Annotated in this window: 50 protein-coding genes and 1 pseudogene (2 of these 51 cut by a window edge); 20 read left to right on the forward strand and 31 right to left on the reverse strand. The window is 35.6% G+C overall.

Annotated features, from left to right (window positions below; genetic code table 11):
• The 10 genes from V4B18_RS06365 to V4B18_RS06410 form a co-directional block, all read right to left on the reverse strand.
• Positions 1-202, reverse strand: partial view of a phytoene/squalene synthase family protein gene (locus V4B18_RS06365; RefSeq protein ID WP_455475605.1) — the 5' portion only. Its footprint begins 659 nt before the window's first position; only the first 202 of its 861 coding nucleotides appear in the window; its start codon is at positions 200-202; the stop codon falls past the left edge of the window.
• Between the two features lie 2195 nt (positions 203-2397).
• A complete protein-coding gene (locus tag V4B18_RS06370) occupies positions 2398-2784 on the reverse strand; it encodes an Mth938-like domain-containing protein (protein ID WP_455475606.1) in 387 nt (128 codons plus the stop codon).
• Positions 2785-3362: 578 nt separating this feature from the next.
• On the reverse strand, positions 3363-3809 hold the full coding sequence (gene yajC, locus V4B18_RS06375; protein WP_455475607.1) for a preprotein translocase subunit YajC: 447 nt from the start codon (positions 3807-3809) through the stop codon (positions 3363-3365).
• A gap of 392 nt (positions 3810-4201) precedes the next feature.
• A complete protein-coding gene (locus tag V4B18_RS06380; RefSeq protein ID WP_455476550.1) occupies positions 4202-5368 on the reverse strand; it encodes a peptidoglycan DD-metalloendopeptidase family protein in 1167 nt (388 codons plus the stop codon).
• 181 nt (positions 5369-5549) lie between these two features.
• Positions 5550-6209: a protein-L-isoaspartate(D-aspartate) O-methyltransferase gene (locus V4B18_RS06385; protein WP_455476551.1), complete on the reverse strand. Its 660-nt coding sequence runs from the start codon at positions 6207-6209 to the stop codon at positions 5550-5552.
• Between the two features lie 128 nt (positions 6210-6337).
• Positions 6338-7615, reverse strand: coding sequence for a serine--tRNA ligase (serS, locus tag V4B18_RS06390; RefSeq protein WP_455475608.1), 1278 nt, complete (start codon positions 7613-7615; stop codon positions 6338-6340).
• Positions 7616-7665: 50 nt separating this feature from the next.
• Positions 7666-8457 carry a twin-arginine translocase subunit TatC gene (gene tatC / locus V4B18_RS06395; protein ID WP_455475609.1) on the reverse strand — a complete coding sequence of 264 codons (792 nt, stop codon included), beginning with the start codon at positions 8455-8457 and terminating at the stop codon, positions 7666-7668.
• On the reverse strand, positions 8454-8894 hold the full coding sequence (gene tatB / locus V4B18_RS06400; protein ID WP_455475610.1) for a Sec-independent protein translocase protein TatB: 441 nt from the start codon (positions 8892-8894) through the stop codon (positions 8454-8456). Before tatB ends, tatC begins: the two co-directional genes overlap by 4 nt.
• 95 nt (positions 8895-8989) lie before the next feature.
• Complete coding sequence (tatA, locus tag V4B18_RS06405; RefSeq protein ID WP_455475611.1) at positions 8990-9259, reverse strand: twin-arginine translocase TatA/TatE family subunit; 270 nt, start codon at positions 9257-9259, stop codon at positions 8990-8992.
• A gap of 387 nt (positions 9260-9646) precedes the next feature.
• The gene (locus tag V4B18_RS06410; RefSeq protein WP_455475612.1) at positions 9647-9856 is read right to left on the reverse strand and encodes a glycoside hydrolase family 3 N-terminal domain-containing protein; all 210 of its coding nucleotides are present in this window, start codon (positions 9854-9856) and stop codon (positions 9647-9649) included.
• Between the two features lie 1263 nt (positions 9857-11119).
• On the opposite strand from V4B18_RS06410, the gene uvrC reads away from it, so the two are divergent.
• Positions 11120-13105: an excinuclease ABC subunit UvrC gene (gene uvrC, locus V4B18_RS06415; RefSeq protein WP_455475613.1), complete on the forward strand. Its 1986-nt coding sequence runs from the start codon at positions 11120-11122 to the stop codon at positions 13103-13105.
• Between the two features lie 74 nt (positions 13106-13179).
• On the forward strand, positions 13180-13761 hold the full coding sequence (pgsA, locus tag V4B18_RS06420) for a CDP-diacylglycerol--glycerol-3-phosphate 3-phosphatidyltransferase (protein WP_455475614.1): 582 nt from the start codon (positions 13180-13182) through the stop codon (positions 13759-13761).
• A 96-nt stretch (positions 13762-13857) separates the two neighbouring features.
• On the opposite strand, the gene ndk is transcribed toward pgsA, so the two are convergent.
• The 7 genes and pseudogenes from ndk to V4B18_RS06455 form a co-directional block, all read right to left on the reverse strand.
• Complete coding sequence (gene ndk / locus V4B18_RS06425) at positions 13858-14280, reverse strand: nucleoside-diphosphate kinase (protein ID WP_455475615.1); 423 nt, start codon at positions 14278-14280, stop codon at positions 13858-13860.
• A gap of 378 nt (positions 14281-14658) precedes the next feature.
• Positions 14659-17169 (reverse strand): BafA family autotransporter, encoded by a 2511-nt coding sequence (gene bafA / locus V4B18_RS06430; RefSeq protein ID WP_455475616.1) that lies wholly within the window; start codon positions 17167-17169, stop codon positions 14659-14661.
• 396 nt (positions 17170-17565) lie between these two features.
• Positions 17566-20160, reverse strand: a complete 2595-nt coding sequence (gene bafA, locus V4B18_RS06435) for a BafA family autotransporter (RefSeq protein ID WP_455475617.1) — start codon at positions 20158-20160, stop codon at positions 17566-17568.
• Between the two features lie 342 nt (positions 20161-20502).
• A pseudogene (locus V4B18_RS06440) lies at positions 20503-21414 on the reverse strand (autotransporter outer membrane beta-barrel domain-containing protein); the annotation flags it as partial.
• A 373-nt stretch (positions 21415-21787) separates the two neighbouring features.
• Entirely contained in the window at positions 21788-22015 is a 228-nt protein-coding gene (locus tag V4B18_RS06445; protein ID WP_455476552.1) for a pertactin-like passenger domain-containing protein, read from the reverse strand.
• Positions 22016-22237: 222 nt separating this feature from the next.
• Complete coding sequence (locus V4B18_RS06450) at positions 22238-22378, reverse strand: hypothetical protein (RefSeq protein ID WP_455475618.1); 141 nt, start codon at positions 22376-22378, stop codon at positions 22238-22240.
• 210 nt (positions 22379-22588) lie between these two features.
• The gene (locus V4B18_RS06455; protein WP_455475619.1) at positions 22589-22720 is read right to left on the reverse strand and encodes a hypothetical protein; all 132 of its coding nucleotides are present in this window, start codon (positions 22718-22720) and stop codon (positions 22589-22591) included.
• Positions 22721-23492: 772 nt separating this feature from the next.
• Here V4B18_RS06455 and V4B18_RS06460 point away from each other — a divergent pair.
• The gene (locus V4B18_RS06460; protein WP_455475620.1) at positions 23493-24782 is read left to right on the forward strand and encodes an MFS transporter; all 1290 of its coding nucleotides are present in this window, start codon (positions 23493-23495) and stop codon (positions 24780-24782) included.
• Here the strand turns inward: V4B18_RS06460 and V4B18_RS06465 are convergent.
• Both V4B18_RS06465 and V4B18_RS06470 read right to left on the reverse strand, forming a co-directional pair.
• Complete coding sequence (locus tag V4B18_RS06465) at positions 24775-25041, reverse strand: hypothetical protein (RefSeq protein ID WP_455475621.1); 267 nt, start codon at positions 25039-25041, stop codon at positions 24775-24777. The two genes, V4B18_RS06460 and V4B18_RS06465, sit on opposite strands and share 8 nt — an antisense overlap.
• Positions 25042-25193: 152 nt before the next feature.
• Complete coding sequence (locus tag V4B18_RS06470; protein WP_455475622.1) at positions 25194-25640, reverse strand: DNA polymerase III subunit chi; 447 nt, start codon at positions 25638-25640, stop codon at positions 25194-25196.
• Between the two features lie 406 nt (positions 25641-26046).
• On the opposite strand from V4B18_RS06470, the gene lptF reads away from it, so the two are divergent.
• The 6 genes from lptF (at position 26047) to rsmA (ending at position 33560) form a co-directional block, all read left to right on the forward strand.
• The gene (gene lptF / locus V4B18_RS06475) at positions 26047-27237 is read left to right on the forward strand and encodes an LPS export ABC transporter permease LptF (protein ID WP_455476553.1); all 1191 of its coding nucleotides are present in this window, start codon (positions 26047-26049) and stop codon (positions 27235-27237) included.
• Positions 27234-28325, forward strand: a complete 1092-nt coding sequence (lptG, locus tag V4B18_RS06480; protein WP_455475623.1) for an LPS export ABC transporter permease LptG — start codon at positions 27234-27236, stop codon at positions 28323-28325. Before lptF ends, lptG begins: the two co-directional genes overlap by 4 nt.
• Positions 28326-30656, forward strand: coding sequence for an LPS-assembly protein LptD (locus tag V4B18_RS06485; RefSeq protein WP_455475624.1), 2331 nt, complete (start codon positions 28326-28328; stop codon positions 30654-30656).
• 113 nt (positions 30657-30769) lie between these two features.
• A complete protein-coding gene (locus V4B18_RS06490; protein ID WP_455475625.1) occupies positions 30770-31726 on the forward strand; it encodes a SurA N-terminal domain-containing protein in 957 nt (318 codons plus the stop codon).
• Positions 31726-32739, forward strand: a complete 1014-nt coding sequence (gene pdxA, locus V4B18_RS06495; protein WP_455475626.1) for a 4-hydroxythreonine-4-phosphate dehydrogenase PdxA — start codon at positions 31726-31728, stop codon at positions 32737-32739. The genes V4B18_RS06490 and pdxA overlap by 1 nt, the downstream gene beginning before the upstream one ends.
• Positions 32730-33560, forward strand: coding sequence for a 16S rRNA (adenine(1518)-N(6)/adenine(1519)-N(6))-dimethyltransferase RsmA (gene rsmA, locus V4B18_RS06500; RefSeq protein ID WP_455475627.1), 831 nt, complete (start codon positions 32730-32732; stop codon positions 33558-33560). The genes pdxA and rsmA overlap by 10 nt, the downstream gene beginning before the upstream one ends.
• Positions 33561-33607: 47 nt before the next feature.
• Here the strand turns inward: rsmA and gmk are convergent, their stop codons facing one another.
• The 7 genes from gmk to V4B18_RS06535 form a co-directional block, all read right to left on the reverse strand.
• Positions 33608-34273 carry a guanylate kinase gene (gmk, locus tag V4B18_RS06505; protein WP_455475628.1) on the reverse strand — a complete coding sequence of 222 codons (666 nt, stop codon included), beginning with the start codon at positions 34271-34273 and terminating at the stop codon, positions 33608-33610.
• 66 nt (positions 34274-34339) lie between these two features.
• Complete coding sequence (gene mltG, locus V4B18_RS06510) at positions 34340-35449, reverse strand: endolytic transglycosylase MltG (RefSeq protein ID WP_455475629.1); 1110 nt, start codon at positions 35447-35449, stop codon at positions 34340-34342.
• Between the two features lie 127 nt (positions 35450-35576).
• Complete coding sequence (gene fabF, locus V4B18_RS06515) at positions 35577-36839, reverse strand: beta-ketoacyl-ACP synthase II (RefSeq protein ID WP_455475630.1); 1263 nt, start codon at positions 36837-36839, stop codon at positions 35577-35579.
• 102 nt (positions 36840-36941) lie between these two features.
• Positions 36942-37178, reverse strand: a complete 237-nt coding sequence (locus V4B18_RS06520; RefSeq protein ID WP_317993046.1) for an acyl carrier protein — start codon at positions 37176-37178, stop codon at positions 36942-36944.
• Between the two features lie 266 nt (positions 37179-37444).
• On the reverse strand, positions 37445-38182 hold the full coding sequence (gene fabG, locus V4B18_RS06525; RefSeq protein ID WP_455475631.1) for a 3-oxoacyl-[acyl-carrier-protein] reductase: 738 nt from the start codon (positions 38180-38182) through the stop codon (positions 37445-37447).
• An 18-nt stretch (positions 38183-38200) separates the two neighbouring features.
• Entirely contained in the window at positions 38201-39145 is a 945-nt protein-coding gene (gene fabD / locus V4B18_RS06530; protein WP_455475632.1) for an ACP S-malonyltransferase, read from the reverse strand.
• Between the two features lie 77 nt (positions 39146-39222).
• Positions 39223-39810: an undecaprenyl-diphosphatase gene (locus V4B18_RS06535; RefSeq protein WP_455475633.1), complete on the reverse strand. Its 588-nt coding sequence runs from the start codon at positions 39808-39810 to the stop codon at positions 39223-39225.
• A gap of 352 nt (positions 39811-40162) precedes the next feature.
• On the opposite strand from V4B18_RS06535, the gene rpsF reads away from it, so the two are divergent.
• From rpsF to V4B18_RS06580, 9 genes are all read left to right on the forward strand, one after another.
• Entirely contained in the window at positions 40163-40570 is a 408-nt protein-coding gene (gene rpsF / locus V4B18_RS06540) for a 30S ribosomal protein S6 (RefSeq protein WP_455475634.1), read from the forward strand.
• Positions 40570-40818, forward strand: a complete 249-nt coding sequence (rpsR, locus tag V4B18_RS06545) for a 30S ribosomal protein S18 (RefSeq protein ID WP_455475635.1) — start codon at positions 40570-40572, stop codon at positions 40816-40818. Before rpsF ends, rpsR begins: the two co-directional genes overlap by 1 nt.
• A 152-nt stretch (positions 40819-40970) precedes the next feature.
• Positions 40971-41951 (forward strand): hypothetical protein, encoded by a 981-nt coding sequence (locus tag V4B18_RS06550; protein ID WP_455475636.1) that lies wholly within the window; start codon positions 40971-40973, stop codon positions 41949-41951.
• A gap of 25 nt (positions 41952-41976) precedes the next feature.
• A complete protein-coding gene (gene rplI / locus V4B18_RS06555) occupies positions 41977-42573 on the forward strand; it encodes a 50S ribosomal protein L9 (RefSeq protein WP_455475637.1) in 597 nt (198 codons plus the stop codon).
• Between the two features lie 620 nt (positions 42574-43193).
• Positions 43194-44711: a replicative DNA helicase gene (locus tag V4B18_RS06560; RefSeq protein WP_455475638.1), complete on the forward strand. Its 1518-nt coding sequence runs from the start codon at positions 43194-43196 to the stop codon at positions 44709-44711.
• A 6-nt stretch (positions 44712-44717) separates the two neighbouring features.
• On the forward strand, positions 44718-46112 hold the full coding sequence (radA, locus tag V4B18_RS06565) for a DNA repair protein RadA (protein WP_455475639.1): 1395 nt from the start codon (positions 44718-44720) through the stop codon (positions 46110-46112).
• A 124-nt stretch (positions 46113-46236) separates the two neighbouring features.
• The gene (locus V4B18_RS06570) at positions 46237-46818 is read left to right on the forward strand and encodes a CvpA family protein (protein WP_455475640.1); all 582 of its coding nucleotides are present in this window, start codon (positions 46237-46239) and stop codon (positions 46816-46818) included.
• Between the two features lie 78 nt (positions 46819-46896).
• Complete coding sequence (gene purF / locus V4B18_RS06575; protein WP_455475641.1) at positions 46897-48387, forward strand: amidophosphoribosyltransferase; 1491 nt, start codon at positions 46897-46899, stop codon at positions 48385-48387.
• Between the two features lie 2 nt (positions 48388-48389).
• A complete protein-coding gene (locus V4B18_RS06580) occupies positions 48390-49139 on the forward strand; it encodes an SDR family NAD(P)-dependent oxidoreductase (protein WP_455476554.1) in 750 nt (249 codons plus the stop codon).
• Positions 49140-49220: 81 nt separating this feature from the next.
• Here the strand turns inward: V4B18_RS06580 and pssA are convergent, their stop codons facing one another.
• The 4 genes from pssA to cysS form a co-directional block, all read right to left on the reverse strand.
• Positions 49221-50084, reverse strand: coding sequence for a CDP-diacylglycerol--serine O-phosphatidyltransferase (pssA, locus tag V4B18_RS06585; RefSeq protein WP_455475642.1), 864 nt, complete (start codon positions 50082-50084; stop codon positions 49221-49223).
• 8 nt (positions 50085-50092) lie between these two features.
• Positions 50093-50791, reverse strand: a complete 699-nt coding sequence (locus V4B18_RS06590; protein ID WP_455475643.1) for a phosphatidylserine decarboxylase — start codon at positions 50789-50791, stop codon at positions 50093-50095.
• 101 nt (positions 50792-50892) lie between these two features.
• Complete coding sequence (locus tag V4B18_RS06595; protein WP_455475644.1) at positions 50893-52776, reverse strand: ABCB family ABC transporter ATP-binding protein/permease; 1884 nt, start codon at positions 52774-52776, stop codon at positions 50893-50895.
• An 816-nt stretch (positions 52777-53592) separates the two neighbouring features.
• A complete protein-coding gene (gene cysS / locus V4B18_RS06600) occupies positions 53593-55101 on the reverse strand; it encodes a cysteine--tRNA ligase (RefSeq protein ID WP_455475645.1) in 1509 nt (502 codons plus the stop codon).
• Positions 55102-55604: 503 nt separating this feature from the next.
• Between cysS and V4B18_RS06605 the strand changes: the two genes are divergently transcribed.
• A complete protein-coding gene (locus V4B18_RS06605; protein ID WP_455475646.1) occupies positions 55605-55976 on the forward strand; it encodes a TIGR02301 family protein in 372 nt (123 codons plus the stop codon).
• 195 nt (positions 55977-56171) lie between these two features.
• On the opposite strand, the gene V4B18_RS06610 is transcribed toward V4B18_RS06605, so the two are convergent.
• Positions 56172-57500 (reverse strand): dihydroorotase, encoded by a 1329-nt coding sequence (locus V4B18_RS06610; protein ID WP_455475647.1) that lies wholly within the window; start codon positions 57498-57500, stop codon positions 56172-56174.
• 75 nt (positions 57501-57575) lie between these two features.
• On the opposite strand from V4B18_RS06610, the gene ygfZ reads away from it, so the two are divergent.
• Positions 57576-57671, forward strand: partial view of a CAF17-like 4Fe-4S cluster assembly/insertion protein YgfZ gene (gene ygfZ / locus V4B18_RS06615; protein ID WP_455475648.1) — the beginning only. The gene runs 750 nt beyond the window's last position; the window shows 96 of its 846 coding nt (coding positions 1-96); the start codon lies at positions 57576-57578; its stop codon lies off the right edge, out of view.

Here is a 57671-nt window from a genome sequence, read left to right on the forward strand (position 1 = left end):
TAGCATCATACCACCAACGTAGTCTCATCTCACCAATGAGGGGATCACGGACGTTTTCGTGAATACGGGCAACTTCTGCATTAAAAGCATAAAGAGCAGCTAATGCTCTGCGCTTTTCTTTAGGCACAAATAAAACCGATATATAGCGATCACGATCCGTAGCACGTAAAATATCTAAACAATAAGGAAGAAAATTTGTCATTTTAGAAGGTTTAATAAATGGTGCTCCTACTGATATAGACAAAAGCGTAATGTAAAGATGAAAAACAATTATAAATTATTAATGATTATCAGTGTTTTCTAATCGCTGTGAAATTCAAAATAACATAAATAATTTTTATCTTCATATATTTCAAGTTATTAGTTTAGATGATACAATAGAAGATATTCCCGTGATATATTTAACGCTTATCATGCTTATTTAATAAGAATAAATTTAGCATATCTAACAAGTGAGGTATTTTGGATTTACAATGTACGTGACAATTAAATGAAGTATTTAAGTTATTTATAAACATTAATCAGGAATAATTTTTATTTACCCTCACAAAAAGATTTAATGTCATACCCCTAGGTATCTAAAGACAAATCTTGAAAAAAATACTTTACGCTTAAACACAGGGATTTTAGGCATAAAATTACTTACCTTACATATAGTGTAATAGCTAAAATGTATCTTAATAAAGATGTCTATAATTCCATGTGTTCTCTAAAAAATATTCTATTTTTTATTTCCTTAACGAGGTAAAACCTGAACATAGCGCGCAAATGGTGCAATTTTGTGAGCTATGATCTGCGCTTTAGTAGTTAATCAGCTCATTTACGTCTCAAAATATACCACATAAAATGATGAAGAGCAGATTGAACACATCAACAAAGTTGTTAAAATCTTTTTAGCAGAGATAGAAAAAGATATGAAACAAATCTTGACAAACACCACTTAAGACTACGGAAATACTTTCCTTCGCCAAGCATCTCCTGCCCTCTCGCATAACAATTTTTATCAAACGCATGATTCGCTTCACAAGTAAGTTGCATCTAAAATTAAGAAACTAAACGTGACATATCATCCACCTACTGTGATACAATCAGCAATTGCTTGCGCTTTAAGAGAAGCTAAAAACAAAGAAGCGAATTAATAGAAACTAAACCTACTAGGGAATTGTTAACCTATCTTAAAATTGGAATTGAAGCACCTAAGATAGTTATTCATCTAGAAAAATTATTAAATTTGTACAAAGAATGAATATTACGAACCTTTACTCTCTAAGATGTAAAATTCCTATATCTTAACCACGTTCTCCTCATCTTGTTTAATTACCCAATATGATTAAAATCGTATGACATGTACATATTGGTCATGAACTACGGCGTAGAATAAACGAAACCTACGAAATACAAAAATTTATAAACAGCTATAAAGCGCACTTGCCGAATTGCAAAGCATCATCCCACTCAGCCTAAACCAGAAAAACTTATTGAAGATTTATTTGCATAGCTTCTTAAATAATATTTAATAACATTAATTAGTATTGGTATATAGCTTCGCTAAAGGTAAAAAAGTAAAAAGAATCCACTCTTATGAAAACATGGGTTTCCCTAAGAAACTCTCCATACAGAGAAAAAAATATATATGGCTGTAATTGAACGGCGCACCGAAACACTTGAAAACACAAATTTTTTTGGTAAAAACGAGCATCTCTTAAAATGAGTCATTAATAAAGGACTTTTTGAAAATCACCCAACCTTAGAAATTAAATATCTACCTCTCAAAAAAACAAGGATAGCTTTCCAGATTTAACAGGAGAAAACTTAAAAAATATTATAAACTAACAGCATCATGGTGCATATGAACATGTCTAGATTGATGTTCTTCTTTACATGGATGGGATTGCGACATGATAATGCCATACGAATCGGTTGGAAAAAATGTAAAGAGTAACATTGTTTATTTTAAAACGAAAAACAGCAAATTTTAAGCAAATATTTTTCTTATTATTTTACCTGAACTAGCTGTAATGTTTTGAACTGATCCTATTGAAAATGAAACATTCATTTGCTGTCGGTTACAAAAAAACTGATCAAAGAAAGTTTTAGTGTCTCATTTTATAAAACGTCTATCCAAAAAAGTATTAAAAAATCTGCACATGGATTAAGAAAATCATTAGCAACACGAGCTGCTCACTCAGGTAAACGTCACCAAAATTAAAAGCACCTTTAGACTAAACAGAAAACAGTATAGCATTTCCTTACACTAAAAATTCTGACCGCAAAAGACTCACTCTTTAAGCAATAAAGCTCAAAAATGAAGGATAAATTCAAAAAAATTTAATAGAGTTAATATCTATAATACAATTTCCTCATATTGAATTAAAATATTGATTTTTTTTATATTGATCACTCTACCGCAAACAATAATGCAGCAACTGCACGATCTTCAGCTAGCAGAACATTGAATGTACGCACCGCTGCTCCCGTACTCATTGTATCCGATGAAATTTGCTTTTCTCGTAAAAGTACTCGTAATTCTTCAGGTAACCGCAATAATTCAATTCCCGTGCCTATCAGTAAGACCTCAATCTTATTTGATTCCGCTAAAACACGAGACATATTCTCTTGAGTAGGGATAGGCTCTATCATGTCAACACCGTAAATACCTGATGGTACACAAATAATAGAACCTCTATGGGACATATCAGCGAAACGAAAACCACCATTACCATAAGCATCAATAGGTGCACGCCCTGGAAAATGCGCTTCACGAATTTGAATTGCATGGAACATAAATAAATGCCCTTTACTTTTGAAAACCTAATTGTTTTTTTCTTTCAAATCCTGCAAAGAACCAATAACAAATATTGATATACCAATAATAATTACAGCACAGCAATGTTGATGCAAAACCTTTCACATCAAGATACCATTCTAACAATATACAAAAAGCAACACATAAAACTTTTTCAAATAATATGAAAAAATTTGCAATAAAACATAGCCAAATGCCACATCCATTTAAACATATCCATTTAAAAAACTTTATACTGTATCCTATGCGCTTACAAACATACAACTTCTCTCATAGAGAATAACAATACTAGAAAAATAAAAGGGGAACAAAAACTGTTACAACATTCAATTCAAAACAATTCTTAAAAACAAAAGTAATCCTACAAAAAACAAGTCAATAAAAATATGATTTTTGATTGGTATAGAATCACCCACTTAACAAAGCGGCTTTTATACAAAAGCCACCTAATTTTATCATGAAACAAGTATCCATAACAGATATTTGCTAAATAACGTACATTTTTTTTAGCAAGCCAACACACTTGTAAACTATTCAATAAATTGACAATTACATTTTAAGATTTATCGTCCTTTGATAAAACTTTTTCCTCTTTTGATGCATCCACATCTTCTTTCACTATAGCTTTAGATTTTTTCTGTTCTTTTATTTTAGTATTAGATTTTGACTTTTTTTCAGAAATTGGTCTGCCTTTTACGCGAACATCAGCCAATGTAGAATGGACAACACGAACATGCATGCCATCACCAATTTCAATCTCTAATTCTCCACTTTCATCATAAACTTTTGTTACTTTTCCTATAATGCCACCCCCCGTTATAACTGTATCACCACGGCGTACAGCATCAAGCATCTCTTGCCGCTTTTTCATTTGCACACGCTGTGGACGAATGATAAAAAAATACATAATCCCAAAAACCAGAATAAATGGAATGAATGTAACAAGTGAACTCCCGTTGGAAACACCGCCTGCAACTTGAGCATAAGCGTCATTAATAAACATTTTTATCTCCTATGGTTAAACTTTAGGTATTTCCCGTTTTACTAAAATAAACTTTTGCTTCAGAAAAAAGAGCTTTTTTAAAAATACATACGTAGCGATAACTACACAAAGTAGTCATAGCCTTATCGAGAAGCAATAAATCTTTAAGAAGCGGAAGGCAACGGGCAAATTTTTTTAAGGAACAGATTTATTTTTCTTTTTTCATATCATGAATATGAACATTTTTACTAATCAAAAAAACAAATGATACAAGGTAATTTTTTTACCTTCCTAATTAAACCAATTAACCGAAGCTATAAAATTTTAAGCTTAATAGTATAAACCTAAATTATATCAATTACTTTGCTTAAAACCTGTTAAGCTACACATTTCTAAAATACAGCCATTATCAGTTAATTTTCTAAATACTGAGCAGGATCAACAGGTAAGGAACTTTTACGTATCTCAAAATAAACACGTGGGGTTTTAACATTTCCTGAAATACCAGATTTTGCAATTTCATCACCGCGCCGTACTCTTTGCCCTCTAGAAACGACAAGCCTGCTATTATGTCCATAAATAGTAACAATATCACCTTCGTGCCGAATCATAACAACATTTCCAAGATCTTTTAGCCCATCACTCGCATAGATAACAATACCATTTTCCGCCGCCTTTACCGATGAGCCTTCAGGTACAGCGATGTCTACTCCCCGATTAGTTTTTATTCCTTTTTTTTGACCAAATTTGCTTAATAAACGCCCTCGTACTGGCCAGCGCATCTTAGAAATCCCTGTAGCTTGAGGAGGGAGAGCATGATCATTACCGGTATCAATAATTGTACTTGATAAACCAATTCTATGATTATGCTTAGAAGAATTTTTCTCAATATGTGACCTGTTAGTTTTTGCAGAAGGAGCAATTGGTACAGGAGTCTTAGATAAAGGTAGAGCCTTATTATATTTTGTAGAGGACGCTGCTTGGGACTGAAGTGAAGACTCTGTTGTTGATGTAAGTAAATTATAATTTTGAGCATTTGAAGCTACTGCTGTATGCCTATCTGGAACCATAAGCACCTGACCGATATAAATGGAATTATTACTTATACCATTTGCTGACTTTAATGAATCAACACTAACTCCTATTTGTTTTGCAATACTTAACAATGTATCCCCACTTTGAACAATATAAGAATTTTTCTGAAAAACAGAAGTATCATTCATTTGAGAACGAGAAAGCGCTTCCAGATTACGCGGTGGTGTTCCTATAATTCGTCCATCCGAAGAAGATCCCCCGCCTTGTCTTTGTGAATTATATTGAGCATTTTCGTAACCCCATGAATTCTTATTCTGCTCTACAGGAGGCAATTCAGTGCTTTGTATAACACTATCCGATAGCATTTTCGGATAAGCAAATGTGGTTTCCTGAGTATTCGATCCAGTAAAATTTGCATTACCAGAGAACATATTAGCAAAACGCTGCGTATTAGAACTACATCCCGCAAGAACTACCGTTATTGCAAAAAAAGCTATTCCTCGAAAATTAAACCGAAAAATATTACCCAAAACCTTTAAACACATAGTTTTGCTCACTCACCAACACTCAACTCGCTTTATTAAAGCTTTTTAATATTACCTAAGAGTTAAAATTAAGTACTCTACCCATAAATATCTTTACAATAAGATCAAAATGAATTTATAATTCACTGCAAAAATATAATGATTAAAGACAAAATATTTTTGCAGTAGCTTAATCTATAAATCAAAGCACTTCCGCAACGCCTTCAATAAAGGGCTGATAACGGACGTGAAACATTTCTGAGCATTGGAATTGGCTGCCATTTTTTATATAACGCTTGACAATTTGTACTCCTTCGTCTGGTCCTATAGCTTGAATAAGAATTCCGTTTTCCGTTAAAAGCTCTAAAAATTTTTTTGGTTCATCTGAGCGTGATGGCCAAATGAGAATACGATCAAACAATCCCAAATCTGCAACAATACAGCTTCCATCAATCTGCCGCACAACAATATTTTCAATTCCCAAAGTTTGAAACTTTTGTTGCGCTAAATTAATAAGCGTTTTGTAGCGATCAACGGTTGTCACACGATCACTCAGACATGCCATAAGAGCAGTACAAAAACCAGAACCTGTACCAATTTCTAAGACACGATGCTTTTTTTTCAATGACAATGCAAAAAGAATTAAAAGCTGTTCTTCCAAACGTTCAATATATTCACCACATTCAATGGGAATAACTTTATTATCATAAGCACTATTAAACCAAGGAGCAGCAACAAATTGCTGACGCGGAATCTTCTCAAACGCCGCAAAAAAGCTAACATCATCGATCCCTTTACTGCGCATTTTCAGTACAAGACCTGCCAACTTTTCACGAAATTGTAAAATACCCTTTTGCCCCATAGCGTCATTCAAGCTCCAATGGAATAGCTATCTAGTTGTACGCGCAAGCCACTTAAAAAACAGAAAAACTTTGCGTTTATATACTATCATCTGTCTAATAAATGCATGATAATTCTATTTTTATAAAACTATGCAGTAATACAGCGCACACCTCTCATATAGGGCTGTAAAGCATCTGGAACAATAATTGATCCATCAGCCTGCTGATAATTCTCTAAAATAGCGATAAGACAACGACCAACAGCAGTACCAGAACCATTAAGACTATGAACGAAATGTAACGTTTTATCATCTTTTTTACGATACCGAGCATTCATACGCCGCCCTTGAAAATCTCCACAAACTGAACAACTAGAAATCTCACGATAACATTCCTGTCCAGGGAGCCAAACCTCAATATCATAAGTTTTACGTGCAGCAAACCCCATATCTCCAGTAGAAAGAACAACCGTACGAAAAGGCAAACCAAGCCGTTTTAACACATCTTCTGCACATTCCGTCATACGCTCCAGTTCAATTAAAGATTGCTCTTCAGTCGTAATCGACACCATTTCTACTTTCCAAAACTGGTGTTGACGCAACATACCACGTGTATCACGACCTGCTGATCCTGCCTCTGAACGAAAACAAGGGGTTAAAGAAGAAAACCGCAGTGGTAGATCTGATCCTTCAAGGATTTCGTTGTTCACTAAATTGGTTAACGGCACTTCTGCTGTAGAAATAAGCCACCGACCATCTGTAATCCGAAAAAGATCATTAGCAAATTTTGGCAATTGCGCAGCTCCATAAACAATTTCATCTCGAACAAGAAAAGGAACTGAAACCTCTGTATAACCGTGCTCATAAACATGCACATCAAGCATAAATTGACCCAATGCGCGTTCAAGCCGTGCTAATGCACCTGAAAGCACTGTGAAGCGTGTACCCGACAAACGGCTTGCGCGCTCAAAGTCCATCTGCTTAAGATCCTGACCAAGGTCAAAATGTTCCTTTGGTGTAAAATTAAACGTCGGCGGTGTTCCAAAATGCCTAATAACGACATTATCGCTTTCATCTTTACCTTCTGGAACATCATCTAATGGAATATTTGGGAGCGCTGAAAGAACTTTTTCAAGGCTCTCTGTCAACCGCTTTTCTTCCGCTGTAGCAGAAGAAAGAAAGGCTTTAATCTCTTCAACCTCAGCTCTAAGATGCTCAACCCTTTTCTGATCACATACAGCTAAAGCTTGCCCTATTTCTTTTGAAGCTACATTGCGACGCTCCTGCGCAATTTGCACTTTAGCAACATGCGACCGACGCTCAAAATCAAGTTTTATTAATTTTTCTGCTTGTGGCTCAATACCTCTATTCTTCAATGACTTATCTAGTTTTTCAGGATGTTCACGAATCCACTTAATATCAAGCATCAAAATTCCTCATTAACATAATTTCTCTTCATTTCTTATCACATCAAATATTAACTTTTATTAAGAATTTTTTTTCTCTTCTCTATGCAATAAGCGATTAAAATTGAAATCTCGTAAAGAACTATTGTTGGTAAAGCAACTGCAAACATAGTAAAAAAATCCGACGGAGTTATCATCGCAGCAATTACAAAGGAGATGAGAATAGCCCACTTTCGCACTGACACCAACATATGAGATGTTAAAAGCCCCACTTTTGTTAAAAGGCCGGTAACAAGAGGTAGTTGAAAGATCAAACCAAAAATCAGGATAAAGGATGTCATAAAGCTTAAATAATCAGAAATACGAACGATAAACTCTATTCTTAAATGAACATCCGGAAGAAATTGCTGAGAAAGACTAAACCAAAGCATGATTGGCGCAAAAAGAGCATAAACAAACGCACCACCAACAAGAAATAAAATAGGTCCACCAATGAGAAACGGTATAAAAGCCATACGCTCATTTTTATAAAGCCCCGGTGCAATAAAGCTATAAAGTTGAAAAGCCGTATAAGGAAACGACAAAATAGCTGCCCCAAAAGCAGCAAGTTTCATTTTTGTTAAAAAAGTTTCCCATACTTGCGTTGATTGCAAATGAATACTCTCAGGATCACCACCTGATATTTTCATTGCCCACTGATAAGGCCATATCAAAAAATTCAGGATATAATCTTTAATAAAGAAACACATAATAAAAGCTATGAAAAATATGACTAACGCAGCAATAATTCGCTGACGAAGCTCAATTAAATGTTCCAAAAGCGGGAGCATATTGGCATCAATTTCATCTCTTTTGGAACTCATGACACTCTTTCTTTAGATTTAGAAGCTATAGAAACGCTATCAGAACTATGATATCCAACAGATACCTCTAAATCTTCATTGGTTTCACTTTGATCACATCTCAAAATTTTCTTATCTTTTTTTGGTTTATGGTGTGTTATATTTACATCAAGATTATCGTGAATACCCCTGACTGTGTCGTGAATTGGATCAAAAACCTCTGTCAATTCTTTATGCGAATTAGGATTGCTGATATCTGATAATGTTTTTTGCAAATCGTTTAATTCGACGTGTCTCATTGCATCATCAAACTGATCACGGAATTCATTTGCTGCTGAACGGACATAAGTCATCGCCTTTGCCATTGCTTTCAACATTTTAGGTAAATCTTTTGGTCCAACTACGACGATGAGAACAAGTAAGATTACAAAAAACTCTGATCCATCAATCCCAAACATCGCTTATATTCGATTTCCTCATTTTTGAAAGTAATGCACAATTGCTATTACTTCTTTGTTACTTTAACATATCATTTTCGCAATAAGTATTTTGTCTACTTTAGAGAAGAAGAACCTTTTCTACGCGCTGCTACACGCTTTGCCGATGAAGTTTGAGAATGTTGAGACGCAACATCAGTTGTTTTGGAACAATCGGTCGTTGCAAACTGATCCTCCACATTATCTTCCTCTTTCATATTTTTTTTGAAAGCTTTAATACCTTTAGCAATATCACCCATTAATTCCGAAACCTTACTACGCCCAAAAAGCACAAAGATAACTAGTAAGATTATAATTAAATGCGTTGGTGAAAAAACATTACCCATTACTCTCTCTCTGCGTTTAAATTTGATCTTATCTGCTCATGCTTCACCGATAAAAATATACAAAACTTAACTGTAGCTTATCTTGTATATTTACTTTTAAACTAAAGGTAACCGCACGTGCTTTAACTGCAAACTATTTTTCAACCAATCTCCGTTTTGACTTAACTTATTACAACAAACTCACATAAATCAAAAGTCAAAAGGCTTTAAAACTTTTCTTCTAAAGCAATTTCATCTCATTTATCAAGTTGTAAAATCTTAATGCAAACGTTGTGTACACGCTTCAATGCTTTGTCTTTTAAAAATGGTGTCGCATGTGCAACCTCAAATATTTCTTCCAGATTACCATTACAGTGTAAAACAATATCACAATCTGCTACAAAAATTTTACGTGTTAAATTTGAAAACTTTTTTGAAAATGCACTCCTCTGAAAGAACTTTTATTGATATATCATCTAATATTAAAAACCCATAAAAACCTATCTTTTTACGAGTAACATCATTCTCAATAACTCTTTCAGACAGCCTTGCAGGTAACTTATCGTTAATTGCTTCATAAACAATATGAGCAGTCATCTCAGCTGGCAAGTGAACCATTTTTTAAAGACACAAAATCATATTTCTTCAAAATATTAAATTGGTGCATTGGCACATGCTAACTCAAAATGTATATCAGAAAATGCTCGGCTATGCCTAAGAATATATTTCCTCACTAGTAAAATGCCTCCCCATCCAGAAGCCCTTCGCAGCAGCATATTCTAAAGCTGTTACTATTTCTCGCTCCTGAGCATAATTACGTGTTCCGATAACATCATGCGCTTCAGGCTACCGGAACGTCTGAGATAGGAAGACAATTGGCATTTACCAAATTTAATTAAATTAAAAGCGTGAAGCTGAGACATAATCCATGCAACACGAATTCTCTTATCTGAATTTTTATAGAACTTCCCCAAAACTTCAGCGGCTAGATAACAAGATACTAAAAATAGAAGTAAACGCCGCACCTTCTCCCTCTTCCTGATCAATAAAAATCCAGAAACTGATTAGTCTAACAGATCTTTTACCAAACATTTAAAATGTATAAACCTAGCAATAACGTAAAAAATATTTTAAAATGCGTCAGGGATAATACACAATACAACAGTAAGATATCATAGAACAATCTAGAAATTATACTGTTTTAAGCATTGTGTTTCTTTCACTACCTCTTACAAAGTCGTATAACAACAGAATGCTTGAGATCTAAATTTGTAAAAATATCGCTGCACTACTTTTAAAAAAGCTTTTTTGCATCTTGTATGGCTAAATTAAAATGCTTGGCGTACATCGTTGTAATTGCTAATTGATTAACGAAATTCCTATGTGAATTTTTGCAATATAAAGTATACTAACTTATTTTCTTATAAAAATACACCAAGATAAAAAGAACGCATTTCGATAAAATTTGCCAACTTTATAGGAAGTGTTTTATGTAAAGCAGTCAAAAAAAATAAACAATGTAAAAAAACACCTATAGCCACAGGATATTTTATGAAATTACTCAAAAGTCTTTTAAAAGATAACAAAGCTTTGGACAGAAAAGAGTTTTTCTTTTAAAAGGATAGATTCTGAATTTGAGAAGAAAAAAATTAAATAGTTTCTCATCACAACAAAATTTCTACTCCAATCAGCTAATGAACAACGCTAACAATCTCATAAAATTGTTCTTCAGAACTGCCTTCATGTTTTTTACGAAAAGTAATAACTAAAAAATCATAAGACATTATATTATAATATATTGTTTATAAGAAGAACTACAAACATATAAATAATAATACTTGATAAAAAAGAACACCCCATATGAAAATCTGGATAAACTGAATGAGTCCGAAAAAAAATACAGATTCTTCCAAAAATGAACGAGAAAATCCACCTTTTTTCTCTAACATTACGTGGGATAATGCTAATAAGATCAATAAAGAAAATCAATTAAAAGGTTCCAAACTTATACAAGAATTTGTCAAATGTCTTCCACAAAGGCCAGGGGTTTATAGGATGTTCGATGAAAATGGTGATGTTCTTTATGTTGGCAAAGCACGTAATCTAAAAAAACGCGTTTCAAACTATACCCGTGAACAAGGACACAATAATCGTATTACTAGCATGATTCGTGCAACATACCATATGGAATTTGTTATCACTCATACCGAAACAGAAGCACTTCTCTTAGAAGCAAACCTCATCAAAAAGTTGCGTCCACGTTTTAATATATTACTACGTGATGATAAAAGCTTTCCTTATATTATCATTACTGATGATCATCGAGCACCTGCACTTTACAAGCATCGCGGTGCTAAAACACGAAAAGCGCATTATTTTGGTCCTTTTGCTTCTTCAGGTGCAGTTACACAAGCAATCAACATTTTACAACGCGCCTTTTTATTACGCACCTGTACTGATTCAGTCTTTGAAAACCGTACACGTCCCTGTTTGCTTTATCAAATCAAGCGATGTTCTGCACCGTGTACAGATGAAATTTCGGATAGTGAATATATAGAATTAGTTAAGAAAGCAAAAGCTTTTCTTTCAGGAAAGAGCCAATCAGTTAAAAATGATATGGTGCAAGCTATGCATAAAGTCGCAGAAAATCTTGATTTTGAACAAGCAGCAACCTATCGCGATCGCTTATCTGCCCTATCTCACATACAGAGCCATCAAGGCATTAACCCTCAAACCATTGAAGAAGCAGATGTTTTTGCTATTGCGCAACAGGAAGGAGTAACCTGCATCCAAGTGTTTTTTTTTCGCATGCAACAAAATTGGGGAAATCGAGCTTATTTTCCTAGAGCAGATTCATCCTTTTCTAGTGCTGAAATTTTAGCGAGTTTTCTTGCACAATTTTATGATGATAAACCCCTTCCCAAACTCATTCTTTTGTCTGAATCAATCGAAGAAAAGGAACTTCTTACAGAAGCATTCAGCTTAAAAGCAAATCGTAAAATATTCCTATCTTTACCAAAACAAGGTGAGCGAAAAGCTCTGGTTAAACATGCTTATATTAATGCACATGAAGCACTTGAACGAAAGCTTGCTGAAACAGCGACACATACAAAACTACTTCAGGGTATTGCTAAAACATTCCAACTGTCCCATATCCCACGCCGAATAGAAGTTTATGATAATTCCCATATTATGGGAACAAATGCGGTAAGTGCTATGATTGTTGCTGGTCCAATGGGATTTGTCAAAAATCAATATCTCAAATTCAATATTCGCTCAACAGACATTACGCTAGGCGACGATTTTGGTATGATGAAAGAAGTTATTAAACGAAGATTTTCACGTCTCATCAAAGAGCATGATCTGCCCAATAGCAACAACAACACAAAAGGTAAGGACAGTGATCCTTTTCCCGTTTGGCCTGATCTTATACTAATCGATGGTGGTGAGGGGCAAATAAACAGTGTGCATACAATATTATCTGAATTAAAACTAGATAATCTCATCACAGTAGTGGGAATAGCTAAAGGTGCTAATCGTAGAGCAGGATGTGAACGTTTTTTTGTAAAAGGCAAAGCACCCTTTACACTTCCTCCACGTGATCCTATCCTTTATTTTTTACAACGTTTGCGTGATGAAGCACACCGTTTTGCAATTGGCACGCATAGAGCAAAACGAAAAAAAGAAGCATTCAAAAACCCACTTGATGAAATCGAAGATATTGGTCCTAAAAGAAAACGTGCATTACTTCACCATTTTGGAAGTGCTAAAATTGTTGCCGGCGCGTCTATCGAAGATTTAACAAAAGTTACAGGAATTTCTGCTACGATCGCACAAAAAATTCGTAACCACTTTAATGAAAAATAAATCTTGTTTCGCAATCTTTGCCTTGTTACCTTTATGAAATAAATTATATTTCACAAAGAATTAAAAATGGCTCTATGAAAAATCATACATTTTCTTTTCCTAATATTTTAACTTATGCGCGAATTGTTGCTGTTCCAATGGTTGTTGCTTGCTTTTTTTTAGAAGGACGGCTGCAGTCAAGCGATATCGCGCGTTGGATTGCTGTTTCCATTTTTATAGCTGCGTCCATTACTGATTTTCTTGATGGTTATCTCGCCCGCATTTGGGAACAAACATCCAATATCGGTCGCATGTTAGATCCGATTGCAGACAAACTTCTCGTATCTGCCTGTTTGCTATTACTTGCCGCAGACAGTACCATTGCGGGGTGGACACTATGGGCAGCTATTATCATTCTTTGTCGAGAAATTCTTGTATCAGGATTACGTGAATATCTCGCTGAATTAAAAGTCAGTGTTCCTGTTTCTCGTCTTGCAAAATGGAAAACTTTTGTACAAATGATCGCTATTGTTTTTCTCTTAGCAGGACCAGCAGGCAATAAAATTATCCCTTACACAATAGAATTTGGTATCACTATGCTGTGGATTGCTGCTCTTTTCACATTATGGACAGGTTGGGACTATTTTCGTGCAGGATTAAAACATGTTATTTCATAATAATAGAAACATCCACATGTCTTTTAAAAAATTCTCCCCGAAAACAATCCCCACACAGTGCATTTTGGGATTGCCTAGTTTTTATACGCGTTTTTATTAACTAACAATTTCCATCTCAGAAAACCAAAAAGCAATTTCTGTTTTTGCAGTTTCAGCACTATCTGAACCGTGAACAGAATTTTCACCAATCGACAAAGCATGTATTTTACGAATCGTTCCTTCCTGAGCATCCATAGGATTCGTAGCGCCCATCACTTCACGATTTTTAGCTATTGCGTTTTCCCCTTCTAAAACCTGCACAACAGTTGGACCAGAAGACATAAACTCAACTAATTCACTAAAAAACGGACGTTCTTTATGAACAGCATAAAATTTTTCAGCTTCACGCTGACTCATCCACACACGCTTTGATGCAACAACACGTAATCCTGCATCTTCAAGCATTTTTGTAATCGCTCCTGTTAAATTACGACGTGTTGCATCTGGTTTAATCATCGAAAAAGTACGTTCCACAGCCATTTGATCACCTTTATTTTTACAACATTCTTTGGCCGTTCTATAGCGAGCAAGAAGTCTCTTGCCAAGTCATTGTTTAAAAATCTGCACCAATTTTAAAAACTGCATAATTCGTCATAGGACAAATTTTTATAAAAATAAAAATAAAAACACACCCAATTGCTATCTCTTCATCAATAACATCATCGTCTTTCTTACAAAGATTAAATCCACTTACATAATTTATAGCACTCCTCCCCCTAAATTGTTACCCAATGAAAAAATATAGGAAAGGTGTAACGAACAAAAAATGCACATTTTTAAAAAGACTACCTCGCTTATGTAATGCACCTATCCTACAAAATAACCGCACACTAAGCTTGATCAGAAAATAAATCATATTTAAAAACTATAGCGTATCCCCACAGTTCCCTGAAATGACTGCTTAATTTTTTGCCCTTTTAAATAATTGGCTTCCACAAAAAGCATTAATCTGTCACTGACAAAACTATTCATACCAACACCAAATTTACCTGAATTCCCAGATAAGTCAGTGATAAATTTATGTTGTTTATTAATCGTTGTGTAATTTTTATCTATATTTTCACGCACCCAAGCTACCATAATGTAAGCCATTGATGGAGTGTGCATACTAGATCCAAACTCATACCCTAAAGATAATCCAACTTCACTATGTAATGAAGTTAATCGACCTATATCACCGATCATTTTATTAGAGAGTTTTATTTCTTTATCTGCTGCTTGCAACCAAGTTAATTGTCCATAAGGCTGCATCCAACTATTCCGCGTCGTCTTAAAACGATAACCTGTTTCAAATGACGCACCTATCGCCCATTGATTATAATTTCCATGAATATCTAAACCATTTGTTGAAACAGCATTCAAATCATTCTGATAATGATTATATTTAAAAACAGTATCTAGATACCATCCACTATAATCAACGTAAGTCGCATAAGTCCCTAAACTATAACCGCTTATGCTACTCGTGCCGCCTCGAGCATGTGCAACACGCGCTTGATCATAGCTACCAAAACCACCAACATAAAACTCTCCACTCATCAGTTCACTTAAGCTATTAATACCCAATATTATACCTGTCTGATCAAGCTTAAAATCTGTATGACCTGTGGCAATATGTTCTTTGTGCTTGATTGCCTGTGTCCAAAAAGCAGAGATTTTCTTACTTCCGTTTACAATTCCTCTCCCAGCACGCACTACTTGCAACTCATTGTGAAAAATAAATCCAGGGATCACTGACATAGATAACACTGCATCTGTAGAGGGACTAGTCAAAAAATCAGAAACTTTTATCTCTTGCTTTGCTTGTGGCAAGCGGGACAGCTGACCATTTGAATGTTGAACAACTTGATCACCTAAAGATGAAGAAGCTACAGACTGCTGTTTTTTATTTGAAAGCTGAAGACGATCACCTGAACGTAAAATTTCATCAGATTGATTTTCTGGAAATGAAGTAGAAACTAACTGATTCTCTCTTAAATGCCGTGGACGTCTGGATCTAGGCTTTTTCTTAACATTCCGCGTATCACCGCTTCGAAGAGAAAACCTTTCACTCTTAGAACGGGAAGAATCACGAGACTGCTGCTTTGCTTCTGGAACAGCCAAATACCAAACTGTGTATCCTTCGTCCTCTTTCTCTTTACGCAAACTATACATATAAGCACCACCATCAACAGCTGTAATGCTTTTGCCAGAATAGTTTTTCAGTGTAAAAGTAGCTCCTTCACCTTTGATTGTTCTATCCGTAACTAAATTAAGCCGAGGAAAAGCATTATTATTTTGTGAAAGAAAACCCGCAATTTCAGCACCAGAATCTACAACACTTATTGTATGATTACCTGCCCCATTACCTATCAACAAATAACTTCTCTGCGTATTTGTAACACTAACATCAAAATGAAAATGTAATTGACCTGAAAGATTCTCAACGCGAAGTAATACAGGACGATTATCATATGGAATAGAAAGAAAACTCACAGTTCCTCCTTGACCACTTAATTTTTCAATATAAAGCCAAGGTTGCTCACTGCCATCATGCTCATTAACAAAAAACAACTTTTCTGTGCTTCTCCCTGTCACAGAAAGCTCTTTTTTTGTAATATGATTTATTCTATCGCCAGCATATAAATAAAGATGTCCCTTACCATTAACCTGTATTCCCTTCTTTGATATCTGTGTGCCAACATGCATCCACGAACTAGCAAAATCACTAATTGTTAAACCATCTATCTCTCCACCAGGATATACTACCTGAATAGCATTACCACTCAAAGTGGTATCAACGGCTCTTCCTTTATCTAAAACGTTCTGCCTACCATTTCCAGAAACTGTAGTTTGCGTTGCAGTTCCACCTTTTTTGTGATTTCCCACATAAAGATTTTGTTCCCCCCCATTACCAACTGTCGTCTTCCAAGCTTGTCCACCACCATACACATTTTGCTGTCCCACGGATCCATTCGCACCCAAAACCGTAGCACCAGAAGCTGTACTCCGTCTAACCGCATTGCCACTCAAATTTGTCAAATTACTCTCCTCAAAAACAAGCTGCCTACCACCGAGAATTTTAGTATCTATTGCATTTCCTCCGCGTGTGACTATCTGTATTCCACCCTTTTCTATAATAGTATTCATTGATGTTCCCCCATTTTCAACAACCTCTACACTACCATCTAAAATCTTAACGCCATTGCTGAATTTCCCAGAAGTAATCAGTGCTGAACCTTTTGATACCGATCCACCACTCATCATCACACGATTTTCCTTATTATTATATTCTAGCTTCCCTTTTTTACTTTCATCTGCGCCTGCAACTTGCGCAAAACAACTACTAATCATCAATATTGAAACGCCTAATTTGTATTTACGCCGCATAATCCACACTCCTTTATATAAAAGTAAAATCCTGCGACTACGTAGGTAACGTTTCAAATTAACAACGTAATATGTTCTATTTATGTTATAACGTACCAATTTATCACATAATGTATTTTACATTATGGTATAACATTCCTTAGTCAACAGATGCAAATATAAGAGCTAATAGCTTAGTTTTATTTAAATAGCAAAGCTAAAAATTCAAAATGTGCCTATATTGATAAGGCACATTTTGAAATGTTTATAATAAAAACGTATAATCTGAAGAGAGGCATCAAGAATTATCTTGAATGCTTATCATTCTTAATAAAGATATTATCTAAACATCAAAATTTTTAACTCATTAAAATTATAACAAGATAATATGAACTTAATTAAAGAATAGAACACACATTAAAAACTATAGCGTATACCCAAACTACCTTGAAGCGATCGTTTAATTTTACGCCCCTTAAGATAATAGGCTTCCGTCTGAAGCGTTAATTTATCGTTTATGAAACTGTTCAAACCAATTCCAAGTTTTCCTGCATTTCCAGACAAATCAGTAAAAAATTTATGCTCTTTATTAATTGTCGTATGATTATTATTCACATTTTCGCGCAACCAAGCCGCCGTAATATAAGCCGTTAATGGAATATCTGTACCAATAATAAATTCATGTCCCGCAAATAAACCAACCTCATTACGAAGTGAAGCAAATGAGCTTATATCACCTGTCATTCCATTGGAAAGTTTAATTTTTTTATCCTCAACCTGTACTCCTGTTATCTTGACATGAGGCTGCATCCAACTATCCTGCGATATCTCAAAACGACACCCCATTTCAAATGACCCACCTATTGCCCACTGATTATAATTTCCTTGAATAGCTGAATCATTTGTTGAAATAGCGTTAAGATCGTCTTGATAATAATTAAATTTTAAAACACCATCTAGATACCACCTGTTATTATCAAAATAAGTAACGTAAGTTCCAATGCTATAAGTATCTATGTGGCTAGCACCACCTCGTGCATGAGCAACACGCGCTTGATCATAACTACCAAAACCACCAACATACAAATCTCCATGTACTAATTCATTCAACTGATCAGCACCCAATATCATTCCGGTCTGCTCAAGTTTAAAATTTGAATAACCTGTAGCAATGCTCTCTCTACTCTTAATTGCATATGTCCATAGGGCTGTATTGTTCTTATTTTTGTCCAAACCTCTACCAATACGTTTTTTTTCTAAAACCCCTCTACCAATACGAACAACTTGCAACTCATTGTTAAAAATAAGCTCAGGAGATACCGCTGTAGACAACACCGCATCAGTTGAAGGAGTAATTACAACTTCACCAAAATCATAAGCATTAATTCCCAAAACACCAACTTCTGACCCACCAATTTCTGAACCATCAATACGATCTGCGGACAAAAACCAAATTTTTCCATTCTCATCTTCTCTCTGTTTTAAACCATACATATAGGCTCCACCATCAATCGCATTAATTTTTTTACCAGATAAGCTTTCTAGTGTAAAATAAGCTCCACCGCTTTTATCAGTAATTAGAACACGATTTTTTGAAGAAGAATCCGTAATCTCAACCCCAGAATCAACAACACTTATTGTATGATTACCTTCACCATTCTCAACAAAGAGATAATCACCACGATCATGCGCAAGATTGGTATTGAATTCAAAATGCAAATTCCCAGAAAGATTATTAATATGAAGCTGAGAGTAATATGGATCAGATCCAGTAAATGCAAAGATAACACTACCATCACCACTTAATTTTTGAATTATAGAGCTTTGTCCATCAGATCTTGCGGTAATAGAATATAGTTTTGTATCTTGTCCATTTAAAATGACTTCCTCTGCTGTAGTACGATGCTGATCATTTCCAGCATAAAGATGAAGCTGTCCAGAATTATTCACAAACACTATACCTTCCAATGTTGCACCAGCACGCACCAATGATGTTGCATTATCACGAATCGTCAAATTTTTTACATATCCATCAGCATATACCTCTTGGGTAGCAGCTTCGTTTAAAGTGACTCTGATAGCCCTTCCCCCTGCAAAAACACGCTGTTTACCATCCCCAAATAATTCTGTATCAAACGCAGAACCACCATTTTTTGCATTTTGATCCTCTTTTGTAATATCTTGTACAGCTCCTTGCATAACTTTCGTATTCCAGACTATCCCTCCGTCATACACTTTTTGCTGCCCAAGAGATTCATCTTGACCATAAATTATAATATCAGAAGCAGTACTACCTTTAACCTGTTCTCCAACATCAACACCTCCAAAAACAAGCTGCTGACCACCATAAATTTTGATTTCCGTTGCTTTTCCTCCATTACTAATAATTTGCTTTCCCCCCTTATTAACTACAGCATTTTTTGAAAAACCTTGTTTTTCCCTTGAAGCACGAATAACCTCAATTCCACCATTTTCAATTTGACTATTCTCACTAAGACCGCCTGCATCAACATAAATCGCTGCACCATTCATAATTACGTTATTGATGGATTTTCCTGGATTACCTGTCAAACCATCATTAGAAACATAAACTTGAGCATTATTATTAAGTACAAAATTTTTTAAGATTGCTCCATCTTTAACAAAAATAAGCTCAGAATCTCCAAGTGTCACAATATTTTCTCTTTGTACACTATGTCTAACACTGTTACTATTATTCTCATATGCTGAATTAGGGAATATTCCACTGCTCTTACTTGGAGCAACATCAAGAAAATTTTTTATAAAATACGATTTTCTATGCGTCTCTATGATGGGATCACTTTTAGGCGGTGTGACCTTTATACATTTTTCTATCTTTAAACCTTCTTTACCATAGAACATTTTTTCAGTGCTATCGTATTTTGAAGGCTGACAAAAAAACTGTGCTTTACCTTTACCCGCAATCGCAGCTTGCATAAAGCAGCTGCTGAATACAAGCGCCAAGCAATTTAATTTCCATTTATATTGCATAGCTATACCCTTCCCCTCTATATCTAAGCATATAAAAATGTAACTAGCTCTGCAAAATTTATTTTCAATCTAAAACTTTAAAAATTTCTCTTAACCAATTATTAATTTTATAAAAATTACCTTTTATACTTTGTTAAATATTTCGTTTAATTAAAAACAAAAACAAGAAATATTTACGTTGTTTTTTTTAACATTCCATCAAAAATTTTTAATTAAATAGAAAATATAGGAAAGGTGTAACGAACAAAAAATGCACATTTTTAAAAAGACTACCTCGCTTATGTAATGCACCTATCCTACAAAATAACCGCACACTAAGCTTGATCAGAAAATAAATCATATTTAAAAACTATAGCGTATCCCCACAGTTCCCTGAAATGACTGCTTAATTTTTTGCCCTTTTAAATAATTGGCTTCCACAAAAAGCATTAATCTGTCACTGACAAAACTATTCACACCAGCACCAAATTTACCTGAATTCCCAGATAAGTCAGTGATAAATTTATGTTGTTTATTAATCGTCGTGTAATTTTTATCTATATTTTCACGCACCCAAGCTACCATAATGTAAGCCATTGATGGAGTGTGCATACTAGATCCAAACTCATACCCTAAAGATAATCCAACTTCACTATGTAATGAAGTTAATCGACCTATATCACCGATCATTTTATTAGAGAGTTTTATTTCTTTATCTGCTGCTTGCAACCAAGTTAATTGTCCATAAGGCTGCATCCAACTATTCCGCGTCGTCTTAAAACGATAACCTGTTTCAAATGATGCACCTATCGCCCATTGATTATAATTTCCATGAATATCTAAACCATTTGTTGAAACAGCATTCAAATCATTCTGATAATGATTATATTTAAAAACAGTATCTAGATACCATCCACTATAATCAACGTAAGTCGCATAAGTCCCTAAACTATAACCGCTTATGCTACTCGTGCCGCCTCGAGCATGTGCAACACGCGCTTGATCATAGCTACCAAAACCACCAACATAAAACTCTCCACTCATCAGTTCACTTAAACTATTAATACCCAATATTATACCTGTCTGATCAAGCTTAAAATCTGTATGACCTGTGGCAATATGTTCTTTGTGCTTGATTGCCTGTGTCCAAAAAGCAGAGATTTTCTTACTTCCGTTTACAATTCCTCTCCCAGCACGCACTGCTTGCAACTCATTGTGAAAAATAAATCCAGGGATCACTGACATAGATAACACTGCATCTGTAGAGGGACTAGTCAAAAAATCAGAAACCTTTATCTCTTGCTTTGCTTGTGGCAAGCGGGACAGCTGACCATTTGAATGTTGAACAACTTGATCAACTAAAGATGAAGAAGCTACAGACTGCTGTTTTTTATTTGAAAGCTGAAGACGATCACCTGAACGTGAAATTTCATCAGATTGATTTTCTGGAGATAAAGCAGTTAGATTTTTAAGAGATGACTGTCTCCGACCAGAACGCGAATGGTTATTATTTGGATGAGACGATCACTGATTTGTTCGTCCGAGGGAAAAGAATCTGAAAGAGCAAAAAATGGCTGATTTTGGCTTACATGTTGGAAAGATATTTTTGCGCGATAACCGTAATCTCTCAACAAAAGTCTTATCAAAGCTAAATACCAAATTTTTCATCTTTATTATTACCTTTTTTCTGTTGCAGACTGTACATGTAAGTCCCGCTATCAACAGTATTAACTTTTGCACCAATATGATCTTTAAAAGTAAAATCAGCTTTCCCACTTAAATCGGTAATTAAATTAAGTGCAGATAAAAGAGGCGTTGTAATTTCAATGCCAAAATCTGTAATGTTTACTGTATGATTTCCTGCACCATTTGTAATAAAGAGGCTATCACTACGCTACTTCAAAAAGTCCACATTAAAATAGAGATCTATATTATCAGAAAGATAATCAATATAAAACGCAAAATAATGTGAATCAGGCTCTGTATAAGTAAAAACAAAACGCCCCTTCCCACTTAACGTTTGAATGAGAAAATTTTCTTTCTCAATTTTAGCTGTAACAAGCTCTATTAGAGAATCCTTTCCATTTAAAATAATGTTTTATACCTTAGTATTAGGCTTATTACTTTCATTAACATAAAGAGTAAGCCTTCCAAAATTATTAGCTGTTACTACTCCTTCTAATATAGAACCAGCATAAACCCGCGCATTAGCGCCGCTATTAATGGTTAAATTCTCCACTATCCCATCGGAATAAACTTTAAAGTGCCACCTTCCAAAACGGTGTCGTTAGCTTTGCCTCTTGCAGAAACGTACTATATACTATTTTTAGAGAGTTTTCGTATCTATCGACAATCCATCTTTTTTCCAGACAGTTTACCAACATTTTTAGCTCCTCCATTCATAACATCTATCAAAACAGCCTTCCATCATCATGCACATTCTATCTCCCTAGCGCCCCATCTTTACCATAAATTTTTGTGTTATGTTATAAGTATAGTTATTCTCTCCTACAACAATTTGCTTACCACCACTATAAACTTGAGCATCTTTCGTTGTTCCTCCACTTTTAATACGTTGCACCCCATATATAATATCATCTTGTGAAATCTTGCTTTTCTTTACAACCTCAACTTTATCATGCTCAATTATGTGTTTTTTTTACTTCTTTTAGCTACTTATTTACCATTACTGATAGTGATTGAGTTCTCTTCTGAAAAATGAGAAAGTAACCATTTCATCTGCACTTATAGCTTTTACAAAAAATTACTGGTCATTAACGCCAAAAATCTGAGCTTAAATTTGCGTTGCAGTATATTAACTCCCTTATTTTAAATAAATATTATCTACACTTCACTATTTCAAATAAAAAAATACGCACATTGAAAAACTAGGAAAAAGTTATATTTACAAAAATGGATCGTATTTCAGCATGTTATTTCAGAATAATAGGCTTCTCCACAAAATGTTAAGCGAGCCAAATTTTAACTCATCAAATATTATGTATTCGCTTTAAAAGCTATCAGTAACCAAAAATAGAAAATATTCTTTTGCAATTTATAAAGTGTTTTAATTGCGTTCATAAAAACTTTTTTTTAAAACATTATGGATATATTAAAGAATCATGAAACTCGTATTGATCTCTAAACAGACAGAAACAACAGATAGAAACAATGTTTTTATTACATTAAATCCAATGCATTTACATCGCAATTATTCACACTTATAATGTTCTTTAATTGCTCCAATGCGTTGAAAACGTGAAATATTAACTCGACACGAATCTGAAATTCTTATAGTTAAGGTGCTAGTTTCACAACTTGATTTGTTACACACTTAAAAGGACATTCTATTCATGTCTATAAACTCAGAAAGACAAGACATAAACAAAAAAAATTCTCCTTATAGAATTTTAATTGCAAGCCTTATTGGTCCAACAATTGAATATTTTGATTTTTACGTTTTTGGAACCGCTGCAGCTCTTATATTTCCTTATCTATTTTTTCCAGCACAAGATGATAACCTCGCTGTTTTACAATCTTTCCTTATTTTCGGAGCTGCTTTTTTCTCTCGCCCATTGGGTTCAATTATTTTTGGACATTTTGGAGACAAAATTGGACGAAAAGCGACACTTATTGCAGCTCTTTTCACAATGGGTATGTCAACAGTTATTATTGGTATCTTGCCTACTTATGAAACAGCTGGTTGGTGGGCGCCCTTCCTCTTAACACTATGCCGTATTGGACAAGGATTAGGATTAGGCGGTGAGTCGGGAGGAGCCGTTCTACTCGCAATAGAAAGTGCTCCACCAGAAAAACGTGGTTGGTATGCGATGTTTCCTCAATTAGGCGTTCCAATTGGTTTGTTTTTGTCTATTGTAGTTTATTTAGGCCTGTTATACTTCTTTGATCTTGATGAACTTTTAGCATGGGGATGGCGTATTCCTTTTATTTTTTCAGTTATTCTTATGATTGTAGGATTGTGGTTTCGTCTTTCAATCAATGAAACAGCTGAGTTCAAAAAAGCTCTTGAGCATAAAGAGCCTGCTAGATTACCCATCATAGATGTTTTTTTAAAATGTCCACGAATCTTATTTCTTGGAACATTTGGTGGTATGACAATATTTGTTTTATTCTATCTGATTACCGTATATTTGCTAAACTATTCAGCAACCCATTTGAAATTGTCATATACTGAGACGCTTTTTGTGGAGGGAATCGGTGCTGTTTTTTGCATAATTTTTACTGTAATAACTGGAAAACTTGCCGATCGTATTAAACGCAGAACTTTAGTAATTTGGGGTACCATAGCTATTGGTGCTTATTCTTTAACAATTCCTTATTTTTTGGATTTTGGAATCTTAGGAGTTTTTGCAATCTCCATTTTTGGTCTATCAGCCATGGGAATGGTATTTAGTCCGCTTGGTGTTGTTTTAGCTTCACCATACCCAACAGCAATTCGATACACAGGTTCTGCTGTAACCTTTAACTTAGCTGGTATCATTGGTGGTTCTCTTGCACCTTCTATTGCAGAATATCTGGTACAAAATTTTGGGATTTCTTATATCGGTTACTACTTGTTTGCTTCTTCTTTTATTTCACTCATCTGCTTCATTGGATTCACGAATGAGGAAATATCTAACTAAATTGCAATAAAAAAAATAAAACAAATACTGGTGGCAGTAATGCCGCCAGTTTTATTTTTAAAGACAGCGGTTGAGGTACACTCAACCATAATATTCCAGCAAAAAACGCACTTAGAAAAAAGAATAAAATATCCGCAATATTACCGATATAAGCGACAGAAAACATTCCTGATAAAATATGCGTTGTACCCAACCATGAAACGCAAAAAAAAGCTAACATTACAGCCCACAAAATAAGCAAAAGTCGATCAATGATCATTATCATTCCGTTCAAATATTTTTGTTATAGACCATATCTTTATTTTCTCATTCAAAAATTAACACTCTTCTCTTTATTTTCCCGCAATAAAGAGCGTCGATTCACTATCCTCATAAATTTTGTAAAGACCAAAATAACAAATGTTATGCACATTAAACCTTTTTTCTCCAATTGCGATCTTCAGTCTGCTGCCAATAGGTTAAATTATGATTTTCCCTTTTATATTTTTTCCATTGCACACGAGCAAGATTCAACTGTTCGTTATTTCGACCATCAAATATTACTACAAGCCGTTGATAAGCATTGATATCTGAGCAAGTTGTTCCTTCTGTAAGAAAACGTATCTTTGAATCATTCGGATTTTCCTGCCCTGTGGTAAGGAATACAGGTTGAAAATCTGGATATTTATCACACTCAGTTCCATGTCCAATGAATGCGTCATCAGCATAAACCCATAAACGAGTATCTATAGCATCACATCGCTCTTTACTAATACATTGTATTGTTACTTTACCAAAACGCACTAGTGCGCGCTCTACAAGCGCTGGCAAAATATCTTCTAACGTTGACTGCATCAAATGATAGAAAAGAATATCCACCCTTTTAATCCTTATTACCATTTATAAATTAAAAAAAAACAACATCTTTTTGGAGAATTTTCTATATCTCCAGCATAAAAGGAAACAATTTGAAAATAATGATTTTTCTTTTCCAATTGTATATCGTCTTTTATTTCATGTGCATTAAAAGGTAAAAAGAAAAATTGTGATTTTGACTGTTAATAAAAGAGTCTATTTTCTAATCTCTCTGTAAACCACACTTGAAAAAATAACACAATATATGGCAAGATATCTAAAATTAGCTGATCATTTTCTATTATTTATTTAGAAATAGTGCTTGCATATAATAAAGGTATAAAAACAATTGTTGGATTTTTGTTTTGTTTTTAAATCTAAAACATTGCAAGATGTCAGCTTTTAAAGACTGAGGATGTCATCTGATCTTATGCGTATTATTGAGTTATACATCCTAAAGCGTGTTTTTGTTTTATTCAGTGCCGTAATGATTATAGCAGTTGCTATTAGTTGGACAGTGCAAATTCTTGCGCGAATTGACTTTCTTACAACAAGCAGACAAACATTATTAACAGCCTTATATTTTTCACTTTCATTGCTTCCTTCTGTTGTTTTTCTTGTTATCCCATTTGCGTTATTAGTTGCAATTACGACTACCCTTTCAACAATGAATCAAAACTCAGAGCTTTCCATCATCAGTACCTCTGGTTTTCCTAAAAGTACTGTTTGGAAACCAATTTTTCTTCTCGCTATTATTGTATCATGCTTATCTTTTTCTATAGCAAATTTTATTGTTCCTCATGCACGTCTTAATATGCGAAAAATGCTGGCAAGTGCTCACTCTGACCTTATTAATCTTTTTATTCGTGAAGGCAGTTTTCAAAAATTAACAAATAATCTTTACATAGAAATCGGTGAGCGAAACCCCGATGGAACCATTGGACGTCTTTTCATTGCTGACCAACGCGATCCCAAAATTGATCTTTTTTATTATGCAACCAAAGCATTCATTGTTAGCAATAAAAGTGGTAATTTTTTGTACCTTAATGAAGGTGAAATTGAAAGAGTCAATCATCAAAGTAATAGCGCTTCAATTATTCAATTCAGCTCGTATACCTTTAGTTTAGGTGAATTCATCCCCAATAATAGAGAACCTACCATTTATCCCAAAGATAGACCTCTTTCTTACTTGCTCAATCCTGATCCAAAAGATCCCTATTATCTACGCAAACCGCTCCAATATAGAGCTGAATTTCATCGTAGACTTACAGTATGGCTCTATCCTATTGTTTTTGCATTAATTGCAATAGCAGCAGCGAGTAATACACGCTCATATCGACAAGCACGTATATCTGCAAACTTTTCCGCAATTGCTTTTTCTTTACTTGTTTATTGGGCTGGGTACTTTTTTGCTGAAAAAGTAAAAAGCGACCTTGCATATGTTCCTCTTCTCTACATTACACCGATAGGAATGAGTATGATAATTTTTTTCATGCTCCTAACAAATCGTGAAATTGATATATTTTTGAAACTTAACGAAATTATTCAAATAACTTTTCAAAAAGTGATAAGAAAATTTAAACGTCAAAAATCTCACTATCCATCGAGTAATTTATCATGATTGGATGGACACTTGGACGATATTTTTTTGTACGTTATTTAAAGATGACCTGTTATTTTTTCTTGAGTATTTTTGCTCTCACTCTTTTAATCGATTTTACGGAAAATTCTAGTCGACTAGCCTATCTTCCCCATTATACGGCAAAAACCGCACTTTTTATTTCATTTTTGCGCATTCCTTTTATCATGCAACAAATCATTCCCTTTATTGCACTATTTTCCGCAATGGCAACGTTAATCTCATTTAATCGAAAATTTGAACTCGTTGTGACTCGTTCAATCGGTGTTTCTGCATGGCAATTTCTTATGCCTATTTGTTTTGGAGCTTTTCTTTTTGGATTATGTTCAATTTTTTTTATTAATCCGCTCGCGGCATGGGGATCTTTTCAATCAGAAAAAATGATGGCTCAACTACGCAGTAATAATGTGCTAACATCTCTCAATAACACGCGCGTCCCATGGTTAACGCAATGCACAGATTCAGGCAGAACAACTATTGGTGCTCGATCTATTACAAATCAAGGTCTCTCTCTTATCGACGCAACCTTTGTACAATACAACGATAATGCAACCATCAAGAACTGGATTAACACCGAAAAAGCAACACTGATAGATGGTGCTTGGCTGTTAACCAACGGAGTAATCTATAAAGTAGGTTATACTCCTAAAAAATTTACTGAATTCCAGATAAAAACCAATCTAAAACCTGAATTTTTAACTGAACATTTGGCAGACCCTGCAACTATCCCATTTTACAAATTGCCAAGCCAAATTATGATTGCACGTTCATTTGGCTATTCTGCCAATAGCTTTAATATGTATTTACAATCATTGATTGCATTACCAGCACTGCTTGTAGCCATGACTCTCATTGCAGCAACTGTATCTTTAAATTTTACACGCCTTGGACAAGCTAGATCATTGATTCTCGGCGGCGTAATCGCTGGATTTGCGCTTTATGTAATTTCTGTACTCGTTCAAGCTTTTGGTAATGCTGGATACATTCCCCCTGTCATCGCCGCTTGGACACCAGTTATTATCGCATTATTTTTAGGAATTTCTTTTTTGCTTCATAAAGAGGATGGCTAAATGAAATCACTAGGAAGTAAAAAAATCATAACAAAATTAAGCATCTTAACTTTAAAGAGTGTTATTGGCTCTATCTTAAGCTTATCCTTGCCCTGTTATGTACTCGCGCAAAATTTTACCAAAAATCCAATACGTCCTCTTTTTTTATCTGCAGATAAACTTATCTATAATCGCGATGCAAATACTGTTTCTGCAAAAGGCAACGTCCAAATTGAATATGATGGCAACAAAGCTGTTGCCCAAAAGGTAACCTACAATCAAAAAACAGGACGTATCATAGCGCAAGGTGATGTTGAAATTATTCAAAAAGATGGCAATAAAATCCGCTCCAATCATATTGATATGACCAAAGACTTCGGCGAAGGCTTTGTAAATTCTTTATACGTTGATACAGCCAACAATGCCCATTTTACAGCTGCAAATGCTACACGCAATCATAATCAAATAACAGTCTTTTATAATGCCACTTACACAGCATGTGAGCCTTTTTCTTGTAAACAAGATAGTGATGTATTATGGAAAATTAAAGCAAGAAAAATCATATGGAATAGTGCTGCAAAAAAAATTCAATTTGAAAATAGTCGTTTTGAAGTTTTGGGTATACCGATTATAAAACTTCCAACTTTTGAACTTTATGATCCTACTGTAAAACGTGCTAACGGTCTCCTTATGCCTCATCTTTTTTATGATAACTATCTAGGCATGGGCATAAAAAATTCCTATTTTTTGAATCTCGCTCCCCATTATGATTTTACACTTTCTTCTACAATCTATACCCAACAAGGTTTTTTAACAGAAGGTGAGTGGCGTCAACGCTTTGAAACAGGCAATTATAATATTCGTTTTGCTCATATATACCAAACAAAACCTCATCATTTTGATGATGATACAATTGATGCACAGCAAACAAACCGCTATATGTTAGCAACAAAGGGTGACTTTCGCATTAATTCACACTGGACTTATGGATGGGACATTCTTGCACAGTCTGACCAAAACTTTAGCCGTACATATAAACTTGAAAATTACGATAATCTTACACAACCTTCTCAGCTGTACTTAAATGGTCTTGCAAATAAAAACTACTTCAATATGCATTTCTATAATTTCAAGATTCAAGATACAATATTGGACAGCAATCATAATGAACGTCACTCTCAGCAAGTATGGGTTTTACCTCGCATTGATTATTTTTTCACTCCAGATGGATCTGTTTATACTGGATTGCTCACTTTTCATAGTAATATACAATCAATTTACCGTCACCATGCTGATTTCAGTTCTATCGGTTGGAACGATCACCCGATGAATATCACTCAATTATCTGGTATGGCTGGAAATAGTTTTCGTTTAACAAATGAGCTTGAATGGAAAAAACGCTTCAATACAAACAGTGGATTAATCCTGACCCCTATCGTAGCTTTGCGTACTGATATCATTGCAGCAAATGTGCATGAAAATAATGCTGCTTATATACAAAAGAGCTCCCTTGCAACTATCCGTAACTCCACTATCCGTGGCATGGCAACTGCTGGTTTAGAATTACGATATCCTTTCCTCATTAAATTCAGCAATTCTGCACATATCATAGAACCAGCGGTACAAATTTTTATGCGCAATAATGAACAATATATCGGACAAATTCCAAATGAAGATGCGCAAAACTTAGTATTCGATGCAACCACTTTATTTCAACGTGATAAATTTTCTGGTTATGACCGTGTAGAAGGTGGAACAAGAGCCAATATAGGCATAAGATATTCTGGGAATATAAATAATGACTGGTCTCTTGATGCCCTTGTTGGACAATCTTTTCATCTTGCAGGAAAAAACTCTTTTGCGGAGAAAGACCTTGTTAAGGTAAACTCTTATTCTGGTCTTGAAACAGCACGTTCAGATTATGTTGCAATGCTTAGTGCAAACCACAAAAATGGTTTTTCTTTAGAATTTCGTGGACGTTTTAATAAAAAAACAGGAAAAATCAATCATAGTGAAATTGAAGCATTACAAAAATGGCAAAATTTTTGGGCATCTGCGCAATATACTTATATTCCAAATCAATCAAATTATGAATATACACAAGATCGCCAAGAAATTTCTTTTCAAACCGGTATTAAATTTGCCAATTATTGGTCTATTGACAGTAATGCTGGTTATAATTTAGTGTCTAGTACGTTTGTGAAACGAGGAATTAGTTTAAATTATGCAGATGAATGTTTCGGACTAACATTTGGCTATCAACAAGTAGTTAATCCAGGAAAAGCGAAGCCTTTACAAAATTTTAGTTTTTCTCTTTCATTGCGTACAATTTCGGATATTGGAAAAAGATAAGATTTATGAAGAGAAGATGTATAAGGTGGTTCAACTTATCATTGTTTTTATGCAAAAAATGTATATTTTAAGTAATCGATAGGAATTGATAAATACTGCAAAGGCTTACTCACATGAACAAATTTAAAAAGCGTATTCTTTCTTTGTTTTGTATTACAACTTTTGGCATAAGTGGCTTGCTGGTAAATAAATTTTTTGTTTCTCCAACTTTTGCTCAAGTTTCAATTGTTACGACAGTTAATGGCAATCCTATCACAAATTACGATATTCAAAGACGCATTGCTTTTCTAAAATTGCAGCAAAAGCAAGGTAACCTGTCTAAGCAAGCTAAAAGTGAGCTTATCAATGAAATTCTTAAAAAGATCGAAGTGAAGCGCCGTAATATTGAGGTTAGCGAAAATGAAGTTGAGAGCGCTTTTGAGAATTTTGCAACGCAAAATCATATGACTATTGATCAACTCAATCAGATTTTAATTCAAAATGATATAACAGTACAACACTTTAAAGATTACATTCGTGGACAAATAGGGTGGGGGCGTCTTGTTAATGCACGTTATCAAAGTGAAATGGGTATACTTACTGAACAAGAAGCTGTGCACAGAATATTAAAGAACGGTGGTGTAAAACCTTCAACAAACGAATATACGTTACAGCAGGTTATTTTTGTTATTCCCGCACATCGTCGCTCAGAAATTTTTGAAAGACGTAAAAGAGAAGCTAATAATTTCCGCGCACATTTTCAAGGATGTGCAAATACTAAAAAACAAGCAAAAGGCCTTTTAGATGTTACTGTTCGTGACTTAGGAAAGTTTTTGGAACCTCAGCTTCCTACGGAATGGGAACAAGAGCTCCGCGCAACACCTGCTGGAAAAATGACCAATCTACATGAAACGACACACGGCATTGAAGCATTTGCTGTTTGTAAAATCAAAAGAGTTTCTAATGATCACATTGCTCGACTCATATTTTCTATCCAAGATAATAAGCAAAGAGGTCTGCAAAAACTTGAGGATTTAAGCGAAAAATACTTAAAAGAATTACAACGGGAAGCACATATTCAAAATTCATAATGACTGTACTTGTTGTTAGCAGTGGTGATCCTGCAGGAATTGGGCCTGAAATAGCTATAAAAGCGTGGAGTTTGCGTACTACACGCCAAGTTTTTCCTTTTGTTCTTTTAGCTGATCCAGATGTTATTCGCTCACGTGCCAGTTTTTTAAGAATTCATGTCGAAATAGATCTCGTCTTAACAGATAATCTTGTAAAAAATTTTCAAACAGCCCTTCCCATAATACCATTAAAAAACCGGCAAAATGATCTATTAGGAGTTTCTTCACCAGACAACTCCGCTGGAATAATAGAAGCAATTAAACGTGGCGTTCAATTAACTCAAAGTGGTCATGCATGTGCACTCATCACTTGTCCTATTGCAAAAAAAAGTCTTTATGATGCTGGGTTTGAATTTCCAGGTCATACAGAATTTTTAGCTCATTTAGCCCACAAAACTTTCAATAAATTCTATCATCCAGTCATGATGTTATCTGGACCTCAATTAAAAACAGTGCCAGTTACTGTTCATATTCCATTCAGTGAAGTTCCTTCGTGCCTTACAACTCAATTAATCATCCAAACTGCACTCATTATTGAAAATGATTTAAGAGTGCGATTTAAAATAACTTCACCCCGACTAGCTGTCGCTGGCCTTAATCCTCATGCAGGAGAAGGAGGTACAATAGGAAAAGAAGATATTGAAATCATCATCCCTGCTATTGAATATCTTAAAAAGAAAGGGCTAGATGTTACAGGCCCGCTACCTGCCGATACAATGTTTCATGAACGCGCAAGAAAAGCATATGATGTTGCTCTTTGCATGTACCATGATCAAGCTCTTATCCCTGTTAAGACACTAGACTTTAATACCACTGTCAATATCACTTTAGGACTTCCTTTCATTCGAACATCTCCAGATCATGGAACTGCTTTTGATATTGCTAAACAAGGGATAGCTTCTCCCGAAAGTTTTATTGCTGCTCTTAAACTTGCAAATCAACTTGCAAAAAACAATTCTGCACCATGCCAATAGATAATTTACCACCTCTTCGTAAGGTAATTGATGTATATGGACTACGCGCTCATAAATCTTTGGGACAAAATTTTCTTTTTGATCTTAATTTGACATCAAAAATTGCTCATCAAGCAGGAGATATAAAAGGAAAACCTGTTATTGAAATTGGCTCAGGTCCGGGAGGTCTTACACGTGCATTGCTTGCAAAAGGTGCCATTGTAACAGCTATAGAGTGTGATGAGCGCTGTTTACCAGCTCTATTAGATATAAAAAAACACTACCCACAAAAATTGCAACTTATTTGTAATGATGCGCTGCAACAAGACTTTTCAAAGCTTTTTAATACATACCCAGAAAAACCGCGTATTATTGCAAATCTTCCCTATAATATTGGAACACAACTTTTATTAAATTGGCTTTTAGTTGAACCATGGCCCCCTTTTTATGAATCAATGACATTGATGTTTCAACGTGAAGTTGCCAAACGTATTGTTGCTACGCCTCAATCCCCCCATTATGGACGTCTTAGCGTATTAGCAGGCTGGCGTACCATTGCCAAAATTGCTTTCGATGTGCCTCCTAAAGCCTTCATACCAGCACCCAAAGTAACCTCTTCCATTGTTCATATCACCCCACGTGCACAACCCCTCGCCTGCTCTATGCAAAAATTAAGCTTTGTGACAAAAATTGCCTTTGGACAAAGACGAAAAATGCTTCGCCACAATCTTAAAAATATTGGAGGTGAAAAGCTTCTAGAAAAAGCTAAAATTGATGGGACGCGCCGAGCCGAAACATTATCAATTTCTGAATTTGTGACTTTAGCTAATTTATTGATTTAAAAATACAAAATTTTCGTTAATTGCTAAATTCTTCAGTAATAAAGATATTAATTAATTTTTTCAGTAGTAAGCTCGTCAATAAAAGATTTAAGAAAAAAACATCGCTCACGTTTCATTGTCTCTGCCAAATAAATTGATTTAATAAGAGACACAGAGAGATTTAAATCTTCGTTAATCATAACATAATCATAAGAACGCCAATGCTGCATTTCCGTTCGCGCATTCTCTAACCGCAAATCAATAATATCCTGACTATCTTCCGCTCGACGATATAAACGAGCAATGAGTTCTTTCATTGATGGTGGAAGAATAAAGACAGATACAGTATCCCCTGGCATCTTTTTTTGCAACTGCTCAGTACCTTGATAATCAATATCAAATAACATATCTTTTCCAGCACTCAACGCATTTTCAACGCTTTCACGTAAAGTTCCATAATAGTTTCCGTGAACTTCTGCCCACTCAATAAACTCATCTCCATTACGTTTACGTTCAAATTCTTTCTTTGAAATAAAATGATAATGAATACCATCAACTTCACTAGGACGCTTTTGCCGTGTTGTCATGCTTACGGAAAGCTCTAATTGCCCATCTTTTAAAAGTAATCGAGAAATGGTTGATTTACCAGCTCCTGAAGGTGAAGAAAGAATAAATAAAAAACCACGTCGTTGATTTATTTTTTTAATACCCGATTCACTTTTAAAGAATGCCATAACACCGCTCTAATTTTTAAAATTTTTTCTAAAACTTCAATAATAATTTTTTACATTTTAAAAAGTTTAACGTGCCTGCTTTAATGCACGCCATTTACGAACATTCGTATTATGTTCTTCTAAAGTTTTAGAAAAAACATGACCTCCTGTACCATCAGCGACAAAATAGAGTGCATCACTGCTCGGTGCGTGTGCAACTGCTTTTAAAGAATCTTTACCTGGATTCGCAATTGCTGTTGGTGGTAAACCATAAATTTTATAAGTATTATATGGTGTTTCCTTCTCAAGATCTGAACGATAAATCGCACGGCCTGAAGGCTTACCCTTTCCCCCAAAGAGACCATAAATTACCGTTGGATCAGATTGAAGACGCATATGTTTAGCAAGCCGGTTATAAAACACTGCGGCAACCTTTGATCTCTCTGCGGCAACTCCTGTTTCTTTTTCAACAATCGATGCCAATATAACAAATTCATCAATAGATTTTATTGGTAAATCAGGTGAACGAGTTGCCCATATTGCATTAACTAATTTCGTCTGTCCTTCACTTAATCTTTTTACTATTTCTTTGCGCGTCGTACCCCGAATAAAACGAACAGTGTCGGTCATCAAACTTCCTTCTGGAGGCAAAACTTCTGGAAGCTCCCCAACCAAAATTTCATTAGCAGCTAATCGATCAAAAACTTGTTGAACAGTTAAACCTTCTGGTACGGTAAACGCATGTTCAATAGATTTTCCTTTCACAATGATATCCATAATATCCTGCATAGAAGCATGTGCCGGAATTAAATATTCGCCTGCCTTAAGACGCATTGTTTTCTGATGATAACCAACTCCATAAACAAAAATATCAGATGATCTAATCAAACCATGTCTTTCAAGCAACGAAGCAATTTCACGAATCCCTGTCCCAGGATAGATAAGAATAACTTGTTCCTCCTCAGCTATTCCTTTCCCTTCAAAAATACTTTTTCCAATATAAAGGGGAATACCCATAGCAAAAATAACAACCACTATCAGCATCAGAAAAAAATGACCGAGAATGACTAACGGACTACGTACAATATATGATTTTCTGTCTTTTTTAGGTACTGACATATCATTATTATCGACTGTGTGATTCGAAGAGGAATCATCTACGTCCTTTAGTGTTTTTTTATTTTTCACATCGGACATAACCATTAACCTCAATTCTTAAGCACTACATATAACTTCTTGCTTTAATCCTACAACTTACGATTTTCCTCTTATGCTTCATTCTTTTAAGAAAAATCAGACACAGGAAAATAAATTAAAATGCTCATTATCCTCGAAAACGTCGTATCACCAAAGATGCATTTGTTCCGCCAAATCCAAAAGAGTTAGAGAGAACCGTATCAATTTTCCGTTCACGTGGTTTGTGCGGAACAAGGTCAATTTTTGTTTCAATCGACGGGTTGTCAAGATTAAGTGTTGCTGGAGCCACATTATCCCGTATAGCCAAAACACAAAAAATAGCCTCAACTGCACCAGCTGCACCAAGTAAATGACCAATAGACGACTTCGTTGATGACATAGATACTTGTGATACATAATTTCCCAAAACACTCTCAACAGCTGACAATTCTATGGTATCAGCCATAGTTGATGTACCGTGAGCATTGATATAATCAATATCACTCACATCTACTTGAGCACGCTTAAGAGCTGCCATCATACTGCGCTTGGCGCCATGACCATCTTCTGAAGGGGCTGTAATGTGATATGCATCACCAGATAGACCATAACCAATAATCTCAGCATAGATACGAGCCCCTCGTCTTTTCGCATGTTCAAGCTCTTCTAAGACAACAACCGCAGCTCCTTCCCCCATAACAAAGCCATCACGATCAGCGTCATAAGGACGAGATGCCCGCTCAGGATCATCATTGCGACTAGTAGAAAGAGCTCGACAAGCAGAAAAACCAGCAAGAGATATTCGATTTATCGGAGATTCAGTACCCCCTGCTGCCATTATATCAGCATCACCTAGCGCAATCAAACGTGCAGCATCACCTATTGCGTGTGCACCCGTCGAACAAGCCGTTACAACTGAATGATTAGGACCACGTAAACCATGTTTAATAGAAACGTAGCCAGAAGCGAGGTTAATTAAACGTCCTGGAATAAAAAAAGGAGAAACACGTCGCGGACCTTTATCACGAAGCGTGTAACCGGCTTCAACAATGCCTTCAATACCACCAATACCCGAACCAATTAATACACCTGTGCGAATCTGATCCTCATCATTCTTTGGATGCCATTCAGCATCTGCAAGCGCTTGCTCTGCAGCAGCCATTGCATAAACGATAAATGCATCAACTTTACGCTGCTCTTTAGGTTCCATATATAGGTCAGCATTATATGTGCCATTTGTCCCATCTCCCAAAGGGATGCGTGCAGCAATCTGACAAGGTAAATCAGACACATCAAATTCCATAATGCGCCGAACACCGCTTCTCCCTTCAAGAAGTCGCTTCCAACTATACTCGACATCACCAGCTAACGGAGACACCAATCCCAAACCAGTAACAACAACACGTCTCATATTTTCAACCTTGAATAGAGAATCCACTTTTCAAAGCTATATTTTTAAAATACGCTTCCAAAGAATATAGGCAAAAGCACTTTATGCCTCTGCCTTTTATAATCACGCAGAGGCTTTATCTATAAATTTTACCGCATCACCAACTGTGAAAATCGTTTCGGCAGCCTCATCGGGGATTTCCACACCAAATTCTTCTTCGAAAGCCATAACGAGCTCAACCGTATCAAGGCTATCTGCTCCTAGATCATCGATAAAGCTTGCATTTTCTACTACCTTATCTGCATCAACTCCAAGATGCTCCACGATAATCTTTTTAACGCGCTCTTCTGTATCACTCATATTGAAATCCTCGAATTTATATTATTTTCTATAATTTGTTAACTATATCGGACTATCTAATCAAGCAATAGATATATTACTTTTAAAATTTTAGCGATGACTTAAAACATTCTGTGGATATCCCCTACACACAATGAAGCAATCTTATATTTATTCCGACATAAATTGATCAACTACCATGTTAAAGAAATAGATGTGCTTTTCCATTTCACCCGTTATTACTAAAATAATACGCATTATAAATCAATGTAGAATAAAGCAAATACTTAAATCATCGCCATACCACCATTGATATGTATTGTTTGACCAGTCACATATGCTGCTTCATCACTAGCTAAATAAACAGCAGCAAAAGCAATATCCTGCCCCATTCCCATGCGTTTCATTGGAATCGCGGACATAATGTTTTCCTTTTGTTTTTCATTAAGTTTGTCGGTCATTGCAGATTTAATGAAACCTGGAGCAATACAATTGACTGTAATATTTCGTGATGCAATTTCTTGCGCTAAAGCCTTAGAAAATCCTATCAAACCAGCTTTTGTAGCACAATAATTTGCCTGCCCAGGATTTCCAACAACACCAACAACAGATGTTATATTAATAATTCGTCCATAACGACGTCGCATCATAAAATGCGTCAGTTCACGTGTAAGAGTAACAGCAGCTGTTAGATTAATTGCTAGTACATCATCCCAGTCTTGATCTTGCATACGCACAAAAAGACCATCTCGCGTGATTCCAGCATTGTTAACGAGGATATCTACGCCCCCCATTTCCCTTTCTGCTAATTCAGCTAACTGCTTAATGGCTTTGCGCTCAGAAAGATTAGCAGGAAAAACAAAAATATTTTGCCCAAGATCTGCAGCTACTTCCTGAAGTTTATCTTCGCGCGTTCCGTGGAGTCCCACAATTGCTCCTTGTGCATGAAAGCAACGTGCAATTGCTTCACCAATTCCTCCTGATGCTCCTGTCACAAGAATTTTACGACCTGTTAAATTAAACATTACTTAGACTCCTAAAAATTAAACTCCGAGGATACGCAACGCTTCATCTATTTCCTCAGCTGTACCAATAGTTAATCCTTTTATATCTCTGTTAATACGACGTGCCAAACCTGTTAATACTTTTCCAGAACCAACCTCAAAAATTGTATCAATCCCATTGGCACCAATCCACTCTATTATTTCGCGCCACCGTACTCTGCCAGTTACTTGCTCTACAAGAAGCATAATAATACGCTCCGGATCACTTTCTGGTGCAGCAGAAACATTTGCTACCAAAGGAACAACAGGAGCCATCTTATTAACAGACAAAAGTGCATTCTTCATGACATCAGCAGCAGGTTGCATTAAAGCTGAGTGAAAAGGCGCAGAAACCGGAAGGAAAAGCGCACGTTTAGCACCTTTTTCCGATGCAATCTCTATTGCTGCTTCAACTGCTTTTGTCTCACCTGAAATAACAATTTGCCCACCACCATTATCATTAGCAATCTGGCATAACCCTTTTCCTAAAACAGTTTTGCAAACTTCTTCAACATCTTTCTCACTCAAACCAATAAGTGCGGCCATAACTCCTTCACCAATATAAACAGCAGACTGCATAGCATTTCCACGAAGCCGCAAAAGTCTTGCTGTATCAGCAAGACTAAATGTACCAGCAGCGCAAAGAGCTGAATATTCGCCTAAAGAATGACCTGCAACAAATTTTATCTTTGATTCTATATTGAGTCCCAAATTTTCCATTACGCGAATAACTGCCATGGATACAGCCATCAATGCTGGTTGCGCATTCACTGTTAATTTTAAAACATCTTCTGGTCCTTTAAAAATGGTATCTGATAATTTCTCGCCTAAAGCATCATCCACTTCCTCAAAAACCATACGCGCTGCAACAAATTGCTCTGCAAGCGTTTTTCCCATACCGACAAGTTGACTTCCCTGTCCTGGGAAAGTAAATGCTGCCACCATCAATCATCTCCTAAAACTGTGCAATTAAATTATTTGCTTTTGACCTTATTCATATGCACAAATCAAGACAAAGTAATTTATTTAAAATGAATATTTATCTTAAAATTATATTTCAGTGGCGGAATCTTATATAAAAATTTAGGAAAATTCGGTGCTACAAACCGAATAATCCCCCAACTTATAAAAATTCCTAAAATTGCACCGGCTAAAACATCAAAGGGATAATGCACACCAACGAAAATACGCCCCCAACAGATCAAACATAAAAATATCATTGCAAATTTAAAAGCAACTTTATACCGATAAAAATAAAGGCCTGCTGTATAGGATGCAATAGTCAAGGCATGGTTACTTGGAAAAGAAGCAGTTGCTCGATGCTTAATTAGCGGAGATGTAAGATCAACAACAAAAGGACGTGGATGAAAATAAATAAGAGAAATGAGGTAACCCATAAAAAGAGCAGTACAAATACTTACACAAATACTTAATACAAGTTGTCTCTCTATATTTTCACAGCAAAACCACAACATAAAGAGATGTATGGGAACAATATAAATCAAAAACTTTGCGCAAAAAATACCCAAAAAGACTAAAATTGGCCATGATTGATGGTCGCCCGCTAATATTTTGAAAAGTGCAACATCAATCTGGGTTAAGAAATCCATTTTTATTTCCTTCAATTTTACAGATTTTCATCATCATTCTCTGCGTACAAAAAGTATAAGACATATAAATAAAAATATAAGATTTAATAAATTATATTTTTTATAAGTGTAAACTTGCTATTTTTAAAGATACGCTGTAAAAGTTAAATGTTCGTTACCAGTTTTTGGCTGGGGGTTGAACGGAGGGCTGAAAATGATCAGTAGGAAATATAATATTTCCGACCTCCCGTGTCTCCGCTCTCGGATGTCTCAAATTGCAAGCGCGTCCTTTCTTCTTTGGATTTTCCAAAAAGACAAGTCGCAGAGGCTTTGCGCCATGATTGGTAAAATTTAATTGAAGAAAGGCAAAACAATGACTCTTTATGAACATATGTTTCTTGCCCGACAAGATATTACACCGCAGCAAGTTGATGAACTTTTTAGTGTTTACAAAGGTGTCATTGAAGCGTACGGTGGAAAGGTTGGGCGTGTAGAAAATTGGGGTCTTCGTCCCCTTGCTTATCGTATTCGTAAAAATCGTAAAGCGTATTATGTGCTAATTAATATTGATGCACCTGCAGAAGCGATTGCTGAAGTTGAACGGCAAATGCGCATCAATGAGGATATTTTGCGTTACATGACTGTTCGTGTAGAAAAACACGAAAAAGAGAAATCTGCTATGCTCTCGCGACTTGATCGTAATAATCATACTGATCAAGATGAGGAACAGCCTCGTTATTCACGTCATCAACGTGAAAGTGTTGAAGAAGGAGTAGAGTAATGACCAGTATTAATCAAACTGCAGGGCGCCATCCTTTTCGTCGTCGTCGTAAAATATGTCCCTTTTCTGGTGCAAATGCTCCAAAGATTGATTATAAAGACGTTAAATTGTTACAGCGCTATATTTCAGAACGTGGGAAGATTGTTCCTTCACGGATTACAGCTATCAGTCAGAAAAAACAGCGCGAATTAGCTAACGCTATTAAACGTGCTCGCTTCCTTGGTTTGCTTCCATATGTTATAAAATAAATTGTCTAGTGTATTGTGCAGCTAAATTATTTTTGTCTGCTTTCTTTGTTTGGCAATATATCAATTGGTTGCATAATGCTTTATAGCGTATGAGTACTTAAAAGTTGGGGTATTTTGTAGCGCCTCTAACTGCAAAAAGCAGGACAGCGTAAATGAAAAATTTTCATATTTATAAGATAACAATTGGTATTTTAACTGGATTGTTTTCTGCCATTATTGGAATGGCAATTATTAGCGTTGCAAATATTGCACCTTATTTTTCTTTCATTTTGGGTTGTTTTTTGTCGCTCCCAATCTTTATTGCTGCATTCAGTTGGGGAACGCTAGCTAGCATTATTGCTTTAATAAGTGCCACTGTTGTTCTTGTCATAACCACTAATGTTTATATTGCTTTTGGCTTTATGCTGTTATTTTTTCTTCCTGCCGTCTATGCTTCTTGGCTCCTTGGACTTGCGCGACCAGCAGAAAGAGAAAATTCACTGGTGTGGTATCCATTATCATCGGTTATTTTTCATCTAACAAACTTTATTGCTCTTATATCGAGCCTTATTGGACTCTATGTTCAAACTCGTCCATCCACACCTATTATTGCAAAAAAAATCATTGCAAACATAGTACAAGCTCTACAACAATCACAGTCTGTAAAGGAAGCTGATATACTTGCTTTTAGTGAGCTTTTGATGACACGTACGGCAACCTTTACCGCTATTGCTTTAACCATTTATAGTCTAATTTTTCTCATCGGTAATCTTTATTTTTCAATTATAACAGCACAACATATGAAATGGTTTAAAAGACCCCACGATGATTGGGGACGTACTTTCCGCCTCCCAATTTCTGGACTTGTTATTTTCATTGTTGTTTGCATAACATCAATGATTGAGCTGAATTTTACTCTTAATTTGAGCACACGCGTCTTTACCACGGCATATACTATTGTCATATCAATCAGTGGCTTAGCGTATCTTCATAATATTACAAAAGGGATAAATGGTCGAATTATTATACTCTCTCTTGTATATATTGCTATTTTAACCGTTGTGCTAGCTCCACCTATTTCTTTTATGATGCTTTTGATGGGTATTTGGGCAATTATTCAGTACAATTTTCAATTATCTGACAAGCTTCACTAAATTTATTTATTTGAAAGGAAAAACTATGGATATTATTTTACTTGAGCGCATTCCCCGTCTCGGTCAGATGGGTGAGACTGTCTCAGTTAAAGATGGTTATGCACGCAACTTTCTCTTGCCTCAAGGAAAAGCTTTACGTGCCAATGAAGCTAATAAAAAACATTTTGAAGTACAGCGCGCACAGCTTGAAGCCCGTAATCTTGAACTTAAAAGCGAAGCACAAAAAATTGCTGAAAAACTTGATGGTAAATCATTTATTGTCGTCCGTTCAGCTGGTGAAACAGGGCAGCTTTACGGATCTGTATCAACACGTGATATTTCTGAAATTATAACAGCTGAAGGTTTTTCTATTGGACGCAATCAGGTTGAGCTTAACCACCCAATAAAAACTATCGGTCTCCATATTATCACTATTAGCCTACACCCTGAAATTCAAGTTTCCGTTACAATTAATATTGCACGTTCTACCAGTGAAGCGCAACGGCAAGAGGAAGGTGAAATTCTTACCTCTGCTGAAGCAATACATGATATTCAAGAACATCCCTTGACAAAAAATCAAGAAAAATTACTTTTGGAAGAGGTTAATGATAACAATATAAACGGTGCTACTGAAGAGGCTTAACTGGTATTCTTCTTGCCTGTTTTTGTCGTTGAATATGTAATAAATATGTTAACATCATTCCCCCCAATACTCAGCTCACAAAGCTGAGTATTTTGTTATTTACACAATCAAAAAAAACAAATTTTGCAAAGAAACTAGTAGCCTTTAGCATACTGCATAAAAGTAGAAAACATCAAAAGACTATAAACAAAAATAAAATAATAAAAAATGCTTTAATACATTATTTCATCAAAATAAAAAAAATTACTTGGAATTTTTTAAAAAAGAAAAGTTTTATATAAATGATAAATTTTGATATCCCTACATCAGCTTAAATAATTTATTATAAAAAAATAACCCTAGTTAAAACCAATATTAAAATTTTAAGAAACGTGGCACCTAAATATGATGATACATCCTAAAAAAAACTAAAAGCACAACTTTAAAATTAATCTGATAATTTTACTGAAATTTTTAAATTATAACAGATAAAATATAATGGAATATGTTACATATAGATAAGGGATACATTATAAGTAAACAATGAAAAATAAGATTTGTAAAAATTGAAATTATGATTTTCATTTAAAATGAAAATGTTTAATTCTTTCCTTTTAATATACTCAGTGGAAAAAATCGTTATGGAAGAAACAAGCGTTATCAATTTTAGTTCTTCACAAAAAGAAGATTCCCCTTCTTTTCGACAACTTCCACACAATATTGAAGCTGAACAAGCATTGCTTGGTGCAATTCTCATTAACAATGATGCACTCGACCTCGTCTCGGATTTTCTAAAAGCAGAACATTTTTTTGAATCTTTTCATCAAAAAATCTATGGAGTTTTATCGCAGCTTATCGAAAAAGGAAAGCTTGCAAATCCTGTCACTATAAAGCCTTTTATTCCCGCCGAAGAAAAAATTGGAGATATCACTGTATTTAATTATGTCGTTCGTTTAGCCAAAGAAGCGGTGACAATCATTAATGCTGAAGATTATGGACGAGTTATCTATGATCTTTTTATCCGAAGATCCTTAATTAATCTTGGCAATGAAGTAGTCAATACAGCTTTTGACGCTCCTATAGAACTCACAACAACTCAACAAATTGAAACAATTGAACGTCATTTGTTTGCATTGGCAGAAAAAGGAAAATATGGTGGTGGATTTGAAAATTTTGACGAAGCTGTCAAAAAAGCTATTGACATGGCAAGCGCTGCAAAAAAACGTTCTTCACGATTATCAGGGATAGCTACCCACATTAAAACACTTGATGAACAAATGGGAGGATTACAACCATCGGACTTAATTATCTTAGCTGGGCGTCCTGGTATGGGAAAAACCTCACTTGCTACTAATATTGCTTTTAATATTGCTAATGCTTATAATCATAATACTAAGATGGAGGACTCTTCGCAAAAAAATGAAGGTGGCGTGGTTGGATTTTTTTCACTTGAGATGTCATCAGAACAGCTTGCAACACGTATTATCTCTGAACAGATAGAGCTTTCTTCTTCTGATATCCGGCGTGGTAATATTTCAGAAGAACAGTTTTCAAAAATAATCCGTGCAATGAATCGCTTGCAAAAAGCACCGCTTTACATTGATCAAACCGGTGGTATATCAATCGCGCAATTAGCAGCGCGCGCACGGCGTCTAAAACGGCAACATGGTTTGGATGTCTTGATTATTGACTATATACAATTAATGACCAGCAACTCAAAACGTTCATCGGAAAACCGTGTTCAAGAAATTACAGAAATTACTACAGGTCTTAAGGCACTTGCCAAAGAATTGAACATTCCCATTATTGCCCTCTCACAACTTTCACGACAAGTTGAAAATAGAACAGATAAACGCCCACAACTTTCAGATTTACGAGAATCTGGTTCAATTGAACAAGATGCAGACGTTGTTCTTTTTGTATACCGTGAAGCATATTATTTTAAAAATGAAGAACCAAAAACAGGATTTACGGAACATGAGAAAGCAAAACATGAAGCATGGCAAGATAAAATGGATGAACTTTTAGGACAAGCTGAAGTTATCATTGCAAAGCAACGTCATGGACCAACTGGATTAGTTAGGCTTGCTTTTCAGCCTGATTTTACACGTTTCAGTGATTTGGCAGATAGTAAATATCTTCCAGAACAAATTGGTTAAACCATTATGGCACGGATACGTTTTCAATTTATTTGCCAAAATTGTGGAACAATTTATTCGCGGTGGGCTGGAAAATGTAATTCTTGTGGAAAATGGAACTCTCTGGTCGAAGAAGGAACAAATAATGGTATAGGCAGTGGCCCCATACAAAATGCTCGTAAAGGGCATGTAATTGCTTTAACAACTCTTTCTGAAAACGTTGAAGATGTCCCACGCATCTATTCTGGCATTACTGAGCTTGATCGTGTTACAGGAGGAGGGTTTGTTCGTGGATCAGCACTTCTCGTTGGTGGTGATCCAGGTATTGGCAAATCAACATTGCTAACACAAACAGCAGCTGCTTTATCACGAAAAGGGCATCACGTCATTTATGTTTCAGGTGAAGAAGCTATTGCACAAATTTGCTTACGTGCACAAAGACTTGAGGCTGCAAATACAAAGGTTAAACTCGCAGCTGAAACAAATGTTGAAGATATTCTTGCGACCTTAAACGAGCATAAAAAACTTGATATGGTTATTATCGATTCAATTCAAACTTTATGGTCAGATGCAGCAGATTCAGCACCTGGAACTGTCACACAAGTGCGCATCAGTGCTCAAGCGTTGATACGTTTTGCTAAAAAGACAGGAGCGACTGTTGTTCTTGTCGGTCATGTTACAAAAGATGGACAAATTGCTGGTCCAAGAGTTGTTGAACACATGGTTGATGGCGTTTTCTATTTTGAAGGTGAAGGTGCACACCATTATCGAATCCTTAGAGCTGTAAAAAACCGCTTCGGACCAACTGATGAAATTGGCGTTTTTGAAATGTCTGATAAAGGACTACGAGAAGTTACTAATCCATCTGAACTCTTTTTAGGTGAACGAAATGAAAAAGCATCAGGCGCCGCTGTTTTTGCAGGAATGGAAGGAACACGCCCGATATTAGTAGAAATTCAAGCACTTGTTTCTCCCTCATCACTTGGAACACCACGACGTGCTGTTGTTGGATGGGACGGAAATCGCCTTTCAATGATTTTAGCTGTCTTAGAAGCACATTGCGGCATTCGCTTTGGACAACATGATGTCTATCTTAATGTTGCAGGTGGATATCGCATATCAGAACCAGCAGCCGATTTGGCCGTTGCAGCAGCTTTAGTCTCTTCTCTTGCAAACATTCCTCTCCCAACTGACTATGTATATTTTGGTGAAATAGGTCTTTCAGGAGCTATCCGCGCTGTTGCTCATTTAGGACAGCGCATTTATGAAGCTCAAAAGCTTGGTTTTCAGGGATCTGTTCAACCCATCACAACAACTAAAATAATAAAATCGCAAACCTTTCAACAAAAAACATTCTCCAACCTTACTGAACTAGTTGCTACTATTGCTACAGGAAAAAAACAACCTATGCTACACGCATAATAATACCGAAAAAATTCTACAAAGTACAAAAGATCCTTGCTATAAGAATAAAGAATAGCATAACTAAAAATGTACTTATATGCTGTTTTAACAGAACACAATTTTAGGTATAAGGAATAAACAAATGATTATAACAGTCCTTGATGGAATTGTCGTAGCAATCATCCTGTTATCCGCTTTTCTCGCTATGCTCCGAGGATTTTCACGCGAAGTATTATCGTTGATCTCTTGGGCGATTACAGCTGTTGCAACACTATTTTTATTCAAACCCGTATTGCCCCTCTTTGAGCAATATCTTTCTAACAAAATGATTGCATTGATCGTCACATTAGTTACGCTTTTCGTTATTATTTTGATTATTACTTCTATCATTACAATGAAAATTTCCGATTTTATTATTGACAGTCGAATCGGTATACTTGACCGTACTATCGGTTTTATTTTTGGAGCACTCCGTGGCTTATTAATCATGGTTATTGGCATGTTACTCCTTAATGCACTTATCAAACCTGAACAACAATCCGATTGGTTAAAAAATGCAAAAACAAAACCCATATTAGATTCATTGGGAACCAAAATTTTGGATATCCTGCCCAAAAATCTCGACTATGCTTTCGAAAAAGCAGAGCAATTTTTTAAAAGAGATGGTGTGAACACAAATGATAAGCACTCTCTTAAAAATGTGCCTAAACAAAATGAAGAATAGTTTATCATTGGAAGGAAATTTAAATAATATGCAACATATGATATTAATCATCTATCACATCATGACAGAAAGAATATAATGACAAAAATCGACATTCCCTTTCAGGAGTTTTCATTAGATGACGATATTCTTCATGAAGAATGTGGGGTTTTTGGTATTCTTGGGCATGAAGATGCTGCAACATTGACAGCTCTTGGACTTCATGCGCTTCAACACCGTGGTCAAGAAGCAGCTGGGATTGTTTCCTACTATAACAAAATGTTTCACCAAGAAAAGCATCTAGGTCTTGTCGGTGATCACTATACAAACCCCTCAACACTTGCCCGTTTACCGGGAGATCGCGCTATCGGACATACCCGTTATTCAACAACTGGGGAAGTAGCATTACGCAATGTGCAGCCTCTTTTTGCTGAATTAAAAGCTGGAGGTATTGCTATTGCTCATAATGGTAATCTTACCAATGGGCTTACATTACGTCACGAACTCATTGCTTCTGGTGCCATCTGCCAATCAACATCAGATTCTGAAGTTTTTCTCCACCTTATTGCTCGTTCACGTTACGAATCCTCATCTGATCGCTTTGTTGATGCTATTCGACAAGTAGAAGGTGGATATGCCATGCTAGCGCTAACACGCACCAAGCTCATTGCCGCACGTGACCCGACAGGAATTCGACCGCTCGTAATGGGTGAACTCGATGGTAAACCAATTTTTTGCTCCGAAACTTGTGCACTTGATATTATTGGAGCTAAATATGTTCGCGACGTTAAAAATGGGGAAATTATCATATGCGAAATACAAAAAAATGGGGAAATCACTAAAAAAATTATAAAATCAGAAATAGAAAGACCAGAAAAACTTTGCATTTTTGAATATGTTTATTTTTCTCGTCCTGATTCAATCGTCGGAGGACGTAGTGTTTACACGGTACGTAAAAACATGGGTATCCGTTTAGCACAAGAAGCACCTTGTGATGGTGATGTTGTGGTTCCCGTTCCTGATGGTGGGACACCTGCAGCAATTGGTTATGCACAAGAAATTGGAATTCCCTTTGAACTTGGTATTATTCGTAATCATTATGTTGGTCGCACTTTTATCGAACCAACCCAACAAATTCGCGCCTTTGGAGTTAAATTAAAGCATTCTGCAAATCGCCCAATCATCGAAGGAAAACGCGTTATTCTGATCGATGACTCTATTGTACGTGGAACAACGTCCATTAAAATTGTACAAATGCTCCGAGAAGCAGGAGCAAAAGAAGTTCATATGCGTATTTCAAGCCCTATGATTCTCTATCCTGATTTTTATGGTATTGATACACCTAAAATTGAAAACCTTTTGGCTAACCAATATCCAGACTTAAAATCTATGTGCGATTTTGTTGGAGCCGATTCATTAAAATTTCTTTCAACAGATGGTTTATATTTTGCTGTAACAGGACAAAAACGAAATGATGCTGACCCACAATTCACTGATCATTATTTTACTGGAGACTACCCTACAAATTTGGTCGATCAAGAAAGTATCCATATAATTCCTCAATCATCTGTCCTTAAAACGAGAGACTAATGATGACAAAATTTAACTTTAATCTCCATGGGCGTGTTGCTCTCGTTACAGGTGCTTCAAGAGGAATTGGTTATTATTTAGCATTAGAGCTCGCTGCTCGTGGCGCTCACATTATTGCTATTGCACGCACAATCAGTGGATTAACTGAACTTGAAAACCAAATTCAAAAAAAAGGGGCTTCTGCAACACTTGTTCCGCTTGACTTACATTCCACGGAAAATATTAATGCTCTCAGTATTTCTACTGCTAAGCAGTGGAAAAAACTCGATATTATGGTTGCAAATGCAGGAATCCTTGGAGCACTTTTACCAATAATCCATGTCGAAAACACAATCTTTGAAAAAGTTTTTCAAATAAATCTCATGAGCCAGTGGCATTTAATAAAAGCTTTTGATCCCTTATTGCGGAAATCTGATGCTGGACGCGCTATTCTGCTATCTTCAAGCGTTGCTCACCTTCCACGCGCTTCGTGGGGACCCTATGCAGCTTCTAAAGCTGCTTTGGAAATTATTGCTCGCTGCTGGGCAGAAGAAGTAAAAAAAACTCATATCAAAGTTAATTGCGTTAACCCCGGCGCAACACGCACTGCCATGCGCGCACAAGCGATGCCTCATGAAGATCCCAAAACTCTGCCTTCTCCGCAAGAGGTTGCTGCAAAAATAGTACACTTATCATCACCTAATTTAAAAGAAACAGGAAAACTCTTTGATGTTCATAAAAATAGGTTTATGAATTATCGTGTACCCGATTAATCACAGCCATAAAAACCACTACTCTGAATAAAAATCTTTTGGTATCTCTTCCCTACTTTGTAAATAAAAAAATATAAAGTTCTATATTTTTTTGGTAGGTTTAATACTGGTATTTTTTTCTTCCAAAGTAGCTCGTTTATTATAAGCGACAAAACTACAAGGTAAAAATATCATATAGCTAACAGCTGTAACCAATAGGGTGTGCCATGTGTAAGTTGCGAAAAAACCTACATAAATAACAATGGCCAACATGCATGGTATAACGATATCACGCCTCAAATTTTGATCAATTGATTTCGCATTCCATACCGGTAAGCGACTGACAAAAAGAAAAGCAATAACCACAGTATAAAGGCTAAAAAATAACGCCCAACCCCAACTTGAAGTCAAACCAAGAGCCCCCAAATAAACAGGCAATAAAAGCAATAATGCTCCTGCTGGCGCAGGAACACCAACAAAGTAATTACTCTTCCATTTTGGAATATCAGTATTATCCAACATCACATTAAAGCGAGCTAACCTTAAACAACAAGCAACACAATAAACAAGCGCTGCGATCCAACCAACTTGGTGAACCTGAACTAAAATAAAGGAATAAACAATAAATGCAGGCGCAACACCAAAGTTAATAACATCAGCAAGAGAATCCATCTGTGCCCCAAAGGATGAACTACCATCCATTAAACGCGCGATGCGGCCATCAGCACCATCTAAGATTGCCGCCAAAAATACCATTAAAATAGCAGCCTCATAACGATGCTCAAAAGCCAAACGAATACTACTCATTCCTGCACAAATCGCCAAAATAGTAATAATATTGGGGATAACATACCGCATCGACGTGGGTGAACGCCTCCGATTTGCAGTATCACCATGCTGTCCCTCAGGATCATCATCATGCTGTCCCTCAGGATTAAATGAAGAAAAGAGCGAAAAAATTCTCATTATCCATCCTAATCGAATCTGAAATCAGTTGTCGCATCCTGATCATCAAAAGAGCCTAAAACTGTTTCTCCAGCGATTGCTGTCTGACCAACCGTAACATGCAATTTAACCTCAATCGGTATATAAACATCAAGGCGAGAACCAAAACGAATGAGCCCAAAACGTTGCCCTGTAATAACCGAATCATTTTCCTGCGACCAACAAACAATCCGTCGAGCAATCATTCCTGCTATCTGCACCACACCAATTTTACCATGTTCGCTATCAATTACCATCCCATTACGCTCATTATATTGACTGGCCTTATCAAGCTCCACATTGACAAACCTACCTGGACGGTAAACAATCGACTCTACCGTACCATTTATAGGAATACGATTGATGTGGCATGAAAAAATATCCATAAACACGGAAACACGAATCATTTCTGTGTTACCCAGTTCCAACTCTTCAGGTGGAATACACGGTCCAACGAATGAGATACGTCCATCAGCAGGAGACATAATCCAATTTGAATTTAAAGGTATCACACGATTTGGGTCACGAAAAAAATATATACACCATATTGTTAAAACAAGACCACACCAAAACAATGGACTCCATACCCAACCAAGAATGAGAGAAATAGCAAAAAATACTAAAATAAAAGGATAACCCTCTTTATGAATTGGCACAAAACCATGATGGATAGACTGTAGAATACTCATATAATTTCCTATTTAAAATATAACATAACAAGTGCTAAATTTTTTTCTTCCTTGTGTATTGAACCAATCATTCCATATAAAGATAGTCCATTTCAAACTGCCTATTTCTTATGACTAACAAAACCCAACTCATCTTCTTCTCGCATTTTACGTAATTTTTCTTCAACCTGTGATGCTTCAAGCTGCTTATTCCACATTGAAGCGTACAAACCCTTCTTACTTAAAAGTTCTACATGTGTTCCGTTTTCAATAATACGGCCATTTTTGAGAACTAAAATTTCATCAGCATTAATAACAGTAGAAAGACGATGAGCAATAATTATTGTTGTACGTCCACGGCTTATTATATCCAATGCCTGTTGAATCTCTTGTTCTGTCGCTGTATCAAGAGCTGCAGTTGCTTCATCTAAAATAAGAAGTGGAGGAGCTTTTAACAATGTCCGCGCAATGGCTACACGTTGTTTTTCTCCACCCGATAGTTTAAGTCCACGCTCACCAACCATAGACTGAAAACCTTCTGGAAGCGTATCAATAAACTTCGATATCTGTGCCATTTCAGCAGCTTTGCGCATTTCTTCATCTGTAGCATTTGGGCGCCCATAACGAATATTATATGCAATCGTACCATTAAATAAAACTGTATCTTGTGGCACCATACCAATAGCTTCACGCAAACTTTTCTGAGTCACATCACGAATATCTTGCCCATCAATTGTGATAGAACCTTCATCAACGTCATAAAACCGAAAGAGTAATCGAGAAATAGTCGATTTTCCAGCACCTGATGGGCCAACAATTGCAATCGTTTTACCTCCAGGAACTTCAAAATTAATATCTTGAAGAACTTGGCGTGCCTTATCGTAGGAAAACTTTACTTTATTAAACCGAATGGTACCAGAACCCATAACTAATGATTTAGCATCTGGTTTATCAACAATTTCTGGCTCAACATCTAAAAGATCAAACATAGCTTCAATATCAGTTAATCCTTGCCGAATTTCACGATAAATTGAACCAATAAAATTTAATGGCATAGAAAGTTGCATCAAAAGTGCATTAATAAAAACAAAATCTCCTAAAGTTTGCTTCTCATGAAAAACTTCATAAGCTGACATTAACATCAGGACAGCCATTCCAATACCAAAAATAAGAGCCTGACCAAAATTGAGCCAGCTCAGCGATGTCCAGATCTTCGTCGCGGCTTTTTCATAATCTGCCATAGAAGAATCAAATCTCTGTGCTTCCAGAGTTTCATTGCCAAAATATTTGACCGTTTCAAAATTTAAAAGAGAATCAACTGCATGCGTACTGGCTTCAGTATCTGCTGTATTCATTTTTTGCCTAATACCAATGCGCCAATCACTAGCCTTGATCGTAAACCAAGTATATAAACCAACCGTTACTACAATTATAAAAAAATAACGCCACCCATAATTTATATAAAATACAAATGCCGTCAATATAAATTCTAAAACTGTTGGTACTGTATTGAGGATTGAAAATCTAACGATAGCTTCAATTCCCTTTGTACCACGTTCAATCACTCGAGAGAGTCCACCGGTTCGTCTTTCCAAGTGGAATCTTAAAGATAATCCATGAATATGCACAAAAGTCTTATAGGCTAAATTCCGAATAGCATATTGACCAACAGTTGCAAAAAGAGAATCGCGCAATTGGTTTAACCCAGCCTGAACAATGCGTGCAATATTATACGCTAAAACGAGCATGATGGGTACAACCAAACTAGTTGATGCCCACATAGGAAGCATAAAATTTATATCAAGTGCATCCGTAGCATGTTTAAAGAAATATGGTACAGATATGAGAATCAGCTTAGCTAAGACAAGATAAAACACCGCCCATATAACACGCATTTTCAGATCACGCCGATCCGATGGCCACATATAAGTCCATAAATTATAAAGTGTGCGTAAAGTTTGACCTCTATCTGACGATACAGTCTTTGTCATTTTATTCCGTTTCATAAAGCTCTTACTTTTCTATTATACATTCAACAGTACTACGACACTCATCCTGTAGTCATTTACAGGTCATATCATCTCTTTGTATTATACGCATTTTGTAAATTATGCGTATTAACGCTGAAAGTTAGACCGTTTTCAAAAAAGGAACAAGAAATAATCTGCCATAAGATCTATTATTTTGGTTTGTATTCTCGTACCATTTTACTGTAATGAACTCTCAATCATTACGTGCTTTTTTCAATTTTACTTGAAACTATTTCCTTCGTTTACTAGTATATTTAAAACTTTTATTTGATTTTACCATTCTGTACTAAAATAGTGGAATTCTTAGCTCTCTTTAATAATGAGATAATCATCCTTGGGTTCTAAACAAACAAGCGTAGTTTCATTTTTTAATATGCAAATCAAATCAGATCATTTGCACCCTCCAAGAACTTAATCTCATTTACTTACAATATGTCATCTTAAATAAGCTTAACATCACCCTCTCCAATGAGATGACAAAAAGTGCATCATATTTTAAAAAATTTAAAAGATATACTCAAAGCTCACTCAATAGATAAGGTAAAATAATTGAATGCTGCGCTGCCAATACTCTAACCTATAAAAAACTCCTTCACTGACCACTCATCACAAAATTACTTACTAAATTAACAATTATCACTTTGATTAAGGCCGCCACGACCTGTAATTTTAAAAAGTAATTGAAAAATAAAAAAACTTTCAACGGAATTAAATAGAACACATCCGTAATAATACGAAAATTTTTATCAACCTTTCTCCCTTGTTATAAAAAAAACCGTCATAATACAAAAATTAAGATTGTTTTATTTCCCATAAAGTTACACGCTCACCAGTTTGTGGATCCTTTCCATCCTTCAATAAAATCCCCTCGGCTGCAAGCTCATCACGAATTGCATCTGCTGCTACCCACTCTTTATTATGGATAAGCAGCAACCTTTCAGCAATGCGTTGATCAATAAACTTCGCATCAAGAGAAATTTTTCTTATAAATAATGGACATTCTGCTTCTTTAACCCACTCTCGACGCAATAACCCCAATAAATTCATTCCATTTGCAAGAGCTACAGCATTGCCTACTTTATAGAACCTTCGCAAAAGAGTCAGTGCATTTGGAGTGTTAAGATCATCACTTAATGTGTTTACCAAAAAATTATCAATAACTTCATTTTTTTCCAAACAGTCTCTTTCACAGCGAAGCAATTCATACCAACGATATAATTCACTACCAGATTGCATTAAACGCTGAGCTGTCCAATTTAACGGTTCACGATAATGCGTTTGCAACATTGAAAAACGTGCAGACAAACCAATCCAATTTTGTTTCATTGCATTTGTTAAATCTCCACTAAGCTCAAAAAAATTATTCTCTAAAATAGAACGAATAGTGATGAAATTGCCAAGGCTTTTAGACATCTTCTTACCTTCAACCTGCAAAAAACCATTATGCATCCAAAAATTAGCCATTCGCTCAGTTCCAAAAGCTGAACAACTTTGTGCAATCTCATTTTCATGATGAGGAAAAATTAAATCAATACCACCGCCATGGATATCAAAAATATTTGCTGTTGGATCATCACAAGACAAACCACCACCATAGGGGGCTAATAGCTTTGCCATCGACATTGCAGAACATTCAATATGCCAACCCGGACGACCTAAAACAGGAATTCCTGCCGGAGATTTCCAACCCGGTTCCCCCTCTTCAGAAGGCTTCCATAAAACAAAATCCATTTCCTCTCTTTTATAAGAAGCAACACTGATACGCGCACCTGCTCTCATTTCATCTAATGAACGTTTTGCAAATGTACCATAGTAAGGATGTTTTTTTATGCTGCTCACAGAAAATAATATGTGATTTTCTGCTTTATAAGCGTGTCCCTTTTCAAGCAATTTTTCAATAAAAGAGCGCATCTCTTCTAAATAATCAGTTGCACGCGGCTGGCTCGTTGGCAATAAACAACCAAGAGCCATTGTATCTTGTTGAAATTGAGAATACGTACGCTCAGTCAATTGGCGAATAGCATCATTCAGTGTAAGCTCTGGATATTCGCAAGCTGCCCGTGCATTAATTTTATCATCTACATCTGTAATATTACGGACATATATGACATGATCATCACCATAAACATGACGCAATAAGCGAAACAAAACATCAAAAACAATTACGGGGCGTGCATTACCTATGTGAGCATAATCGTAAATCGTTGGACCACAAACATAAAGACGTACCTTAGTAGCATCTATAGGTATAAAATTTTCTTTTTTGCGTGTAAGTGTATTATAAAATCGCAACTCTTTCATAAATTATAGACTCCATTAGCGATATTACTCGCCACTCTGTTAAGCAAATTTTATCCAAAATCATCGCATTAGGCGGATTTAAGTAAAAATTTTGATCTTTTATGTAAAATTTTCATAACCAACTTTATTTTAACTACGCTGTATCCGTCATAAAAAACAATCCCATTTTATTTGATTGGGCAAGAACATTCTTATTGGTAAAGATTGCGCTTCTTTTCTTGATAACAAAATTATCGAGGAAGAAATCTCAATAAGTAAACACAATATAGATTTATATGGAAAACAAATTCATGTAAAAAATTTTAAACTACGTAAAACTTCATCAAAATTTTAAATATCTTTCTATGATTATTTCTTTAACATCTATCATGCCCTAAATTTCATAACATATCTGCTGTTAGTAGTAGGTTTGCACAAACCATTTTAACATATGCTCAACAGCAAAGTTATTTTATCTGCAATTGTAATTGCATAAAAATTTATTAAAAAGGGGCAATTAAATAATGCGTAAGAGATTGATTAAAATTACTATTTTGATGTTTTTTTTAACTTCAATACCAATTTTTGCGCAACAATATCCACCATATGATGCAAAATTACTACGACTAGCAGAAATTTTAGGATCCCTGCACTTTCTACAAAACCTTTGCAGTACTCCAACCCATCAGTGGTATAACCACATGACTACATTAGTTGAAGCAGAAGAACCAACGGTAAAAAGACGCGCTTATTTTTACGAAGCATTTAATGAAGCTTATCGTGCTTTTTCCGAGAATTATCATCATTGTACACAGTCAGCAATTGAAGCACACCAAAAATACATTAAAGAAGGAAGAACATTATCCGAAAATCTTCTCATGCATCCTAACAATTAGTTTTTATAAAACTACTATGCTCTCAAAGTAATCCCAAAATGAATAAGTTAATCAGCTCAATTTAATATCAATATGATTGTTTCAAGTGCTAAAGAATAAATCTTTAAGATACTTTTATTATACACAATCAGACCGCCCTAAACATCCTTTTGCATCCACAAAATTATTCCAGAAAACTCACAAATTTTAACTTGATCACGCCAAAGATTCTATAAATTTAACAGGCTCACCTTGTGAAGGTGTAACAATTTCACCTTCCCACATAACCTGCATACCACGGATAATAGTCCCTACAGGCCAACCCTTAACCTTTTTTCCATCATAAGGCGTCCAACCAGCGCGCGAACCAATCAATGCATTCGTAATAGTTTCTTCTCGCTTAAGATCAACAATGGTAAAATCAGCATCATATCCAACAGCAATGCGCCCTTTACGACTTATTCCAAAAATGCGACTAGGGCCATGTGAAGTAAGGTCAACAAAACGTTCAAGAGATATTTTTCCTGTATTTACATGTGTCAACATAATTGCAGCTGTTGTCTGTACCCCTGTCATCCCTGAAGGAGAAGAAGGATAAGGCTTACTCTTTTCTTCAAGTGTATGAGGAGCGTGATCAGAACCTAAAACATCAACAATACCCTGTTGCACGCCATACCAAAGAGCTTCGCGGTGACGACTTGCACGAATAGGTGGATTCATTTGAATCAATGTACCAAATTGTTGATAATCCTCAGCAGCTAAAGTCAAATGATGCTGAGTAACTTCAATTGTTGCTATATCTTTATGATTTTTCAGAAAATCAATTTCTTCTGCTGTAGAAAGATGTAATACATGGATGCGCGCCCTTGTTTCATGTGCAATTTTAACCAAACGTTGTGTAGATTTTAATGCTGCAACCTCATCACGCCAAATAGGATGCGATGACGCATCACCTTCTACGCACAACATTTTTCGTTCATTAAGTCTTGTTTCATCTTCAGAATGAAAAGCTGCACGACGATGTATGTTCTTCAAAATAAGGCGCACACTTTCATCATCATCCACTAAAAGATCTCCTGTAGAAGATCCCATGAATATTTTTATTCCAGCAGCACCAGGAAGTCTTTCTAATTCAGCTAATTCGTATATATTTTCACGCGTTCCTCCAACCCAAAATGCAAAATCACAATGCATCCGATGAAATCCACGCTTCACCTTATCATTCAATGCCTCTTCCGATGTCGTCAATGGATTAGTGTTAGGCATTTCAAATACTGCAGTTACTCCCCCTAAAACCGCAGAATATGAGCCACTTTCTAAATCTTCCTTATGTTCATTGCCTGGTTCGCGAAAATGAACTTGACTATCGATTATACCAGGTAAAATATGAAGCCCTATACAATCAATCACTTTACCAGCAGATGCACATGCAAGATCACCAATTTTAGCAATACGACCGTTCATGATACCAATATCACGCTTCCCACTTCCGTCATGATTCACAAGTGTTGCGCCTTTTAAAATTGTATCAAATGTTTTAAACATAACCAAACTCCTTACATATCGCCTCTTTATCGATTATGTAATTTTGTGCAGAAAGGCAATAACAAGGCAGTAACTATGAGCAAAAAACAAAATGCTATTTGCTTTAAAAATCGTAAGATTATTAAAGTTACAGGTGAAGAAGCAACGCATTTTCTGCAGGTTCTTATCACA

The organism is Bartonella sp. B17, assembly GCF_053795755.1.

Bases quoted from the DNA above. Each gene is read 5' to 3' on its own strand.
- V4B18_RS06610 (WP_455475647.1), bottom strand. From the start codon at position 57,500: ATGTTTAAAACATTTGATACAATTTTAAAAGGCGCAACACTTGTGAAT.
- V4B18_RS06485 (WP_455475624.1), top strand. From the start codon at position 28,326: ATGAAATCACTAGGAAGTAAAAAAATCATAACAAAATTAAGCATCTTA.
- V4B18_RS06490 (WP_455475625.1), top strand. From the start codon at position 30,770: ATGAACAAATTTAAAAAGCGTATTCTTTCTTTGTTTTGTATTACAACT.
- ndk (WP_455475615.1), bottom strand. From the start codon at position 14,280: ATGGCTGTGGAACGTACTTTTTCGATGATTAAACCAGATGCAACACGT.
- tatB (WP_455475610.1), bottom strand. From the start codon at position 8,894: ATGTTTGGGATTGATGGATCAGAGTTTTTTGTAATCTTACTTGTTCTC.
- serS (WP_455475608.1), bottom strand. From the start codon at position 7,615: ATGCTTGATATTAAGTGGATTCGTGAACATCCTGAAAAACTAGATAAG.
- mltG (WP_455475629.1), bottom strand. From the start codon at position 35,449: ATGTCCGATGTGAAAAATAAAAAAACACTAAAGGACGTAGATGATTCC.
- cysS (WP_455475645.1), bottom strand. From the start codon at position 55,101: ATGAAAGAGTTGCGATTTTATAATACACTTACACGCAAAAAAGAAAAT.
- tatC (WP_455475609.1), bottom strand. From the start codon at position 8,457: ATGAGTTCCAAAAGAGATGAAATTGATGCCAATATGCTCCCGCTTTTG.
- V4B18_RS06580 (WP_455476554.1), top strand. From the start codon at position 48,390: ATGACAAAATTTAACTTTAATCTCCATGGGCGTGTTGCTCTCGTTACA.
- fabG (WP_455475631.1), bottom strand. From the start codon at position 38,182: ATGTTTAATTTAACAGGTCGTAAAATTCTTGTGACAGGAGCATCAGGA.
- V4B18_RS06410 (WP_455475612.1), bottom strand. From the start codon at position 9,856: ATGGTTCACTTGCCAGCTGAGATGACTGCTCATATTGTTTATGAAGCA.
- pssA (WP_455475642.1), bottom strand. From the start codon at position 50,084: ATGAGAATTTTTTCGCTCTTTTCTTCATTTAATCCTGAGGGACAGCAT.
- rsmA (WP_455475627.1), top strand. From the start codon at position 32,730: ATGCCAATAGATAATTTACCACCTCTTCGTAAGGTAATTGATGTATAT.
- lptG (WP_455475623.1), top strand. From the start codon at position 27,234: ATGATTGGATGGACACTTGGACGATATTTTTTTGTACGTTATTTAAAG.
- fabF (WP_455475630.1), bottom strand. From the start codon at position 36,839: ATGAGACGTGTTGTTGTTACTGGTTTGGGATTGGTGTCTCCGTTAGCT.
- rpsR (WP_455475635.1), top strand. From the start codon at position 40,570: ATGACCAGTATTAATCAAACTGCAGGGCGCCATCCTTTTCGTCGTCGT.
- V4B18_RS06590 (WP_455475643.1), bottom strand. From the start codon at position 50,791: ATGAGTATTCTACAGTCTATCCATCATGGTTTTGTGCCAATTCATAAA.
- pdxA (WP_455475626.1), top strand. From the start codon at position 31,726: ATGACTGTACTTGTTGTTAGCAGTGGTGATCCTGCAGGAATTGGGCCT.
- V4B18_RS06535 (WP_455475633.1), bottom strand. From the start codon at position 39,810: ATGGATTTCTTAACCCAGATTGATGTTGCACTTTTCAAAATATTAGCG.
- V4B18_RS06465 (WP_455475621.1), bottom strand. From the start codon at position 25,041: ATGATCATTGATCGACTTTTGCTTATTTTGTGGGCTGTAATGTTAGCT.
- V4B18_RS06560 (WP_455475638.1), top strand. From the start codon at position 43,194: ATGGAAGAAACAAGCGTTATCAATTTTAGTTCTTCACAAAAAGAAGAT.
- purF (WP_455475641.1), top strand. From the start codon at position 46,897: ATGACAAAAATCGACATTCCCTTTCAGGAGTTTTCATTAGATGACGAT.
- pgsA (WP_455475614.1), top strand. From the start codon at position 13,180: ATGAAAAATCATACATTTTCTTTTCCTAATATTTTAACTTATGCGCGA.
- rplI (WP_455475637.1), top strand. From the start codon at position 41,977: ATGGATATTATTTTACTTGAGCGCATTCCCCGTCTCGGTCAGATGGGT.
- V4B18_RS06370 (WP_455475606.1), bottom strand. From the start codon at position 2,784: ATGTTCCATGCAATTCAAATTCGTGAAGCGCATTTTCCAGGGCGTGCA.
- V4B18_RS06595 (WP_455475644.1), bottom strand. From the start codon at position 52,776: ATGAAACGGAATAAAATGACAAAGACTGTATCGTCAGATAGAGGTCAA.
- lptF (WP_455476553.1), top strand. From the start codon at position 26,047: ATGCGTATTATTGAGTTATACATCCTAAAGCGTGTTTTTGTTTTATTC.
- V4B18_RS06605 (WP_455475646.1), top strand. From the start codon at position 55,605: ATGCGTAAGAGATTGATTAAAATTACTATTTTGATGTTTTTTTTAACT.
- V4B18_RS06380 (WP_455476550.1), bottom strand. From the start codon at position 5,368: ATGTGTTTAAAGGTTTTGGGTAATATTTTTCGGTTTAATTTTCGAGGA.
- bafA (WP_455475617.1), bottom strand. From the start codon at position 20,160: ATGCAATATAAATGGAAATTAAATTGCTTGGCGCTTGTATTCAGCAGC.
- bafA (WP_455475616.1), bottom strand. From the start codon at position 17,169: ATGCGGCGTAAATACAAATTAGGCGTTTCAATATTGATGATTAGTAGT.
- uvrC (WP_455475613.1), top strand. From the start codon at position 11,120: ATGAGTCCGAAAAAAAATACAGATTCTTCCAAAAATGAACGAGAAAAT.
- V4B18_RS06570 (WP_455475640.1), top strand. From the start codon at position 46,237: ATGATTATAACAGTCCTTGATGGAATTGTCGTAGCAATCATCCTGTTA.
- V4B18_RS06460 (WP_455475620.1), top strand. From the start codon at position 23,493: ATGTCTATAAACTCAGAAAGACAAGACATAAACAAAAAAAATTCTCCT.
- rpsF (WP_455475634.1), top strand. From the start codon at position 40,163: ATGACTCTTTATGAACATATGTTTCTTGCCCGACAAGATATTACACCG.
- tatA (WP_455475611.1), bottom strand. From the start codon at position 9,259: ATGGGTAATGTTTTTTCACCAACGCATTTAATTATAATCTTACTAGTT.
- fabD (WP_455475632.1), bottom strand. From the start codon at position 39,145: ATGGTGGCAGCATTTACTTTCCCAGGACAGGGAAGTCAACTTGTCGGT.
- V4B18_RS06520 (WP_317993046.1), bottom strand. From the start codon at position 37,178: ATGAGTGATACAGAAGAGCGCGTTAAAAAGATTATCGTGGAGCATCTT.
- yajC (WP_455475607.1), bottom strand. From the start codon at position 3,809: ATGTTTATTAATGACGCTTATGCTCAAGTTGCAGGCGGTGTTTCCAAC.
- gmk (WP_455475628.1), bottom strand. From the start codon at position 34,273: ATGGCATTCTTTAAAAGTGAATCGGGTATTAAAAAAATAAATCAACGA.
- V4B18_RS06385 (WP_455476551.1), bottom strand. From the start codon at position 6,209: ATGGGGCAAAAGGGTATTTTACAATTTCGTGAAAAGTTGGCAGGTCTT.
- radA (WP_455475639.1), top strand. From the start codon at position 44,718: ATGGCACGGATACGTTTTCAATTTATTTGCCAAAATTGTGGAACAATT.
- V4B18_RS06550 (WP_455475636.1), top strand. From the start codon at position 40,971: ATGAAAAATTTTCATATTTATAAGATAACAATTGGTATTTTAACTGGA.